Origin of the sequence: Pseudomonas frederiksbergensis (assembly GCF_003732705.1) — a bacterium.
Taxonomy (GTDB): Bacteria; Pseudomonadota; Gammaproteobacteria; order Pseudomonadales; family Pseudomonadaceae; genus Aquipseudomonas; species Aquipseudomonas frederiksbergensis_F.
The window spans coordinates 408,997-466,498 of sequence record NZ_MOBR01000006.1; the positions used below are offsets into that span (position 1 = coordinate 408,997).

51 protein-coding genes (2 of these 51 running past the window's edge) are annotated in these 57,502 nt (G+C 60.7%); 29 read left to right on the plus strand and 22 right to left on the minus strand.

Annotation, left to right across the window (positions count from 1 at the left end; genetic code table 11):
- On the minus strand, positions 1-747 hold the beginning of the coding sequence (locus BK667_RS06815) for a hypothetical protein (RefSeq protein WP_123507397.1). It extends 1,449 nt beyond the left edge of the window; only the first 747 of its 2,196 coding nucleotides appear in the window; it begins with the start codon at positions 745-747; its stop codon lies beyond the left edge, outside the window.
- Positions 748-943: 196 nt separating this feature from the next.
- Between BK667_RS06815 and BK667_RS06820 the strand changes: the two genes are divergently transcribed.
- Positions 944-1,840, plus strand: a complete 897-nt coding sequence (locus BK667_RS06820) for an NAD(P)-dependent oxidoreductase (protein ID WP_185058175.1) — start codon at positions 944-946, stop codon at positions 1,838-1,840.
- Here the strand turns inward: BK667_RS06820 and BK667_RS06825 are convergent.
- Both BK667_RS06825 and BK667_RS06830 read right to left on the minus strand, forming a co-directional pair.
- On the minus strand, positions 1,731-4,013 hold the full coding sequence (locus tag BK667_RS06825; protein WP_123597137.1) for a putative bifunctional diguanylate cyclase/phosphodiesterase: 2,283 nt from the start codon (positions 4,011-4,013) through the stop codon (positions 1,731-1,733). The genes BK667_RS06820 and BK667_RS06825 overlap by 110 nt on opposite strands.
- A gap of 134 nt (positions 4,014-4,147) precedes the next feature.
- Positions 4,148-4,513, minus strand: a complete 366-nt coding sequence (locus BK667_RS06830) for a YkgJ family cysteine cluster protein (RefSeq protein ID WP_123597138.1) — start codon at positions 4,511-4,513, stop codon at positions 4,148-4,150.
- A 372-nt stretch (positions 4,514-4,885) separates the two neighbouring features.
- Here BK667_RS06830 and BK667_RS06835 point away from each other — a divergent pair, with 372 nt between their 5' ends.
- Entirely contained in the window at positions 4,886-6,235 is a 1,350-nt protein-coding gene (locus BK667_RS06835; RefSeq protein WP_123597139.1) for a spinster family MFS transporter, read from the plus strand.
- Between the two features lie 200 nt (positions 6,236-6,435).
- Here the strand turns inward: BK667_RS06835 and rapA are convergent, their stop codons facing one another.
- Positions 6,436-9,282, minus strand: coding sequence for an RNA polymerase-associated protein RapA (rapA, locus tag BK667_RS06840; protein WP_123597140.1), 2,847 nt, complete (start codon positions 9,280-9,282; stop codon positions 6,436-6,438).
- 240 nt (positions 9,283-9,522) lie between these two features.
- Between rapA and BK667_RS06845 the strand changes: the two genes are divergently transcribed.
- Positions 9,523-9,864: an aspartate-semialdehyde dehydrogenase gene (locus BK667_RS06845; protein ID WP_123406015.1), complete on the plus strand. Its 342-nt coding sequence runs from the start codon at positions 9,523-9,525 to the stop codon at positions 9,862-9,864.
- A gap of 42 nt (positions 9,865-9,906) precedes the next feature.
- Here BK667_RS06845 and BK667_RS06850 read toward each other — a convergent pair whose 3' ends face one another.
- The 3 genes from BK667_RS06850 to BK667_RS06860 form a co-directional block, all read right to left on the minus strand.
- Positions 9,907-11,097 carry an aminotransferase class V-fold PLP-dependent enzyme gene (locus BK667_RS06850; RefSeq protein ID WP_123597141.1) on the minus strand — a complete coding sequence of 397 codons (1,191 nt, stop codon included), beginning with the start codon at positions 11,095-11,097 and terminating at the stop codon, positions 9,907-9,909.
- Positions 11,094-11,564 (minus strand): RidA family protein, encoded by a 471-nt coding sequence (locus tag BK667_RS06855; protein WP_123597142.1) that lies wholly within the window; start codon positions 11,562-11,564, stop codon positions 11,094-11,096. The genes BK667_RS06850 and BK667_RS06855 overlap by 4 nt, the downstream gene beginning before the upstream one ends.
- Positions 11,565-11,652: 88 nt before the next feature.
- Positions 11,653-12,525 carry a LysR substrate-binding domain-containing protein gene (locus BK667_RS06860; RefSeq protein ID WP_123597143.1) on the minus strand — a complete coding sequence of 291 codons (873 nt, stop codon included), beginning with the start codon at positions 12,523-12,525 and terminating at the stop codon, positions 11,653-11,655.
- 172 nt (positions 12,526-12,697) lie between these two features.
- Between BK667_RS06860 and BK667_RS33200 the strand changes: the two genes are divergently transcribed.
- Together BK667_RS33200 and ccoM are read left to right on the plus strand one after the other, a co-directional pair.
- A complete protein-coding gene (locus tag BK667_RS33200; protein ID WP_008016476.1) occupies positions 12,698-12,859 on the plus strand; it encodes a hypothetical protein in 162 nt (53 codons plus the stop codon).
- A gap of 145 nt (positions 12,860-13,004) precedes the next feature.
- Positions 13,005-13,118, plus strand: a complete 114-nt coding sequence (ccoM, locus tag BK667_RS33810; RefSeq protein WP_054046898.1) for a cytochrome c oxidase subunit CcoM — start codon at positions 13,005-13,007, stop codon at positions 13,116-13,118.
- Between the two features lie 255 nt (positions 13,119-13,373).
- On the opposite strand, the gene BK667_RS06865 is transcribed toward ccoM, so the two are convergent.
- Complete coding sequence (locus tag BK667_RS06865; RefSeq protein ID WP_123507415.1) at positions 13,374-14,849, minus strand: inorganic phosphate transporter; 1,476 nt, start codon at positions 14,847-14,849, stop codon at positions 13,374-13,376.
- 376 nt (positions 14,850-15,225) lie between these two features.
- A complete protein-coding gene (locus tag BK667_RS06870; RefSeq protein ID WP_007903846.1) occupies positions 15,226-15,426 on the minus strand; it encodes a hypothetical protein in 201 nt (66 codons plus the stop codon).
- A 655-nt stretch (positions 15,427-16,081) separates the two neighbouring features.
- Here BK667_RS06870 and pcaR point away from each other — a divergent pair.
- From pcaR to pcaC, 11 genes are all read left to right on the plus strand, one after another.
- Positions 16,082-16,924, plus strand: a complete 843-nt coding sequence (gene pcaR / locus BK667_RS06875; protein WP_054046895.1) for a pca regulon transcriptional regulator PcaR — start codon at positions 16,082-16,084, stop codon at positions 16,922-16,924.
- Positions 16,925-17,091: 167 nt separating this feature from the next.
- Positions 17,092-18,438 (plus strand): 4-hydroxybenzoate transporter PcaK, encoded by a 1,347-nt coding sequence (gene pcaK / locus BK667_RS06880; RefSeq protein ID WP_123507417.1) that lies wholly within the window; start codon positions 17,092-17,094, stop codon positions 18,436-18,438.
- Between the two features lie 303 nt (positions 18,439-18,741).
- Complete coding sequence (locus BK667_RS06890) at positions 18,742-19,599, plus strand: CoA transferase subunit A (RefSeq protein ID WP_123507421.1); 858 nt, start codon at positions 18,742-18,744, stop codon at positions 19,597-19,599.
- Entirely contained in the window at positions 19,599-20,378 is a 780-nt protein-coding gene (locus tag BK667_RS06895) for a CoA-transferase subunit beta (RefSeq protein ID WP_123597145.1), read from the plus strand. Before BK667_RS06890 ends, BK667_RS06895 begins: the two co-directional genes overlap by 1 nt.
- Complete coding sequence (gene pcaF, locus BK667_RS06900) at positions 20,375-21,580, plus strand: 3-oxoadipyl-CoA thiolase (RefSeq protein ID WP_185058176.1); 1,206 nt, start codon at positions 20,375-20,377, stop codon at positions 21,578-21,580. The genes BK667_RS06895 and pcaF overlap by 4 nt, the downstream gene beginning before the upstream one ends.
- Positions 21,581-21,614: 34 nt before the next feature.
- Positions 21,615-22,319: a protocatechuate 3,4-dioxygenase subunit beta gene (gene pcaH / locus BK667_RS06905; protein ID WP_123597146.1), complete on the plus strand. Its 705-nt coding sequence runs from the start codon at positions 21,615-21,617 to the stop codon at positions 22,317-22,319.
- Position 22,320: 1 nt separating this feature from the next.
- Positions 22,321-22,887 (plus strand): protocatechuate 3,4-dioxygenase subunit alpha, encoded by a 567-nt coding sequence (gene pcaG / locus BK667_RS06910; protein WP_123597147.1) that lies wholly within the window; start codon positions 22,321-22,323, stop codon positions 22,885-22,887.
- Positions 22,888-23,079: 192 nt separating this feature from the next.
- Complete coding sequence (locus BK667_RS06915) at positions 23,080-24,384, plus strand: MFS family transporter (RefSeq protein WP_123507432.1); 1,305 nt, start codon at positions 23,080-23,082, stop codon at positions 24,382-24,384.
- A gap of 45 nt (positions 24,385-24,429) precedes the next feature.
- Entirely contained in the window at positions 24,430-25,794 is a 1,365-nt protein-coding gene (locus BK667_RS06920; RefSeq protein ID WP_123597148.1) for a 3-carboxy-cis,cis-muconate cycloisomerase, read from the plus strand.
- An 11-nt stretch (positions 25,795-25,805) separates the two neighbouring features.
- Positions 25,806-26,597, plus strand: coding sequence for a 3-oxoadipate enol-lactonase (gene pcaD, locus BK667_RS06925; protein ID WP_123597149.1), 792 nt, complete (start codon positions 25,806-25,808; stop codon positions 26,595-26,597).
- A 10-nt stretch (positions 26,598-26,607) separates the two neighbouring features.
- On the plus strand, positions 26,608-27,000 hold the full coding sequence (pcaC, locus tag BK667_RS06930; RefSeq protein ID WP_123597231.1) for a 4-carboxymuconolactone decarboxylase: 393 nt from the start codon (positions 26,608-26,610) through the stop codon (positions 26,998-27,000).
- 155 nt (positions 27,001-27,155) lie between these two features.
- Here the strand turns inward: pcaC and BK667_RS06935 are convergent, their stop codons facing one another.
- The 5 genes from BK667_RS06935 to emhA all read right to left on the minus strand — a co-directional run bounded on the left by BK667_RS06935 (position 27,156) and on the right by emhA (position 35,724).
- A complete protein-coding gene (locus BK667_RS06935; protein ID WP_123597150.1) occupies positions 27,156-27,965 on the minus strand; it encodes a methyltransferase domain-containing protein in 810 nt (269 codons plus the stop codon).
- Between the two features lie 302 nt (positions 27,966-28,267).
- The gene (locus tag BK667_RS06945; protein ID WP_123597151.1) at positions 28,268-29,527 is read right to left on the minus strand and encodes an OprD family porin; all 1,260 of its coding nucleotides are present in this window, start codon (positions 29,525-29,527) and stop codon (positions 28,268-28,270) included.
- A 432-nt stretch (positions 29,528-29,959) separates the two neighbouring features.
- Positions 29,960-31,420 (minus strand): efflux RND transporter outer membrane subunit EmhC, encoded by a 1,461-nt coding sequence (gene emhC, locus BK667_RS06955; RefSeq protein WP_123597153.1) that lies wholly within the window; start codon positions 31,418-31,420, stop codon positions 29,960-29,962.
- Positions 31,417-34,566 carry an efflux RND transporter permease subunit EmhB gene (gene emhB / locus BK667_RS06960; protein WP_123507446.1) on the minus strand — a complete coding sequence of 1,050 codons (3,150 nt, stop codon included), beginning with the start codon at positions 34,564-34,566 and terminating at the stop codon, positions 31,417-31,419. The genes emhC and emhB overlap by 4 nt, the downstream gene beginning before the upstream one ends.
- Before the next feature lie 3 nt (positions 34,567-34,569).
- Positions 34,570-35,724 carry an efflux RND transporter periplasmic adaptor subunit EmhA gene (gene emhA / locus BK667_RS06965; RefSeq protein WP_123597154.1) on the minus strand — a complete coding sequence of 385 codons (1,155 nt, stop codon included), beginning with the start codon at positions 35,722-35,724 and terminating at the stop codon, positions 34,570-34,572.
- Positions 35,725-35,989: 265 nt separating this feature from the next.
- Between emhA and emhR the strand changes: the two genes are divergently transcribed.
- Positions 35,990-36,622: an efflux system transcriptional repressor EmhR gene (emhR, locus tag BK667_RS06970; protein ID WP_123597155.1), complete on the plus strand. Its 633-nt coding sequence runs from the start codon at positions 35,990-35,992 to the stop codon at positions 36,620-36,622.
- Positions 36,623-36,865: 243 nt separating this feature from the next.
- On the opposite strand, the gene BK667_RS06975 is transcribed toward emhR, so the two are convergent.
- From BK667_RS06975 to BK667_RS06985, 3 genes are read right to left on the minus strand one after another with little or no spacing between them, the layout of a single operon-like run.
- Positions 36,866-37,915: an alkene reductase gene (locus BK667_RS06975; protein WP_123507452.1), complete on the minus strand. Its 1,050-nt coding sequence runs from the start codon at positions 37,913-37,915 to the stop codon at positions 36,866-36,868.
- Between the two features lie 21 nt (positions 37,916-37,936).
- Complete coding sequence (locus BK667_RS06980; protein WP_123597156.1) at positions 37,937-39,106, minus strand: MFS transporter; 1,170 nt, start codon at positions 39,104-39,106, stop codon at positions 37,937-37,939.
- 2 nt (positions 39,107-39,108) lie between these two features.
- A complete protein-coding gene (locus BK667_RS06985) occupies positions 39,109-39,429 on the minus strand; it encodes an ArsR/SmtB family transcription factor (protein ID WP_123507456.1) in 321 nt (106 codons plus the stop codon).
- 171 nt (positions 39,430-39,600) lie between these two features.
- On the opposite strand from BK667_RS06985, the gene BK667_RS06990 reads away from it, so the two are divergent.
- Positions 39,601-40,170: an acyl carrier protein phosphodiesterase gene (locus tag BK667_RS06990; RefSeq protein ID WP_123597232.1), complete on the plus strand. Its 570-nt coding sequence runs from the start codon at positions 39,601-39,603 to the stop codon at positions 40,168-40,170.
- 109 nt (positions 40,171-40,279) lie between these two features.
- Here BK667_RS06990 and BK667_RS06995 read toward each other — a convergent pair whose 3' ends face one another.
- Together BK667_RS06995 and olsB are read right to left on the minus strand one after the other, a co-directional pair.
- Positions 40,280-41,074, minus strand: coding sequence for a lysophospholipid acyltransferase family protein (locus tag BK667_RS06995; RefSeq protein ID WP_123507458.1), 795 nt, complete (start codon positions 41,072-41,074; stop codon positions 40,280-40,282).
- Positions 41,074-41,829 carry an L-ornithine N(alpha)-acyltransferase gene (gene olsB, locus BK667_RS07000; RefSeq protein WP_123597157.1) on the minus strand — a complete coding sequence of 252 codons (756 nt, stop codon included), beginning with the start codon at positions 41,827-41,829 and terminating at the stop codon, positions 41,074-41,076. The genes BK667_RS06995 and olsB overlap by 1 nt, the downstream gene beginning before the upstream one ends.
- 154 nt (positions 41,830-41,983) lie before the next feature.
- On the opposite strand from olsB, the gene BK667_RS07005 reads away from it, so the two are divergent.
- The 5 genes from BK667_RS07005 (at position 41,984) to BK667_RS07030 (ending at position 46,342) form a co-directional block, all read left to right on the plus strand.
- Positions 41,984-42,871, plus strand: coding sequence for an acyl-CoA dehydrogenase middle domain-containing protein (locus BK667_RS07005; protein WP_123597158.1), 888 nt, complete (start codon positions 41,984-41,986; stop codon positions 42,869-42,871).
- A gap of 155 nt (positions 42,872-43,026) precedes the next feature.
- Positions 43,027-44,121: a serine hydrolase domain-containing protein gene (locus tag BK667_RS07015; RefSeq protein ID WP_123597160.1), complete on the plus strand. Its 1,095-nt coding sequence runs from the start codon at positions 43,027-43,029 to the stop codon at positions 44,119-44,121.
- Positions 44,118-44,441 (plus strand): amidase, encoded by a 324-nt coding sequence (locus BK667_RS07020; RefSeq protein ID WP_123597161.1) that lies wholly within the window; start codon positions 44,118-44,120, stop codon positions 44,439-44,441. Before BK667_RS07015 ends, BK667_RS07020 begins: the two co-directional genes overlap by 4 nt.
- Before the next feature lie 151 nt (positions 44,442-44,592).
- Positions 44,593-45,183 carry a YceI family protein gene (locus BK667_RS07025; protein WP_123597162.1) on the plus strand — a complete coding sequence of 197 codons (591 nt, stop codon included), beginning with the start codon at positions 44,593-44,595 and terminating at the stop codon, positions 45,181-45,183.
- A 1-nt stretch (position 45,184) separates the two neighbouring features.
- Positions 45,185-46,342, plus strand: coding sequence for a phospholipase D-like domain-containing protein (locus BK667_RS07030; RefSeq protein WP_123597163.1), 1,158 nt, complete (start codon positions 45,185-45,187; stop codon positions 46,340-46,342).
- Positions 46,343-46,846: 504 nt separating this feature from the next.
- Here the strand turns inward: BK667_RS07030 and bglX are convergent.
- Positions 46,847-49,138, minus strand: coding sequence for a beta-glucosidase BglX (bglX, locus tag BK667_RS07035; RefSeq protein ID WP_123507474.1), 2,292 nt, complete (start codon positions 49,136-49,138; stop codon positions 46,847-46,849).
- A gap of 249 nt (positions 49,139-49,387) precedes the next feature.
- Between bglX and BK667_RS07040 the strand changes: the two genes are divergently transcribed.
- The 4 genes from BK667_RS07040 to BK667_RS07055 all read left to right on the plus strand — a co-directional run bounded on the left by BK667_RS07040 (position 49,388) and on the right by BK667_RS07055 (position 53,063).
- Entirely contained in the window at positions 49,388-49,996 is a 609-nt protein-coding gene (locus BK667_RS07040; protein ID WP_123507476.1) for a LemA family protein, read from the plus strand.
- 106 nt (positions 49,997-50,102) lie between these two features.
- Complete coding sequence (locus tag BK667_RS07045; protein WP_054615911.1) at positions 50,103-50,858, plus strand: TPM domain-containing protein; 756 nt, start codon at positions 50,103-50,105, stop codon at positions 50,856-50,858.
- 43 nt (positions 50,859-50,901) lie between these two features.
- Complete coding sequence (locus BK667_RS07050; protein ID WP_123597164.1) at positions 50,902-51,519, plus strand: TPM domain-containing protein; 618 nt, start codon at positions 50,902-50,904, stop codon at positions 51,517-51,519.
- A gap of 329 nt (positions 51,520-51,848) precedes the next feature.
- Positions 51,849-53,063, plus strand: coding sequence for a class I SAM-dependent methyltransferase (locus BK667_RS07055; RefSeq protein WP_123597165.1), 1,215 nt, complete (start codon positions 51,849-51,851; stop codon positions 53,061-53,063).
- A 132-nt stretch (positions 53,064-53,195) separates the two neighbouring features.
- On the opposite strand, the gene BK667_RS07060 is transcribed toward BK667_RS07055, so the two are convergent.
- On the minus strand, positions 53,196-54,086 hold the full coding sequence (locus BK667_RS07060) for a DMT family transporter (RefSeq protein WP_123507482.1): 891 nt from the start codon (positions 54,084-54,086) through the stop codon (positions 53,196-53,198).
- Positions 54,087-54,387: 301 nt separating this feature from the next.
- On the opposite strand from BK667_RS07060, the gene BK667_RS07065 reads away from it, so the two are divergent.
- Both BK667_RS07065 and BK667_RS07070 read left to right on the plus strand, forming a co-directional pair.
- Entirely contained in the window at positions 54,388-54,969 is a 582-nt protein-coding gene (locus tag BK667_RS07065) for a DJ-1/PfpI family protein (RefSeq protein ID WP_123597166.1), read from the plus strand.
- Between the two features lie 14 nt (positions 54,970-54,983).
- On the plus strand, positions 54,984-55,289 hold the full coding sequence (locus BK667_RS07070) for a ribbon-helix-helix domain-containing protein (RefSeq protein ID WP_123507486.1): 306 nt from the start codon (positions 54,984-54,986) through the stop codon (positions 55,287-55,289).
- A gap of 143 nt (positions 55,290-55,432) precedes the next feature.
- Here BK667_RS07070 and BK667_RS07075 read toward each other — a convergent pair whose 3' ends face one another.
- Positions 55,433-57,502, minus strand: the 3' portion of a protein-coding gene (locus BK667_RS07075; RefSeq protein ID WP_123597233.1) for a TonB-dependent receptor. The gene runs 489 nt beyond the window's last position; 2,070 of the gene's 2,559 nt are visible here — the last part of the coding sequence; the start codon falls outside the window, past its right edge — the gene reads right to left on this strand; the stop codon is at positions 55,433-55,435.

Sequence of the window (57,502 nt, forward strand, 5' to 3'; positions counted from 1 at the left end):
CGACTGGTTGGCCTTGATCCCGCAGCTGTCGATCAGGTACGAGTGAATCATCTTCCAGTCGGGGCTGGAGAACCGCTGGGTGTCCTTGTTCAGGATGATCTTGGCCAGGTACTGGCCGAGGATCGGCGCGTTACCGGCGCCACCGGCGTGGACTTCCGACAAGTCCATGATTTTCATTTTGCTGTAGTCGCGCAGGAAGCCGCTTTTTTCACCCTTGCGCGAGAAACGGATGCGACCGGCGATGTCCTTATCCAAGTCGCCGAGCATCACCAGCGGCTCGACCAGGAACACTGGTTTGGTCGCCTTGTTCGGCCCCAGGCGCAGGTTGTTACGAATCCACTGCGCCGGGCTGTAGCCTTTTTCGGCGTAGCGTTTGTCCGGTGACAGGCGATCTTCGTTATTGAATTCGTTGAGGTAGAACTTGCGCGCGTTGTACACCAGTTCGGCCACGTCCAGCGCAATGTTCGAACCGCAACGGCCCAGGCCGATCAGGCACACCGACGGGAATTCCTGCTCGCTGTGTTGTTCGCCGTCGCCTTCCAGGTGCGGTGGGCGCGGGAACACCATGTCGCGCAGACCATCGAGGTTATCGAGGATGCGGTCGGTATTGGTTTCGGTGAAGTACAGGTACTGCTGGGTCGCCAGCGGGCGCGACGGGATCAATGGCTTCGACGATGAAGGGCTGTTGGCCGCTGGGCTCAACGTCAAATCGGATACCGCAGTGGCCGGATTATTTTTAGAAGTCATTGTGCGCCATGTGCCTGGACTGGTTGGCTCGACAACAAGGTGTCATCGAACTTCACGGAATGTGTTTACGCGTCTTTTTGCGCGTGCAAATTGCCCAAGCGACAGGGCGTTGGCCGGTGCGCCGCTCAGGGGAGTCCATTCCTGATTTATGATGGATCGGCCAGTATTCGGCGATCTTTAATCAAAAGGAGGCAAAATGATGGCCGCTTTACCTTCCCTCGGATTCGCCGGAATTGGCCTGATGGGCCTGCCGATGTGCCAGCGCTTGCTGGCTGCGGGCTATCCGCTGACGGTATGGAACCGCAATCCGGCCAGGTGCGCGCCATTGGTCAAAGCGGGAGCGCGGCAGGTGGCGACGCCCGCCGAACTGTGCCGGCACGCAGAGGTGGTGATGCTGTGTCTGGCGGACACGGCAGTGGTGCGCGAGGTGGTGTTTGGCCCGGCAGGCGTTGCCGAGGGTGGGAAAAGTGGTCAGCTGCTGGTGGACTTTTCCAGCCTGGAGCCCACCGCCACGCGGGAAATGGCCACAGCACTGGCCAGCCAATCCGGCATGGCTTGGCTGGATGCGCCGGTGTCGGGTGGGGTGGTCGGTGCCGAGGCGGGTAGCCTCGCGATCATGGTCGGTGGCGAAGCGGCGGATCTTGAGCGTGTGCGGCCGGTGTTGCTGAGTCTGGGGCAACGGGTGACTCATATGGGCGCCGTCGGTGCCGGCCAGGTGACCAAGGCCTGCAATCAGATGATCGTCGCCTGCAATGCCTTGGTGATCGCCGAAGTGGTGGCGTTGGCGGAACGTTCAGGCGTCGATGCCAGCCTGATCGCCGAAGCGCTGGCCGGCGGGTTCGCCGATTCCAAACCGTTGCAGATCCTTGCCCCGCAAATGGCTGAAAGCCGCTTCGAACCGGTGAAATGGCACGTGCGCACGCTGCTCAAGGACCTGGACACGGCGGTGAAGTTTTCTCGCGAGCAGGGCTCGGCCACGCCGATCAGCGGATTGGCCGCACAATTGATGCGCCTGCATGGGGGCCGGGGCTATTTGGAAAAGGACCCGTCAACGTTAGTCCGGTTATACCGCGAGCCAGGCTCAATGGACTGACGGTGTGTGCGTGTTTGCGCTGGTTGATTTCGCTCAGCACCGGACGTAGTTCCTCCAGCGGCACCGGGCGGCTGAGCAGGTAGCCCTGAACGAAATCGCAGCCGTGGCGTTCGAGAAATTCGTATTGCTCCAGCGTCTCGACGCCCTCGGTGACCACCTGCAAATGCAGGGTGTGGGCCATGACGATGATCGCTTGGACGATCTCCATGTCCGGGGTGGCTTTGGGGATGTCCTGGATGAACGAACGATCGATCTTCAGCGTATTCAGCGGCAGGCGCTTGAGGTAAGCCAGGGATGAATAACCGGTGCCGAAGTCGTCGATCGACAGCGATACCCCGAGGGCACGGATCTGCCGCAGCAGCACCAGGGTATTGGCGATGTTGCCCATCAGCGCGTTTTCCGTAACTTCCAGCTCGAGGCGCTCGGGTGCGACGCCGGTGATGCGCAGGACTTTTTCGATTTCGTCGGCCAGTTCTTCCCGGGCGAGGTTCAGGGGCGAGCAGTTGACCGCGATTTTCAGTGCTTCGCAGCCGTGTCGGGACAACTCGCCCAAGTCTTCGCAGGCTTTGCACAGGACCCAGTTGTCTAGTTCGGCGATCAGCCCGTTGGCCTCGGCGATGGCGATGAAACGGTCGGGCGTGAGCAAGCCATGGATCGGGTGTTGCCAGCGAATCAGCGCTTCGAGCTTGGTGACCTGGCCGGTTTTCAGCTCATAGATCGGTTGGTAATACAGCTTCAGCCCGACGTCTTCGCGCAGGGCATGGCGCAATTCTTCTTCCAGTTGCAGTTCCAGCGTGGCCCGGGTCCGCAGGTTAGGGTTGAAGAAATGCAGGCTATTGCGGCCGCTGCCCTTGGACTGATACAGCGCCAGGTCGGCGTTTTTCAGCAGTTCTTCGCAGGTCTTGCCGTCCTCGGGGAACAGGCTGATGCCGATGCTAGTGGTCATCACCATGCGCCGGCCTGACAGCTCGATGGGCTCTTTCATTTTGAACATGATGCGCTGGGCCATGTGCCGGGCTTCTTCGCGGTCGTGCAGGCCGATGAGGATGCAGAACTCGTCGCCACCGAAGCGCGCCACCACATCGTCGTGGCTGCGCACCGAACCTTTGATATGGCCTGCCAGCACTTTGAGCAATTCGTCGCCGGCGTCGTGGCCCAGGCTGTCGTTGATGCGTTTGAAATGGTCGATGTCGAGGAACATCACCGCCAGCATGCCGCCCTCGTTGGTTTTTTCGATCAGTTTCTCGGCGAAGATCTGATTAAAGCCGCGGCGATTGATCAGGTTGGTCAGAGGGTCATAGTGCGCCACCTGTTGCAGCGACATGCGCGCCTGGTCCAGTTGGCTGAGCAGCGTGTTGACCCGACGCAGGTCGTGTTCCTTGTTTTGCAGTTTCTTGTCGGCCAGTGCCGCGCTGATGCAACTGCCGATGATCAACAGGGTCATGACCGCCACCGTCAGCCCCAACTGCAGGTGATTGTTATCACCGGGCAGGAAGGGCAGGCTGCCGACCGGCACCACCAGGGTGAGCGCCGCCATGCCGGTGAAATGCATGCTGACGATGCCGGCCCCAAGCACCAGGCTGGCAGTGAATTTGCGCAGTTGATGAAACAGTCCGGTGCCATCGCGCAGGTGCCTGGAAATCAGCAGGGCAGCGAGGCTGGCGCCAATGGCGATAACAATGGAGAGGGCGAACAGGGTGGGGTCGTAATAGGCCGTTGCAATCGAATGCATGGCGGTCATGCCCACGTAGTGCATGGTCGCGATGCCCAGTCCGATCCAGACGGCGGCCCGCAGGTATTGCCAGACATTGAGATCCGGGTGGCTAAGCGTGTGCATCGCCAGATAAGAGGCCGTCAGGGCAAATACCAGCGAAAGCAGGGTGACGGGCAATTGGTAGTGAATTTCGACCGGTGCCTGGAACGCCAGCATGCTGATGAAATGCATGGCCCAAATACCGCCCGCCAGGCATCCGGCGCCGACCCAGCGCCACAGTCGCTGGGTTCCGGACTTTTCCACATGACCGACCCGTTCGGTCATGTCCAGCGTGGCAAAACCGGCCGCACTCGCCACCACATAGGCCAGCAGCACCAAAAAAGGGTTGTGGGTGCAGTTGAGTATGACCTGCCCGCCTTCCGGCAGCTCGGTAAGGAACTGCAAACCAAGCCACTCCATAGCATGCCCCGTCTCTGCGCCATGAACCCTGGCGAATGCTTTGGAGTATAGAGGTCATGTACAGAGCGCAAGTCGTGATGGCACGGTGACGCCAATGATTTCGGTATGAGCTTGATAGCGATTGGCGCTAAGCGTCAGGCGCTCTGTTCATAGGGTATTTCAAACTCCGGTTGCAGGGCGGGCAGCCCGAATGCCGCCCGCGCGGCATCGCAATCTACGTTCGCCTCACCATTGGCCCACGAGGCATCGAACTCCCGGCAAGTGCTGGAGCGCTGATCATAAATCGAGCACTGCACGGTGCTGCCGACTTCGCCCACCAGGGCGGTGCAGCGGGTCGGCTTGCAGTCGGTGCCAAGCATGGCGACCCGGCTGGGGCTGATCGGCGCGACCAGATCGTCGGGCACCGTTCCCCCTGCCGAGGTGCATTCACCCCAGAAAAAAGACACGCGAAAATGAGAACAGCAGGCACCGCAATTCAGACACGGACTGGCTTCGGACATGGGCGATAGTCAAAGAGGGATGGGGGCAACGGTGGGGTAGATCAGGCCGCTATTCTAGGCTTCGGCCTGGACTTGGGAAGGGGGGCGCACAGGTATTTTTCAATGCCTGGTCGAGCCTTCCCAAACACCACCATTCCCCTGTGGGAGCGGGCTTGCTCGCGAAAGCGGCGGGTCAGTCAATGATGATGTCGCTGACACGACGCCTTCGCGAGCAAGCCCGCTCCCACAGTGGGCATGCGGTGTATGGGAAATTGCGGTTGGCATGGCTTGATATCAGGCTGGCGAATGATGACAGACACGCCGCGCGCGCCTGACTAGATTGCAGATTCCGGGGGCAGCGACGCCTTCATAACAATAAAAGAGACGGACCCCATGCAGAACTCGACCCAAGCGGCGAATGCCTGGCGCATTCTGTTCCTGCTGTTCCTGGCCAACCTGTTCAACTTCTTCGACCGCACCATCCCCGCCATCATCATCGAGCCCATTCGCATGGAATGGCACCTCAGCGACTTTCAATTGGGGATCATCGGTACGGCATTCACCATCGTTTATGCGATTGCCGGCCTGCCGCTGGGGCGCATGGCCGATACCGGTTCCCGCGCCAAATTGATGGGTTGGGGCCTGGCGGTGTGGAGCGGGCTGACCGCCGTCAACGGGCTGGTGGGCAGTTTCTGGAGTTTCCTGATTGTGCGGATGGGCATCGGTATCGGTGAAGCCAGTTACGCACCCGCCGCCAATTCGCTGATCGGCGACCTGTTCCCGGCCCACCGCCGCGCGCGTGCGATGGGCATTTTCATGCTGGGTTTGCCACTAGGCTTGTTGCTGGCGTTTTTCACCATCGGCGCAATGGTCAAGGCCTTCGACAGTTGGCGCGCACCGTTTTTCATCGCGGCAGTGCCGGGGTTGATCCTGGCGATCTTCATGTTTTTCATCAAGGAACCGAAACGCGGCGCGGCGGAAACCGTACAGGTTTCCCAGGAGCGCGTGGACCGGCCGATCCGTCGGGTGCTGGCGGTGCCGACCTTCCTCTGGCTGGTGCTGGCAGGGTTGTGCTTCAACTTCGCGACCTATGCCTGCAACTCCTTCCTGGTGCCAATGCTGCAGCGCTACTTCCTGATGCCGTTGCATGAAGCGGCGGTGGCCACGGGGGTGATCGTCGGGGTGACCGGGCTGTTCGGCCTGACGTTGGGCGGCTGGGTCGCCGACAAGATCCACCAGCGGGTGGCCAATGGACGACTGTTGTTTGCTGCGTTCAGTTTGATTATCTCGACCGTGTGTACAGCCTGGGCGCTGCACGCCGGGCGTATTGAGATTGGCGTGTTTGTCGCGGTGTTCAGCCTGGGTTGGCTGTTCGCCTACAACTTCTACACCTGCGTTTACACGGCGATCCAGGACGTGGTCGAACCGCGCCTGCGGGCCACGGCGATGGCGCTGTTTTTTGCCGGGTTGTATTTATTGGGCGGTGGCTTGGGGCCGGTGGTGGTCGGTGGTTTGTCCGATCACTTCGCCAACACGGCGATGCTGGCGGCGGGCGCCGAACAGATGACCGAGGCGTTCAAGGCTGTCGGGCTGCATGACGCGATGTACCTGATCCCGGTGGCGCTGTTTTTCACCATGGTGTTTCTGTTTATGGCGTCGCGGTGTTTTGTGCGCGATGCCAAGCGGATGAAGGAAGGGTTGGTTGCGGTGATTGAGCCCGAAATTCCTGCGGTGACTGCATAATCGCCTTCGCGGGCAAGCCTCGCTCCTACTGATCGTTCCCACGCTCTGCGTGGGAATGCAGCCAGGGACGCTCCGCGTCCCAAGAGCGGACGCAGAGCGTCCGGGGAGGCATTCCCACGCGGAGCGTGGGAACGATCGGCAGACAAAAAAAGGCCCGCATCACTGCGGGCCTTCTTTTTTCTAACGGTGGAGCAGGGGGGTTAACCCGCCACCAGCACCCGAATCGCTTCCAGTCGCAGCGCAGCCTTGTCCAGCATCGCCAAACCTTGCTCGCGTTGATTGCGCAGGGCAACCAGCTCGCTGTCGCGCACGGTCGGGTTGACCGCTTGCAACGCGGTCAGGCGTGCCAGTTCTTCGTCGGTGTCGGCAGCCAGGCGACGTTGCGCCTCAGCCACGCGCTCGGCGTGACGCGGGGCGATTTTCTCTTCGCCGGCGTTGATCCGTGGCGTCAGTTGATCGCGCTGGGCCTGGATAAACTTGTTGGCGCTGGCGCGGGGCACGCTTTCCAGTTGATCGTTCAGGGTTTCGAACGACACCCGGCCGGACAAGTCATTGCCATTGGCATCCAGCAAGCAGCGCAGGGCGGCCGGCGGCAGGTAACGGCCCAGTTGCAGCGAACGCGGGGCTACCACTTCGCTGACGTAGAGCAGTTCCAGCAACACGGTGCCGGGTTTCAGCGCCTTGTTCTTGATCAGCGCCACGGCGGTGTTGCCCATCGAACCGGACAACACCAGGTCCATGCCGCCCTGCACCATCGGGTGTTCCCAGGTGATGAACTGCATGTCTTCGCGAGACAGCGCCTGGTTGCGGTCGTAGGTGATGGTCACGCCTTCGTCGTCGCCCAGCGGGAAGCTGGCGTCGAGCATTTTTTCGCTCGGCTTGAGGATCAGGGCGTTTTCCGAATGGTCTTCGCTGTCGATGCCGAACGCGTCGAACAGGGTTTCCATGTAGATCGGCAGGGCGAACTGATCGTCTTGCTCAAGGATGTCCTCGACCAACTGATCGCCTTCGCCCGAACCGCCGGAGTTGAGCTCCAGCAAACGGTCGCGACCGGTGTGCAGCTCGGCTTCCAGACGTTCACGCTCACTGCGCGCCTCGTCGATCAGCGCTTGCCACTCGCCGTCATCGGCGTTTTCCAGCAGCGGCAGCAGGCGCGAGCCGAACTGATGTTGCAAGGCGTTACCGGTCGGGCAGGTGTTGAGGAAGGCGTTCAGCGCTTCGTGGTACCACTGGAACAGACGCTCTTGCGGGCTGGTTTCCAGGTACGGCACGTGCAGCTCGATGATGTGCTTCTGGCCGATCCGGTCCAGACGACCGATACGCTGCTCCAGCAGGTCCGGGTGCGACGGCAGATCGAACAGCACCAAGTGGTGCGAGAACTGGAAGTTGCGACCTTCACTGCCGATTTCCGAGCAGATCAGCACTTGCGCGCCAAATTCTTCGTCGGCGAAGTAAGCGGCAGCGCGGTCACGTTCGAGGATGTTCATGCCCTCGTGGAACACCGTGGCCGGGATGCCGGAACGCACGCGCAGGGCGTCTTCCAGGTCCATGGCGGTTTCGGCGTGGGCGCAGATCACCAGCACTTTGGTGCGCTTGAGCATCTTCAGGGTGTCGATCAGCCACTCGACGCGCGGGTCGAATTTCCACCAGCGTTCTTCTTCGTTGGCGTCCGGCTGGGCCTGGAAGCTGACTTCCGGGTACAGCTCGGCGTGATCGCCCAGGGGCAGTTCGAGGTATTCGTCGGGGCACTGCAGCGGGTACGGGTGCAGTTTGCGCTCCGGGAAACCCTGCACGGCGGCGCGGGTGTTGCGGAACAGCACGCGGCCAGTGCCGTGGCGGTCGAGCAGCTCGCGCACGAGGCGGGCGCTGGCTTCGACGTCGCCATCGTTGACGGCGGTAAGCAGGGCTTCGCCTTCGTTACCGAGGAAACCGTGGATGGTCTTGTGTGCTTCAGGCGACAGGCGCCCCTTGTCCAGCAACTCCTGAACGGCCTCGGCCACCGGGCGATAGTTTTCACTCTCGGCGCGGAAGGCGTGCAGGTCATGGAAACGGTTCGGGTCGAGCAGGCGCAGACGCGCGAAGTGGCTGTCCTGGCCCAGTTGTTCCGGGGTCGCGGTCAGCAGCAGCACGCCGGGAATGACCTCGGCCAGTTGCTCGACCAGCGAGTATTCGGCGCTGGCCTTTTCTTCGTGCCAGACCAGGTGGTGGGCTTCGTCGACCACCATCAAGTCCCAGCCGGCGGCGAACAGCGCGTCCTGGGCCTTCTCATCGTCCACCAGCCATTCCAGCGCCACGAGGGCGAGCTGGGTGTCTTCGAACGGGTTGGCGGCATCGCTTTCGATGAAGCGTTCTTCGTCGAACAGCGCGACTTGCAGGTTGAAGCGACGGCGCATCTCCACCAGCCACTGATGCTGCAGGTTCTCTGGAACCAGGATCAGCACGCGGTTGGCGCGGCCCGACAGCAGTTGGCGATGGATCACCAAACCGGCTTCGATGGTTTTACCCAGGCCCACTTCGTCCGCCAGCAATACCCGCGGCGCGATACGGTCAGCGACTTCACGGGCGATGTGCAATTGGTGCGCGATCGGCTGCGCACGCACGCCGCCCAGGCCCCACAGGGAAGATTGCAACTGACGGCTGGTGTGTTCCAGGGTGTGATAACGCAGGGAGAACCAGGCCAGCGGGTCGATCTGCCCGGCGAACAAACGGTCGCTGGCCAGACGGAACTGAATGAAGTTCGACAGTTGGGTTTCCGGCAGGGTGACCACTTCGTTCTGCGCGTTGAGGCCGTGGTAGACCAGCAGGCCATCGACATCGTCGACTTCCTGTACGGTCAGTTTCCAGCCTTCGAAGTGAGTGATCGAGTCACCGGGGGAAAACCGCACACGTGTGAGGGGCGCATTCCGTAGCGCGTACTGACGAGTGTCGCCAGTGGCCGGATAGAGCACGGTCAACAAGCGGCCGTCCTGTGCCAGAACGGTGCCCAAACCCAGCTCGGCTTCGCTGTCACTAATCCAGCGTTGCCCCGGTTGATACTGCTGCGCCATGCTGCCTGACTCCCACCTTGAAAAAGCGGGCTATCTTAACGGAATGAGCCTTCAGGGCCAAAGGATAACTCGCGCCGACGCCGGTGAAGGCCGCGATTTTTCGATGTTCGGGAACGCTTGGGTTCTGTGTTGTCGGATAAAACATCGTCGCGCGTGCGTGCTCTGGTTCACAACTTTGCGACCGATGGCTCAAGTCGCCGCAGCAGCAGCCGACAGCCTGATGACAGGAGACTAAAAATTATGCTGCAACCGATGCTCCCCTTGAGTGCCGTGCCGATCACCTCACAGCAGGACCCGATCCGCCAGCGCCCGGACATTCCGCCGGTGGTGCCTGTGCAGGAAAGCTCCAGTGAAAGCACGATCGACCTGCAAAAGCGCGACCCGGAAGAGGCTGCCCTGCAACTGCGCGAGGAACAACGCCGCCGCCAGGAACAGGATCGCCGGCGCCATGAAGCCGATCAGGACCCGGAAGCACACCTGGCGATTCCCGGTGACGAGCTCAATGCCGACAACACCGTGCCGGTCGCGCCGCTCATTGAAGACGAGCCGCGCCAGGGACTTTGGGTCGATATCCAGATCTGACAGGCTTCCTGTTGTGCGCGCTACCGAAGGGCTGCGATCTTTTCAGACGCCCCCGTTGTCAGCCAATTTGCGCAAACTGCTCAATAACAGCTCGATCTCCTCCTCAGTGTTCAAGTAACTCACGGCAATCCGCGCAATGCTCTCCAGCCCTCTGGCCTGCATATCCAGCGGCGTATAAGCCACGCTGTTGGCGCCGATATTGATCCCGCGTCGTGCCAGCCGCTGCTTCAACCAGGCGCTGTCCCAGCCCTTGAGCGTAAACGCGATCAGCCCTGATTGCTGGTCCGCGGGGCCAAGGTTGTGCAGCGTCAGGCCGGGGATCCTGGTCAGGCGTTCGCGCAAACCCTGGCTGAGGGAATCGATCCGCTGGCGAATGTTTGCCAGACCCACCCCATTGCATTCCTCAAGGGCATTCGCCAACCCGGCCAGCAACGCCACGGACACTTCGCTGGTTTCAAAGCGCCGGGCATCGCTGCGCAGGGCAAAGCTTTCGCCGTCCCACGGTGCCGACAGCACATCCAGTTGAGTAGGCTGAAGCCGCTGCATAAATTCCGGCCGTATATATAGCAGCGCAGTCCCTCGCGGTCCGCGCAGGAATTTGCGTCCGGCGCCCTTTAGCACATCGCAGTTCAGTGCCTCCACATCACAGGGTAATTGCCCCAGAGCCTGGCCGGCGTCGATGAAATAAGGGATGCCATGCTGGCGGGCCAGCGCGCCAATCGCCTCGGCGGGGTTGATCAGACCGCCATTGGCGGGAAGCCAGGTCAGGGCAATCAGTTTCACCTTAGGATCGATCATTTGCTCAAGCGCCGTCACGGATACCGCGCCTGACTCGTCGCAAGGAATCACCTCCAGTTGCGCCCCGGCGCCGACGGCCCGGGCGATGCAGGCCAGATTGCCGCCCCATTCGTGGCGGCCGATCAGAATCCGATCACCGCTTTGCCACGGCCCCAGTGCATTGAACGCCATGCCCCAGGCCGCCGAGCCGCTGCTGGCGAAGGCCATGGCCTCGGGCACGGCATTGAGCAGGGTGGCCGCTGCGGTTCGGGCGCGGGTCTGGATGGTTTGATCGGCGGCCTCCATCGGGCCGCCGAGGGCTTCACGTTGTAATTGCGCAAGGACGGCGTCGAGGGTCGCCTGGCTGGGCAACGAGGCACCGGCGTGGTTGAAGTGAATCACGCTGGCACAGCCCGGTGTGGCGGCCCGCAAACGCACCACTTCGGCGCGATTCATGGTTTGAGCTCGAAGATCGCGTCGACCTCAACCGCCACGCCGGCGGGCAGGCTGGACACACCGACCGCCGTGCGTACGTGTTTACCTTTGTCGCCGAGGGCGTTGACCAGCAGGTTGGACGCGCCGTTGGCCACCGCGCTTTGGTTCTTGAAATCACCCGCGCTGGCGATGAACACACCGAGGCGGATAATGCGTACCAGTTTGCTCAGGTCGTCGCCCAATACGTTGCTGAGCTGTGACAACAGGCCGAGGGTGGCAAGTTCGGCGGCGTTGGCCCCTTCTTCGTCGCTGATCGATTCACCGAGACGTCCGATGAACGCTGGTTTGCCGTCGAGCAACGGGATCTGCCCGGAAATGAACAACTGGTTCTGGCTGACCACATGATTGACGTAGTTGGCGGCCGGCTGGCTCGGGGTTGGCAGGGCCAGGCCGAGTTGCTGGACACGTTGGACGAGTGAGTCGGTCATGGTGAATCCTCCTGAATGAAGGGTTCAGCATGTTGGCCTCGCGAGGGCGCGACAAACGGATAGATTTAATTCGACGTATTCAAATAATTCATACGTCGGCGATTTCATCCAGCCAGTGGGCGAAGCATTCGGCGGCGTGGCTCGGCGGGCGATCAGGGGTAACCAGCCAATAGCCAATTTCGTTGGTGAACGGCGGGGTGTCGAAGGCTTCTACCAGCGCGCCTTCCTTTATTCGGCGCTCGATCAAGTGCTGGCGTCCCATGGCGATGCCCTGGCCGGCCACGGCGGCTTCGACGACGATGTTGTAGTCGTGGAGCATCACGCTGGGGTAGGGGGCGAGGTCGATGCCGTTTTGGGCGCTCCAGTCGATCCACTCAAAGGGTTGAACAGACTTGGCCATCAACAGCGGGCCTTTGTGGATACCTTGGGCCTTGAACGCCGGGCTGCACACGGGTGTAAGTGTTTCCCCCATGAACCGTCGGGCCCGCACCTTGGGCCAGCCGCCCTTGCCATAACGGATGGCGAGGTCGACTTCGCCGCCATTGACGTCGGCCAGCTGCACCGAAGGCATCAGCTCCACATGAATGTGTGGGTGCCGTGCGTTGAAACCGGCCAGTCGCGGTGCCAGCCATAAGGTGGCGAATGAGGCGAGCAGGCCGATGCGCAGGGTGGTTTCCTGTTGCTCGTGGCCGCGCAGTTCGCGGGTGGCCGAGGCAATGGATTCCAGCGCGGGTTGAATCTTGCTGTAGTAGATTTCGCCGGCCGGCGTCAGATCGATGGCCCGGGTACGACGGATAAACAGCCGCTGGTTGAGGAATTGCTCAAGTTTCTGCACCTGATGGCTGATCGCACTTTGAGTTACCGACAGCTCGTCGGCAGCCTTGATAAAACTCAAATGCCGAGCCACGGCCTCGAAGGCGCGCAGGGCCATCAAGGGTGGCAGGTCCTGATGCAATTCCACGGTGGGGTCCTTTGGGGCTGTCACGATGGGCCGATTGTGCGGGGAAAAATCCGCAGGGGCACATATTTTGTTAAGGCCGCGTTGCGCCAGTGACTGGTCAGCGCGGGCGCCAGACCGCATTATTGGTGCAATCCCGACCGAACTTCCTTTTCCAAGCGATGCACTGAACGCCATGAGCCAAGACGACAAACTGATCGACCTTAACGCCGAACGCGCCAAGCGGGTTCATGACCTCAACGACAAGCGCCTGAACGAAGTGCGCCAAGCCTTCGAACAGGCCATGCCGTTGGGTAAAGCGAAGAAAAAGCCAAAAAACAAACCAAAAAAGCGTTGAGCCCCCCCTGCATCGGTTGATGCAGGTCAGTTATTTCCCCTCCTTTACGCCCAGTCTCGGGCGACATTGATCCCGGTCAATTTTCTCTCCTGCCTGATTGGTTAACTTAGCCCCATCGCAACAGGGCAAGTGCAGGAGGCCAGTCATGTTTTTCGACAACGTGGTGATCGCCGGAGTGCTGACAGTCGGCCTCATGGTTCTGTTTTTTGCAGGGTTTGGATATTTCATCTGGAAGGATTCGCATAAGCGCAAACCGTAGGTCTTTCCAGAGCAATGAGCACGCAAGGCATTTTGGGCAACTTCGGTTGCCCTTTTTTTTGCCCACGAAAAACTGGCAGTACATGATCGTTCCCACGCTCTGCGTGGGAATGCCGCCATGGACGCTCCGCGTCCACCTGTGACGCGGAGCGTCACGGGATTCATTCCCACGCAGAGCGTGGGAACGATCCCTATCCGAAGACATGAAAAAGGCGCGGCTCTCACGAGGCGCGCCTTTTTCGTTTGCAGCGATGTATCAGCTACCGAGTGCCTTCGACGCCAGCCAGAACAGGCCGGCCGACAGGGCCACGGTGGCTGGCAGGGTCAGGACCCAGGCCAGCAGGATGGTTTTGACCGTGCCACCTTGCAGGCCGCTTTTGTTGGCGACCATGGTGCCGGCCACGCCCGAAGACAAGACGTGGGTGGTGGACACCGGCAGGCTGAAGATGTTGGCCAGGCCGATCATGCACGCCGTGGTGATCTGGGCCGACATGCCTTGTGCGTAAGTCATGCCTTGCTTGCCGATCTTCTCGCCGATGGTCAGCACTACGCGCTTCCAACCGACCATTGTGCCCAGGCCCAGGGCCAGGGCGACCGCCAGAATCACCCAGAACGGCGCGTATTCGGTGGTGGTGGTCAAGTCTTTGCGCAGTTTGTCCAGGTCAGCCTTTTCACGGGCGGCCAGGGTTGGCAATTTGCTGACTTTCTTCGCCGTGTCATCCAGGCAGAGCAGGTAGCGACGCACTTCGATGCGGCTTTCGGCCGGCAGCGAGTGGTAGTCGGCTACACCCTTGAGGGTGTCGAGCAAGGCGCTGATGGTCGGTTCGGTCTGTTGCGGGTTGCAACGGAATTTCTCCGGCAGATCGCCTTCCACGCTTTTGCCCAGGGCCAGGAATTCACCCAGGGTGTCGGCGTTGCGCTTGTAGAACTGGCTCAAGTGCAAGGTTGCATCGCGGGTACGTTCGATCTGGTACGTGGTGCTGCTCAGGTCGAGAACGAACTGCGCCGGCACGATACCGATCAACACCAGCATGATCAGGCCGATGCCTTTCTGGCCATCGTTGGAACCGTGCACGAAGCTCACGGCCATGGCCGAGATCACCAGGACCAGGCGATTCCAGAACGGCGGGTGCTTCTTGTCGTCGAGCTTGCGGCGCTGGTCCGGCGTCTTGTGCATCTTCGACAGTGGGCGCCACCATTTAAGGCCGATCAACACCAGCGCGGCAACGATGAAACCGGCCATTGGCGAGAACACCAGGGACGCACCGATATCGATCGCTTTCTGCCAGTTCACGCCATCGGCCAACGGAATATCGTTGATCAGGGCGTTGGCCAGGCCGACACCGAGGATCGAGCCGATCAGCGTGTGGGAACTGGAGGCGGGGATACCGAAGTACCAGGTTCCCAGGTTCCAGGTGATGGCGGCGGCGAGCAACGAGAACACCATGGCCAGTCCGTGTCCGGTGTTCACATTGATCAGCAGCTCGACCGGCAGCAAATGGACGATGGCATACGCCACCCCCACACCGCCCAGCAGAACGCCAAGAAAGTTGAACACACCGGAAAAGAACACCGCCAGGTGAGGCGGCATGGCTTTGGTGTAGATAACAGTGGCCACCGCGTTTGCAGTGTCATGAAAGCCGTTGATGAACTCGAAGGCGAGGACAAAGGCCAGGGCGAGCAAGAGGCTCACAAGCACCCAAGCATCCAGTCCGCTGAATAAATCGATCATGAAGGTTTTCTGACCCGGTCGTAAGGGGGCGCGATTATGCCAGAAAAGACTAGAAATCGATGCACTAGCTGCTCATTGGTAACATTCTTCAACGAATTAGTTTGTAGCAAAGCCCTAAGCCCCAGGTTTTTACTGGGTTTTGCAACTCATTGATTTTCTTTGATAAGCGAGCAGCCACAAGGGTTTTCCCCGTGGGCGCAAGAGGCGAAAACGCTTGTGTGAAATTTCTGAGAAGAGGGTCGGACATGCGCCATTTACCTCATCCAGTGGGTGAGGTGGCCGCTGCCCGCTTGTAGCGGGCGCGTAAGGCATGGTCGATACACCGCGCTTTTAGCGGATGCAGACGCAGACCCTTGAAGGATTCACGCCGGGGCGGTCAAGGCTCTTCGGCTTTGAGTTCCTTTTCCATCTTCTGCAATTCCTGGCTGAATGCCTGATCCTGAACGGTGGCGCGTTTACGCCAGGGCTTGCGTTCCGGTTCGGGCTGAGCGGCGTAGGTGGTGACTTCCCCGCCGTAAACTTCCTTGTAACGTTGTTCCTGGCGCTCAAGTTCCGCGCGCAGTTCGTCTTTCGTCACAGTGCTACCTGATTGAGTTGAGATAAATTCTGGTGAATCGCGCTGCATCGAGTTTATTGACCACGTTCGTCGAAAGGACAATACCTGAAAGGGCATCGGCTTTTTAACGACCCAATGATCAACACTTCCATGTTGCAGGCGGCCACGGCACCAGATAAATACAGCTGACGTAGCTTCAGTATCCTGTTTCAGCCAGCGCGTTGGCGGTGCATATCAAATGAGCGTCAGGCGCTTGCTGCGGGCGGCGGCGATGGGACATCGCGCTCCGGGTGGCGTAATCGGCAAGTAAGAAACCGGCGGGCCACTGAGGTGCATTATAGCGGTCGATTCGAAGAACACTATCTCCGCAGAGTTAAAAGTGGTTCCTGGTGTGTGATGATTTTGTTAAGCGTAACTTTTAGCGCTAATTAGGTACGACTTTTCAGCGACCTGTTTCTGACGCCAACAAGTCGGACAAGTTCGGTTCATTACTTCAGTCCCTTTAAGTCTACAACGGCTCAAGAGTAAGAATATCTAACAGCATGCCTGTGACAGGAAGGCGATTGCGATTATCGGTCGACGGTTCGATAATCGCCCAATCTTGCTGTCTACGGCTTGTGTCTCGACCGGGAGCCGCTTGTAATAGCCATTGATCCGTGTAGGAAAAGGACCTGATATGAACGATCAACTGCGCAACTCCTTCGCTTCAGTGGCGCCGCCGATCGTGGCCTCGCCGGCCAAGCGAATCCAGGCCATGACCGGCGACCCGGATTTCATGACCTCCCTGGCCCGTGGCCTGGCGGTGGTGCAAGCGTTCCAGGAGCGCAAGCGTCACCTGACCATTGCCCAGATCAGCCATCGCACGGAAATTCCCCGCGCCGCCGTGCGACGTTGCCTGCACACCCTGATCAAACTTGGCTACGCCACCACGGACGGCCGCACCTATTCGCTGCTGCCCAAAGTCCTGACCCTGGGCCATGCCTACGTGTCTTCGACGCCGCTGGCGGTTTCTGCCCAGCCGTATCTGGACCGCATGAGCGAGCAACTGCACGAGGCGTGCAACATGGCGACCCTGGAAGGCGATGACATTCTGTACATCGCCCGTTCGGCGACCACCCAGCGCCTGATTTCGGTGGATTTGTCGGTCGGTGGGCGTCTGCCAGCCTATTGCACGTCCATGGGCCGGATTCTGCTCGCGGCCCTGGACGACACGACGCTGGGCGAATACCTCGATCACGCGGAGTTTCAAGCCAAGACCAGCCGCACCCTGCACACCCCCGAGGCCTTGCTCGAATGCCTGCAAGAGGTGCGACAGCAAGGCTGGTGCATCGTCGATCAGGAACTGGAACAAGGCCTGCGCTCGATTGCGGTTCCGGTGTATGACGCGTCCGGCCAGGTGGTGGCGGCGCTGAATGTCAGTACCCATGCCGGGCGGGTCAGCCGCAACGAGCTGGAGCAACGGTTCTTGCCGGGTTTGTTGAGTGCCAGCCGCGATCTGAGCGCGCAGCTCTTCGCCTAAGCTGTTCGATAAACGCACAGAGTCGCGTTTATCGAATTGACGCTGTTTCCCTCGGATCATTAATGTCGCGGCAGCGTCATCCGGCGCTGTTGACCCTCGGTCACGCCGCAAGACACCCCCCATAATAATGAGAAGAGGCCACGCGTTCGTTGCGTGGAATAAAAATAATGAACCAGCCTCAGTCTGCTGTTGGTAACTGCCTCGACGTGCAGTCCTTCATCAACGCCCAACCCATCTCGCGCTACCAATGGCGAGTGGTGATCCTGTGTTTCCTGATTGTCTTCCTCGATGGCCTCGACACCGCGGCCATGGGCTTCATCGCGCCGGCCCTGTCCCAGGACTGGGGTATCGATCGCGCCAGCCTCGGCCCGGTGATGAGTGCCGCGCTGATCGGCATGGTCTTCGGCGCACTCGGTTCCGGGCCATTGGCTGACCGCTTCGGGCGAAAAATCGTACTGGTGGGCGCGGTGTTTCTGTTCGGCATCTTCAGCCTGGCCTCGGCCTACAGCAGTAACGTCGATCAATTGCTGGTGCTGCGTTTCCTCACCGGGTTGGGATTGGGCGCCGGCATGCCCAACGCCACCACGCTGCTGTCGGAATACACCCCCGAGCGCAAGAAATCCCTGCTGGTGACCAGCATGTTCTGCGGCTTCAACCTCGGCATGGCCGGTGGCGGCTTCATTTCCGCCAAGCTGATCCCGGCGTTTGGCTGGCACAGCCTGTTACTGATCGGTGGGATTCTGCCGCTGATCCTTGCGGTGGTTTTGCTGTTCTGGCTGCCGGAATCGGCGCGTTACCTTGTCGTGCGTAACCGCGGCACCGACAAAGTACGCAAAACCCTGGCGCCGATTGACCCGGTGGTAGTGGCCCAGGCGTCAAGCTTCAGCGTCCCTGAACAAAAAACCGTGAAGGCGCGCAATGTGTTCGCGGTGATCTTCTCCGGCACCTACAGCACCGGCACTTTGCTGCTGTGGCTGACCTACTTCATGGGGCTGGTGATTGTTTACCTGCTGACCAGTTGGCTGCCGACGCTGATGCGTGACAGTGGCGCGAGCATGGAGCAGGCCGCATTTATCGGTGCGCTGTTCCAGTTCGGCGGGGTGCTGAGTGCTGTCGGCGTAGGCTGGGCAATGGACCGGTTCAATCCGCACAAGGTTATCGGCACTTTCTACTTGCTGGCCGGGGTGTTTGCCTACGCGGTCGGGCAGAGCCTGGGGCACATCACGCTGCTGGCGACCTTGGTGTTGGTGGCCGGGATGTGTGTCAACGGCGCGCAATCGGCGATGCCTTCGCTGGCGGCGCGGTTTTATCCGACCCAGGGCCGGGCGACCGGCGTGTCGTGGATGCTGGGGATTGGCCGCTTCGGCGCGATTCTTGGGGCGTGGATGGGCGCGACTCTGTTGGGGTTGGGCTGGAATTTCGAGCAGGTGCTGACAGCGCTGGTGATCCCGGCGGCATTGGCGACCACGGCGGTGGTGATCAAGGGCATGGTCAGTCATGCGGATGCGACCTGAGGTCAGGTGATCGTTCCCACACTCCACGACGATCGTTCCCACGCTCCGCGTGGGAATGCCTCAATGGACGCTCGGCGTCCGCTTTTGAGACGCGGAGCGTCCCGGGCGGCATTCCCACGCGGAGCGTGGGAACGATCTGCGGAGGGATCGATAGCCAGACAACAATCTGTTCGATAAACGAACACTCAGTCGATTATCGGATTGTTTGGCGATTTTGCGCGGCTTACTCTTCAGTGACTTCGGCGCTGAACCTCGCGCCTTTTTCTACCACTGTCGGTACACATCAAAACGGGAGCCTGCCCCATGGCTGAAATCCTTTCGCTGCATGACGCGGTGAAGCAATTCGTCAACGACGGCGATACCGTCGCGCTCGAAGGCTTCACTCACCTGATTCCGACGGCGGCGGGTCACGAAATCATTCGCCAGGGCAAGAAAGATCTGACGCTGGTGCGGATGACGCCTGACCTGATCTATGACCAGTTGATCGGTGCCGGTTGTGCTCGCAAGCTGATTTTTTCCTGGGGTGGCAACCCCGGCGTGGGTTCGCTGCACCGTCTGCGCGACGCCGTCGAGAAACAGTGGCCGCATCCACTGGAAATCGAAGAGCACAGCCACGCTGACCTGGCGAATGCCTACGTCGCTGGGGCCTCGGGCCTGCCGTTCGCAGTGTTGCGGGCCTACGCCGGTTCCGACCTGCCAAAGGTCAACCCGCTGATCAAAACCGTGACCTGCCCATTCACCGGTGAAGTGCTGGCCGCCGTGCCTTCGGTGCGTCCGGACATCACCGTGATTCACGCGCAGAAAGCCGACCGCAAGGGCAACGTGCTGCTGTGGGGCATTCTCGGCGTACAGAAAGAAGCGGCGCTGGCGGCCAAGCGCTGCATCGTCACAGTCGAGGAAATCGTCGACGACCTCAATGCTCCGATGAATTCCTGTGTGCTGCCGACCTGGGCCTTGAGCGCGGTTTGCCACGTCCCTGGCGGCGCACATCCGTCCTACGCTCACGGTTACAACGAGCGTGACAACCGCTTCTACCAGGCCTGGGACCCGATTGCCCGGGACCGTGAAACCTTCACCGCGTGGATCAACGAGTACATCCACGGCTGCGCTGACTTCAGCGAGTTCCAGGCCAAGCTGGCCGCTGCTTCGGAGGCCAAGTAATGACTTACACCACCAATGAAATGATGACCGTCGCCGCCGCCCGCCGTTTGAAGAACGGTTCGGTGTGCTTCGTCGGCATCGGCTTGCCGTCGAAAGCGGCCAACCTGGCGCGGCTGACTTCCTCGCCGGATGTCGTCCTTATCTACGAATCGGGTCCGATCGGTGCCAAGCCAAGCGTACTGCCGTTGTCCATCGGTGACGGTGAGCTGGCGGAAACCGCTGACACGGTCGTGCCGACCGGTGAGATTTTTCGCTATTGGTTGCAGGGCGGACGCATCGACGTCGGTTTTCTCGGTGCGGCGCAGGTTGACCGCTTCGGCAATATCAACACCACGGTCGTTGGCGATTATCACCAGCCGAAAGTCCGCCTGCCGGGTGCCGGTGGCGCGCCGGAAATTGCCGGCTCGGCCAAGAGCGTGTTGATCATTCTTAAACAGTCGGCGCGTTCGTTTGTCGACAAACTCGACTTTATTACGTCGGTCGGCCATGGCGAGGGCGGCGATTCGCGCAAGCGTCTGGGCCTGCCGGGCGCCGGTCCGGTCGGCATCATCACCGACCTGTGCATCATGGAACCGGAAGCCGAAACCCATGAATTCGTGGTCACCGCGTTGCATCCGGGCGTGACCCGTGAGCAAGTGATCGCCGCCACCGGTTGGGCGATTCGTTTCGCCGAGAATGTTGAAAACACGGCAGAGCCAACCGACGTCGAACTGACGGCATTAAGGGATCTGGAAGCCCGCACCGCCGCCGCCCACGGCCAAGCCCCCGGAGAAGCGTGATGCGTGACGTTTATATCTGCGACGCGATTCGTACCCCCATCGGCCGTTTTGGCGGTGGCTTGTCGGCGGTTCGCGCCGATGACCTCGCCGCTGTGCCGATCAAGGCGCTGATGGACCGCAACCCATCGGTGGACTGGAACTCAGTGGACGAGGTGTTCCTGGGTTGCGCCAACCAGGCCGGCGAAGACAACCGCAACGTCGCGCGCATGGCGCTGCTGTTGGCGGGCCTGCCGCAAAGCATTCCCGGCGTGACCCTTAATCGCCTCTGCGCCTCGGGCATGGACGCCATCGGCACGGCGTTCCGTGCCATCGCCAGCGGCGAAATGGAGCTGGCGATTGCCGGCGGCGTCGAGTCGATGTCCCGCGCACCGTTCGTGATGGGCAAGGCCGACGGGGCGTTCTCGCGCAACATGAAACTGGAAGACACCACCATCGGCTGGCGTTTTATCAACCCGTTGATGAAGGCTCAGTACGGCGTCGATGCGATGCCGCAGACCGGCGACAACGTGGCGGACGACTACGAAGTGTCCCGCGAAGATCAGGATGCGTTTGCACTGCGCAGCCAACAGCGGGCCGCCGCCGCGCAAGCTGCAGGATTTTTCGCTGAAGAAATCGTTGAAGTACGGATTGCCCACAAGAAAGGGGAAACCATCGTCACCCAGGATGAACATCCTCGTGCCGACACCACCCTGGACATCCTGGCCAAGCTCAAACCGGTCAACGGCCCAGACAAAACCGTCACTGCCGGTAATGCCTCGGGTGTGAACGACGGCGCGGCGGCGCTGATTCTGGCGTCCGCCGAAGCCGTGAAGAAGCACGGCTTGACCGCTCGGGCCAAAGTGCTCGGCATGGCCAGCGCCGGTGTCGCGCCGCGTGTAATGGGCATCGGCCCGGTGCCGGCTGTGCGCAAACTCACCGAGCGCCTCGGTCTGGCGGTCAGTGATTTCGACGTGATCGAACTCAATGAAGCCTTCGCCAGCCAGGGTTTGGCAGTGTTGCGGGAACTGGGCATTGCGGACGATGCGGCTCAGGTCAACCCAAACGGCGGCGCCATTGCCTTGGGCCATCCGTTGGGCATGAGCGGTGCACGCCTGGTGCTGACCGCGCTGCATCAGCTGGAAAAAACCGGCGGCAAGAAAGGTCTGGCGACCATGTGCGTCGGCGTTGGCCAGGGTCTGGCCCTGGCGATCGAACGCGTCTGACAGCCGCCGACTAATAAGAACAGAGGAAAGCGAAATGACTGACAAGCCTGGTTACCGTCGTCCGAAGGAAGGCACTCAGCCGGAATACCTGCACCCGTCCTATCAATCCACCAACCGGCGCGCGCCGTCCAAGCCGTTGGTGTTTTTGCCCCATTCGCTGTCGGAAATCACCGGTCCGACCATCGGCACCGAGCGCATCAATGAGCAGGATAACGACCTGACCGCCCAACATACCGGGGAACCCTTGGGCGAACGCATCATCATTCACGGCCGCGTGCTGGATGAAGACGGCTTGCCGGTGCCGGGGATTCTGGTGGAGATCTGGCAGGCCAACGCCGCCGGTCGCTACAACCATGCCCGTGATCTGCACGACGCACCGCTGGACCCGAACTTCACCGGCACTGGTCGCACCGTAACCGACGCCGACGGCTGGTATCAGTTCCAGACCATCAAGCCCGGCGCCTATCCGTGGGGCAACCACCACAACGCCTGGCGTCCGGCGCATATCCATTTCTCACTGTTCGGGCCGAGCATCCTCACGCGCCTGGTGACCCAGATGTATTTCCCGGGTGATCCGTTGCTGGCCTACGACCCGATCTACAACTGCGTGCCCGATACCAACGCCAAAGAGCGTTTGATCGCCAGTTTCGACCTGGAAAAAACCATTCCTTCCTATGCCCTCGGTTATCGCTGGGACATCGTCTTGCGCGGCCGCGAAGCCACGCCGATGGAGAAATAAGATGACGCTGAACGCGACCACGTCCCACACCGTCGGACCCTATTACCACATCGGCCTGACTTGGCTGAACCGCGAAGACCTGACTGTCGAACAGACCCTCGGCCAACGGGTGGCGATCACCGGGCAAGTCGTCGATGGCCATGGCGATTTCGTCAACGATGCGATGCTGGAAGTCTGGCAGGCCAATGCTGCCGGCAAGTACGACCATCCCGAAGACGAACAAGACAAACCTCTGGACCCGAATTTCGAAGGCTTTGGCCGGGTGCCGGTGGATGGGGAAGGGCGGTTTCGTTTCACCACGATCAAGCCGGGCATGGTTGAAGGCTTGAACGGTTCGACCCAGGCGCCGCATCTGGTGGTGCTGGTGTTCGCGCGGGGGCTGGTGAAGCACCTGCTGACGCGGATTTACTTTGATGGCGAGCCGGCGAATGTGGCGGATCCGTTGTTGGAGTGTGTGCCGGCGGAGCGTCGCAGTACGTTGCTGGCCAAGCCTGATGCGTCGGGTGTTTACCAGTGGAACGTGATTTTGCAGGGGACGGATGCGGAGACGGTGTTCTTCGATTACTGACTCCAACCTGATCGTTCCCTCGCTCTGCGTGGGAATGCCGCCATGGACGCTCTGCGTCCACTGTGACGCAGAGCGTCACGGGATGCATTCCCACGGGGACCGTGGGAACGATCCGTGTGAAGACTGCATCTGCGGAACGGGACTGTTGCGAAGTGTGTCTAGACTCTCACTGTCCCCATTGAGTGAAAAACAATGACAACGACTACTGCTTCTACAGAGCACTACACCGGGGAAGAGCGCAGCAAGCGCATCTTCGCCATTGTCGGCGCCTCGTCCGGCAACCTGGTCGAGTGGTTCGACTTTTATGTGTATGCCTTCTGCGCCATCTATTTCGCCCCGGCGTTTTTCCCGTCCGACAACCCCACGGTGCAGCTGGTAAACACGGCCGGTGTGTTCGCCGCCGGGTTTTTGATGCGGCCCATTGGAGGCTGGATTTTCGGCCGTGTCGCCGACAAGCACGGGCGCAAGAATTCGATGATGATTTCGGTGCTGATGATGTGCTTCGGCTCGTTGCTCATCGCCTGCCTGCCGACCTATGCCAGCATCGGCGTCTGGGCGCCGATCATGTTGCTGTTCGCGCGTCTGCTTCAGGGGCTGTCGGTGGGTGGCGAATACGGCACCACCGCGACCTACATGAGCGAAGTCGCCCTCAAGGGCCAGCGCGGTTTCTTCGCCTCGTTTCAATACGTGACGCTGATCGGCGGGCAGTTGCTGGCGGTGTCGCTGGTGGTGATCCTGCAACAGTTCCTCACCGAAGACGATTTGCGCGCCTACGGCTGGCGGATCCCGTTTGTGGTCGGGGCCGTGGCGGCGGTGATCTCGCTGTTCCTGCGTCGCTCGCTCAAGGAAACCAGCAGCAAGGAAATGCGCGAAAACAAGGACGCCGGCAGTATCATGGCGCTGTTCCGCGACCACAAGGCTGCGTTCATCACCGTGCTCGGCTACACCGCTGGCGGCTCGCTGATTTTCTACACCTTCACCACGTACATGCAGAAGTACCTGGTGAACACCGCCGGCATGCACGCCAAGACCGCCAGCTACATCATGACCGGGGCGCTGTTCCTTTATATGTGCATGCAACCGTTGTTCGGCATGCTCGCGGACAAGATTGGTCGACGTAACTCGATGCTGTGGTTCGGTGCGTTGGGGACACTGTTCACCGTGCCGATTTTGCTCAGCCTGAAAAGCGTCAGCAGTCCGTTCCTGGCCTTTGCACTGATCACCGTGGCGCTGGCGATTGTCAGTTTCTACACCTCGATCAGTGGCTTGGTAAAAGCCGAGATGTTCCCGCCAGAGGTGCGCGCATTAGGCGTTGGCCTGGCGTACGCGGTGGCGAATGCGATTTTCGGTGGTTCGGCGGAATACGTGGCCCTGAGCCTCAAGGCCGTGGGCATGGAAAACTCGTTCTACTGGTACGTCACGGTGATGATGGCGGTGGCGTTCCTGTTCAGTCTGCGCCTGCCCAAACAAGCGAAGTATTTGCACCACGACCTTTGATCCATACGCGTGGGCCTGTTCGGCCCACGCTTCCAAGGACTTTTTATGAACCAGCGACCGAACAATCAATTGTTCGATGCCTATTTCACTGCCCGCGATATGCGCGAAGTGTTCTGCGATCAGGGCCGGGTCCAGGCCATGCTCGACTTCGAAGCAGCGCTGGCCCGGGCCGAAGCGCGGGTCGGGTTGATTCCGCAGACTGCCGTCGCTGCCATCGAAGCGGCCTGTCAGGCCGGGCATTACGATTTCGCCGCGCTTGGCGAAGCGATTGCCACGGCGGGCAATTCGGCGATTCCACTGGTCAAGGCCTTGGGCAAACAGATTGCCGCGAACGATGCCGAAGCCGAGCGCTACGTGCATCTGGGGGCGACCAGTCAGGACGTGATGGATTCCGGTCTGGTGCTGCAACTGCGCCGGGCCATGGAACTGATCGAAAACGATTTGGCGCGATTGGGGGAAACCCTGGCGACCCAGGCCTGGCGCTACGTCGCCACACCGCTGGCCGGCCGCACCTGGTTGCAACACGCCACGCCGGTGACCCTGGGCATGAAAATCGCCGGTTGGCTGGGCGCGGTGACCCGCAGTCGCCAGCGTTTGCGCGAACTCAAGCCGCGATTATTGGTGCTGCAATTCGGCGGCGCCTCCGGGACCCTCGCGGCCCTCGGCGATCAGGCGTTGCCGATTGCCACAGCCCTGGCCGAGGAGCTGCAACTGGCGCTGCCGGAACAACCCTGGCACACCCAGCGTGATCGTCTGGTGGAGTTTGGTGCGGTGCTGGGTCTGATCGCTGGCAGTCTCGGCAAATTCGGTCGCGACATCAGCCTGCTGATGCAGACCGAAGCCGCCGAAGTGTTCGAACCGGCGGCGCCGGGCAAGGGCGGTTCCTCGACCATGCCGCACAAGCGCAATCCGGTGGGCGCTGCGGTGTTGATCGGCGCGGCGACGCGAGTGCCGGGGTTGCTTTCGACCCTGTTTAGCGCGATGCCGCAAGAACACGAGCGCAGTCTGGGGCTGTGGCATGCCGAGTGGGAAACCCTGCCGGAGATTTGTTGCCTGGTATCCGGCAGCTTGCAACAAGCGTTGCTGCTGGCCGATGGCCTGGAAGTGGACGCAGTTCGCATGGCCCGTAACCTTGATCTGACTCAGGGCCTGGTGCTGGCGGAAGCCGTGAGCATTGTCCTCGCGCAACGGGTCGGTCGCGATAGCGCGCATCATCTGCTGGAACACTGCTGCAAGCGTGCAGTGGCGGAGCAACGGCATCTGCGCGAAGTCCTCGGCGATGAGCCGCAAGTGACGGCGCAACTGTCGGAGGCTGAACTGGATCGTCTGCTGGACCCTGCCCACTACCTCGGCCAGGCCCATACCTGGGTCGAGCGCGCGGTGGCTGAACATTTTGCGTTGACTGCCTGAAGGAGATTGCTGTGGCATTCGTACAACTCGCCGAGGGCGAACTGCATTACCTGCTCGAAGGCCCGGACGATGCGCCGGTGCTGGTGTTGTCCAACTCATTGGGCACCGACCTGCACATGTGGGACGCGCAGATTCCTGCGTTCACCGAGCATTTCCGGGTGCTGCGTTTCGACACCCGAGGGCACGGCCAGTCGCTGGTCACGCCGGGGCCTTACACCATCGAACAGTTGGGTCACGACGTGCTGGCGCTGCTGGATGCGTTGCACATCGAGCGCGCGCATTTCTGTGGCCTGTCCATGGGCGGCTTGATCGGCCAGTGGCTGGGGATCAACGCTGGCGAGCGGTTGAATAAGCTGATCGTGTGCAACACCGCCGCGAAAATCGGCGATCCATCGGTGTGGAACCCGCGAATCGAAACCGTGCTGCGGGACGGTTCGGCGGCGATGGTTGCCTTGCGCGATGCGTCGATTGCGCGCTGGTTTACCCCGGACTTTGCAGAAGCCAATCCGGCGGCGGCGAAGAAAATCACCGACATGCTCGCCGCCACTTCGCCTGAAGGTTATGCGGCCAATTGCGCCGCCGTACGGGATGCCGATTTCCGTGATCAGTTGTCCTCGATCAAGGTGCCGTTGCTGGTGATCGCCGGCACTGAAGACGCGGTCACGCCACCGTCCGGCGGGCACTTTATTCAGCAACACGTGCCGGGCGCCGAGTACGCCGAGTTCTACGCCGCGCACCTGTCCAACGTCCAGGCCGGCGCCGCGTTCAGCGAGCGGGTGCTGGGGTTTTTGGCGAATCATTGAGGGAATGTTTGTGGACGAGAAACAACGTTACGACGAGGGTCTGGAGGTCCGCCGCGCAGTACTCGGCGATGCCCATGTTGATCGCAGCCTGAACGCCCTGACCGAGTTCAACTCGGAGTTCCAGGAAATGATCACCCGCCACGCCTGGGGTGACATCTGGACCCGCCCGGGCCTGCCACGCCACGCCCGCAGCCTGATCACCATCGCCATGCTGATCGGCATGAACCGCAACGAAGAACTCAAGCTGCACTTACGCGCCGCCGCCAACAACGGCGTGACCCGTGGCGAGATCAAGGAAGTGATCATGCAGAGCGCGATCTACTGCGGGATCCCGGCGGCGAATGCCACGTTCCACCTGGCGGAATCGGTGTGGGATGAGTTGGGGGTTGAGTCGCGGGGGTGAGCGTTGGCGGCAATCACAGGGATGTGTGCCAATGCATGCATTCAATGTGGGAGCGGGCTTGCTCGCGAATGCGGTTTATCATTCAACACCTTTATTGACTGACCCACCGCTTTCGCGAGCAAGCCCGCTCCCACAGGGTTTGGTTGGTATTGGATTCAGACTGTGGCGACGATGAAAATCCGCTTGAACGGAAACAACGTGCGTCCGTCGTTCTCCGGCGGGTAATGCTTATGCACGCGCATCAGGTAGTGGTAGATGAATCGTGCTTGCTCGTCATCCTTCAGTTCCTGCAAGACCGGTCGCAGTGCCGAGACCTTGACCCAGTCATAGATCGGCGAGTGGCCGTCCACCACCTGCAGCTGTTCGGTTTCCCAGATATCCAGGGTGTGGGTGATCGGTGCGAGCAGCCGGTAATAATCTTCCAGTGACAGTAACGGTCTCGCCGCCATGCGCTGGCGTAGGTCCGGCGTGCCCAGTGGCGCTCCGTCGGGCCCGGCATCGTCCAGGGTGTCGAGCATCAATTGATACCACATTGCATCCCGCCAGTCGGGCATGTGCGCGGCGAGGCAGCCTCCGGGGTTGAGTTGTCGCAGCAGGCGCGGCAGCAACTGTTCGTGATCGTCGATAAAGTGCAGCACGGCGGCGGCGAACAGCAGGTCTGCCGGTTGCTCCGGTTGCCAGTCCAGCAAATCGCAGTGTTTCCACAGTGCCTTGATGGGCAGGGCGCGGGCCTCGGCGAGCATGTGCTCCGAGCTGTCCACGCCCATCAATCGAGCGCGGGGCCAACGCTTAGCCAGCAGTTGCGTGGCAATGCCGGTGCCGCAGCCCAGGTCATAAATGCGTTTGGGGTGTTTGAGCTCGATGCGATCGAGCAGTTCGTTGACCGGTCGTTGCCTGAGGCGGGAAAACTGCTGGTACGCCTTGGCGTCCCAAGCGGTATCGCCAGGTTTGAGGCGGGTGATCATGAGGTGGTCCTCCGGTGATCAGCGGTGTCTTCCGATGACAGCCTGGCTCGAGTCTTGAGGACCAACATCAACAGATAACGGAAGCGGGAAGAGTTGAAAAACGCCTGAGTTATGTCAGGTTTTTTCACTGTAATAGAAGGGCGGCGAAGTGCCAGCCGGTCTGACGGGTGGCGCGGTGATCGGAGCGATGGATAACCCTTGTGGGAGCGAGCTTGCTCGCGATAGCAGTGTGTCAGTCAACATAGATATCGACTGATACGACGCCATCGCGAGCAAGCTCGCTCCCACATTTAGGCTGTGCGTTACAACAAACTGATCGGATAGCTGACGATCAAGCGGTTCTCATCGAACTCGTTGTTGCTGAAGTCTCGGCGCATGGTCGAGTTGCGCCATTTGAAGTTCAGGTCCTTGAGCGTGCCGCTTTGCACGGTGTAGCCCAGTTCGCTCTCGCGGCCCCATTCCTTGCCGTTGGTAATGGCGCCGGTGTGCACGTTGTCGCCGCTGATGTAGCGGTTCATCAGGGTCAGGCCGGGGATGCCGAGGGCGACGAAGTTGTAGTCGTGGCGCAGTTGCCAGGAGCGTTCCTGGGCGTTGTCGTAGCTGTTGTTGTAACTGTCGTTGGCCAGGGTGCCGCCGCTGGTGCCGTTGACGCGCATCCAGGCGCTGTCGCCAGTGAGCTTTTGCAGGCCGACGTAGAAGGTATTACCGCCGTATTTGGCCGAGAACATGCCCGACCAGGTCTTGTTGTCCAGCTCGCCGGCCCGGGCGCTGCCATCATCCTTGCCGTAGAAGAAGCCGAGGTTGGCGCCAAGGGTCCAGTCGCCGATAGGCTGCGTGTGGATCAGGTTCACAAATTGCTGGCTGTAGATGTCCTTGAGTTCGGCGTTCCACAGGCCGATCTGTGTGTGTTTGTCGTTGAACACATATTCGCCGCCCTGAAAGTTGAAACGGTCCGAGGTGAACGCCGCTTTGCCGACCATCGACATGTCGCTCATGCTGCTGTCGTCCCGTGGGCTGTTGGCGCGGAACTGGCCGCCGTAGAGCGTCAGGCCGTCGATTTCCTTCGAGGTGATCTGCCCTCCACGGAAGGTCTGCGGCAGGGAGCGGCCGTCATCCGAACGCAGGATCGGCAGCACCGGCATCCACTCGCCGACCTTCACTTCGGTCTGGGACAACTTGGCCTTGAACGCCACGTTGGTGCGGCCAAAGTTATCCGCCGGGCGCCCGTCGTGATCCAACGGCAGCAGCTGCGTACCGCCGGTGCCTTTGCCGCCGTCGAGTTTCACCGAGTACAACCCCAACACGTCCATGCCGAACCCGACCGTCCCCTGGGTGAAACCGGACTTGGCGTCGAGAATGAAGCTTTGCGTCCATTCCTCAGCCTTGCCCTGGGCTTTGGTCGGGTTGGTGAAGTTGCGGTTGATGTAGAAGTTGCGCAAGTTGAGGTTGACCTTGGCCCCTTCGACAAAACCCGATTCCTCGGCGGCGGCGGGCAGGGCGTTGCCGGCCAGCGCGGCGGCGATGAGGCTGGGAAACAGGTACTGCACGGTGGAAGGCTTCATGGCTCGGGTCTCTCTAATTGTTAGGGGTGAAACGGGACGCTGCCGCAACCTGGGAAGGTGCAGACACAAGGTTGAAACACAGGGAGGAACGGGCGAGATCAGCCGGACAGGGCGGGGCGTGGGGGCATGGTGTCGAACCTGTTGTTATTGGTTTTGTGGGGCGAATGGTGCGGGGGATGGGCGGGGGGATTCAATCGGCGGGAGCGGGTTTTGGGCGATTATCGAACGTAAGATTGGCCAAGGTTTGTGGTGAATGTACAGGCCTCTTCGCGAGCAGGCTCGCTCCCACAGTTGACCGCGTTCATCCTGCAGAAACTCGATCAATTGTGGGAGCGAGCCTGCTCGCGAAGGCGCCAGTCCAGTCAAAGCACCTTTCCCGCAGCCAACAAAAAGCCCACCAATGCGGTGGGCTTCTTGTATTTCAAAGCGCTATCAGAACAACTTCAACTTCGGCGCTTCTTCTTTCAACGGCTCGTTCTTCGCCGTTTGTTCGTTCCAGCCACCACCCAGCGCTTTGTACAGGTTGACGGCGCTGTTCAACTGCGCCAGACGGTCGGTGATCAGCGTCTGTTGGGCGCTGAATAACTGACGTTGGGCGTCGAGGAAGGTCAGGTTGCTGTCGACACCAATGCGGTAGCGACGCTCGGCCAGACGGTAGTAGTCCTGGTTGGCGGCGACGAAATCACGTTGGGCTTGCAACTGCTCGGTGTAGGTCTGGCGGGCGGCCAGGCCGTCGGCGACTTCCTGGAAGGCCGTTTGAATGGACTTCTCGTAGTTCGCCACGCCGATGTCTTTCTGGATTTTCGAGTAATCCAGGCTGGCGCGCAGGCTGCCGGCGTTGAAGATCGGCAGGTTGATCTGCGGCGAGAACAGCCAGGTCCCCGATCCGCCCTTGAACAGACCGGACAGGTCCGGGCTCAGGGTCCCGGCATTGGCGGTCAGGCTGATGCTCGGGAAGAACGCCGCTCGTGCCGCGCCGATGTTGGCGTTGGCGGCCTTCAGGTTGTATTCGGCCTGAAGGATGTCCGGACGACGTTGCAGCAAGTCCGACGGCAGGCCGGGCGGTACGTCGCTCAGCAGATCGTCAGACAGTGGCTTGGCCGCTTGCAGGTTGGCCGGAACGCCGGTGCCGAGCAGCAGCACCAGGCTGTTTTCATCCTGGGCGACCTGACGGGTGTACCTGGCCAGTTGCGCCCGGGCGTTTTCCACCGAGGTCCGCGACTGCGCCAGGTCCAGGGCCGAAGCGACACCGACTTCGTTGCTGCGCGAGGTGAGCTTGTAGCTCTCCTCGAACGCACCGAGGGTGTCCTGGGTCAGTTTCAGCAGTTCCTTGTCGGCCTGCCAGGTCAGGTAGGCATTGGCCACACTGGCCACCAGGCTGATCTGGGTGCTGCGCCGTGCTTCTTCGGTGGCGAAGTACTTCTGCAGGGCTTCTTCGCTCAGGCTGCGAACCCGACCGAACAGGTCGAGTTCATAAGCGCTGATGCCGACAGTGGCCGAGTAGGAACTGGTGATCCCCGCTTCGCCGGTCTGCGAGGCCCGGGCCGGGACCCGCTGACGGCTGCCGGTGCCATTGGCCGAGATGGCCGGGTACAGATCGGCACGCTGGATGCGGTACTGAGCTGCGAAGGCGTCGATGTTCAGGGCCGCGACACGCAGGTCGCGGTTGTTTTCCAGGGCAACCTGGATCATCTGTTGCAACGCCGGGTCATGGAAAAACTGCTTCCAGCCTTGTTCGGCGGCGGCCTGGGTCGGCGCTTGGGCCGGCGAATACGCCGGGCCTTGCGGGAACTGGCCTGCCACGGGTGCCGCAGGCTGCTGATAGTCAGGAATCAGCGAGCAGCCACCGAGCACGAAAGCGGCAACAGCTAGGGAGAGTAGCGACTTGCTCATTGGCCAGCCTCTTTAGGAGTTTCATTGGCGTCTTCCTCGTCAGCTTTATTGCGCTGGCCGATGGACGACACGGTGACGAAGAACAGTGGGACCCAGAAGATCGCCAGGATCGTGGCGGTGATCATACCGCCAATTACCCCGGTGCCAATCGCATGCTGGCTACCCGAACCGGCGCCGGTGGAGATCGCCAGTGGCACCACACCGAGCACGAAGGCCAGGGACGTCATGATGATCGGTCGCAGACGCATGCGGCAGGCCTCGATGGCCGCCTCGCGCAGGGACTTGCCTTGCTCGTGCAGTGCCTTGGCGAACTCGACGATCAGAATGGCGTTTTTCGATGCCAGACCGATGGTCGTCAACAGGCCCACCTGGAAGTACACGTCGTTGGACAGACCCCGCAGGCTGGTGGCCATCAGCGCACCGATGATCCCCAGCGGCACCACCAACATGACCGCGATCGGAATCGACCAGCTTTCATACAAGGCCGCCAGACACAGGAACACCATCAGCAGCGACAGGGCGTACAGCGCTGGCGCCTGGGAACCGGACAAGCGTTCCTCATACGACAGACCGGTCCAGGAAATACCCACGCCCGCCGGCAGTTTCTTGGCAATGGCTTCGACTTCGGCCATCGCTTCACCGGTGGAGTAGCCCGGCGCCGGAGCCCCGAGGATTTCCATCGCTTCCACGCCGTTGTAACGGGCCAGTTTCGGCGAACCGTACACCCACTCACCCTTGGCGAAGGCGGAGAACGGCACCATGGTGCCCGCGCTGTTGCGCACATACCATTTCTTCAGGTCTTCCGGGCTCATCCGCGAGCCAGGCTGGCCTTGTACGTAAACCTTCTTCACCCGACCACGGTCGATAAAGTCGTTCACGTAGCTACTACCGAAGGAGATCGACAGCGTGCTGTTGATGTCGGAGAGGGTCAGGCCCAGGGCACTGGCTTTCTCGTCGTCGATTTCCAGCTGGTACTGCGGTTCGTCGTTCAGGCCGTTCGGACGCACCTGATACAGCACCTTGCTCTGTGCCGCCATGCCGAGGAACTGGTTACGCGCAGCCATCAACTTATCGTGACCGATACCGGCGCGGTCCTGCAGGAACACGTCGAAACCGGTGGCGTTACCCAATTCCAGTACCGCCGGCGGTGCGAAGGCAAACACCATCGCATCGCGGAAGGTAAAGAAGTGCTGCTGGGCGCGGCCTGCCAGGGCAAACACGCTGTTGCTGGCGTCACGTGCGGCCCAAGGCTTGAGCATGATGAACGCCAGACCGGAACTCTGACCACGACCGGCGAAGTTGAAGCCGTTCACGGTAAACACCGAGGCTACCGCGCCGGACTCTTTCTCCAGCAGGTAGGAACGCATCTCGTCGATCACCACTTGCGTGCGTTCGGCACTGGAACCGGCCGGGGTTTGCACCTGGGCGAACAGTACGCCCTGGTCTTCTTCCGGCAGGAACGCGGTCGGAATGCGGGTGAACAGCCAGATCATGCCAACGATGATCAGCAGGTACGCCAGCAGGTACGGGATCTTGTGCTTGAGCATGTTGCCGACACCGCGCTCGTAGCTTCTGAGACCACGGTCGAAGTTGCGGTTGAACCAGCCGAAGAAGCCGCGTTTCGGTGTGCCGTGCTCGCCTTTCGGAATCGCCTTGAGCATGGTGGCGCACAGCGCCGGGGTGAAGATCAGGGCAACCAATACCGACAGGGCCATGGCCGAGACGATGGTGATCGAGAACTGTTTGTAGATCACACCGGTGGAGCCGCTGAAGAACGCCATCGGCAGCAGTACCGCCGACAGCACCAGCGCAATACCGACCAGTGCGCCCTGGATCTGCCCCATGGATTTCTTGGTGGCCTCCTTGGGCGACAGGCCTTCCTCGCTCATCACCCGCTCGACGTTTTCCACCACGACGATGGCATCGTCCACCAGCAAGCCGATGGCCAACACCATACCGAACATGGTCAGGGTGTTGATGCTGAAGCCGAACGCCGCGAGGATCCCGAATGTACCCAGCAATACTACGGGCACGGTCATCGTGGTGATGATGGTAGCGCGGAAGTTTTGCAGGAACAGGAACATCACCAGGAACACCAGCACGATCGCTTCGACCAGGGTTTCAACCACACCCTTGATCGACTCGGTCACCACTGGCGTGGTGTCGTACGGGAATACCACTTCCATCCCTTGCGGGAAGAACGGTTTCAGGTCGTCGATGGTTTTACGCAGGGCCTTGGCGGTATCGAGGGCGTTGGCGCCGTTGGCCAGTTTCACCGCCAGACCGGAAGCCGGCTTGCCGTTGAACTGCGCCGCGATGCTGGAGTTTTCACCCCCCAGGCCGACATCGGCGACATCACCGATACGTACTTGCGAACCATCCTTGTTGACCTTCAGCAGGATCGCCTTGAACTGCTCGGCAGTTTGCAGGCGGGTCTTGCCGATGATCGTGGCGTTCAATTGCTGGCCAGGCAACGCAGGCAAACCGCCCAGTTGACCGGAGGAGATCTGAACGTTCTGTGCCGAGATCGCGGCACTGACATCGGCCGGGGTCAGGTTGTAGTTGTTCAACTTGGCCGGGTCGATCCAGATCCGCATCGCGTACTGGGCACCGAAGACCTGGAAGTCACCGACACCGGCGGTGCGGGAGATCGGGTCCTGCATGTTCGACACGATGTAGTTGGACAAGTCGTCCTTGGACATGCTGCCGTCTTGGGACACCACGCCGATCACCAGCAGGAAGTTTTTCACTGCCTTGGTCACGCGGATCCCCTGTTGCTGCACTTCTTGCGGCAGCAGTGGGGTGGCCAGGTTCAGTTTGTTCTGGACCTGAACCTGCGCGGTGTCGGAGTTGGTGCCCTGCTCGAAGGTGGCGGTAATGGTCATGCTGCCGTCGGAGTTACTTTCCGACGACACATAACGCAGGTTATCGATACCGTTGAGCTGTTGCTCGATGACCTGCACCACGGTGTCCTGCACGGTTTGTGCGGACGCGCCTGGGTAGGTCACCTGAATCGCAATGGCCGGAGGCGCAATGCTCGGGTACTGGTTGATCGGCAGTTTGAGGATCGATAGAGCCCCGACCAGCATGATCACCAGGGCAATTACCCAGGCGAAAATCGGACGGTCGATAAAAAATTTCGACATGGTTTACTCCCCTTTGCCGCTGTAAGCCTTGTCAGCTGTCTGAGCGGGGGCCGGGTTCTTGCTAACGTTGGTTGCTTCCGTGGCCTTGACTTCAACGCCAGGCTTGACGAATTGCAGCCCTTCGGTGATCAGGCGATCGCCCGCCTTGAGACCATCTTCGATCAGCCATTGGCTACCGACGGTGCGGCTGGCCTTGAGCTGACGCAGCTCGACTTTGTTGTCCGGACCGACGACCAGTGCGGTCGGGGTGCCTTTGAGGTCGCGGGTCACGCCTTGTTGCGGCGCCAGGATCGCTGCGCTGTTCACGCCGGATTGCAGCTGGGCGTGAACGAACATGCCCGGCAGCAGGGTGTGATCAGGGTTAGGAAACACGGCGCGCAAAGTGACGGAACCGGTGGTCTGGTCAACCGAGACTTCGGAGAACTCCAGTTTGCCGTCCTGCTTGTACTGGCTGCCGTCTTCCAGGGTCAGCTTGACCGCGGCCGAGTTGTCGCCAGCCTTTTGCAGGCGACCGCTTTCCAGCTCGCGGCGCAGCTCAAGCAGCTCGACCGAAGACTGGGTCACGTCGACGTAGATCGGGTCCAACTGCTGAATGACCGCCATCGCGTCGGTCTGGCCGCTGGTGACCAGTGCACCTTCGGTCACCGACGAACGGCCGATACGACCGGTGATCGGTGCGTAGACCTTGGTGTAGCGCACGTTGATCTGGGCCGATTGCAGGGTTGCTTCCGACTGCAAGCGATTGGCCGTGGCGGTGTCGTATTCCTGACGGCTGACGGCTTGCTCGTTGACCAATTGCTTATAGCGATCGGAGATCGACTTGGTCTGTTGCAGGTTGGCTTCGGCGCTTTTCAGGGTGGCCTCATAGACCGACGGATCGATCTGATAGAGCTGCTGGCCAGCCTTGACGTCGCCACCTTCCTTGAACAGACGCTTGAGAATGATGCCGTTGACCTGTGGGCGAACTTCGGCGATGCGGTACGCACTGGTACGGCCTGGAAGTTCGGATGTCAGGGTAAAGGCTTGAGGTTGCAGGGTAACGACGCCGACCTGAGGGGCGGGAGCGGCAGGAGGTGCCTCTTCCTTTTTACATCCGCTGAGCAGCGATGCGAGGGCGACGGCAGTGACCAGAGCGGTAACAGCTGGCTTGAATTGCATGAAAATCCTCGGGTCAGGCGCGCAAAATGCGCACAAGAAATGTGGAAGGGTAAAAAATGTGCGCTGAGTGGATAAGTAGCTTGCTAAGGAATATACTTACGTTCATGGTTGTTTGTAAATACCTTGGCTGCGTACCCACACCGTTACAAACGCCGTTCAAAGGTTTGAATTGTAGGCCGGGGACGATTCCCAAGAGCGTTCGCCCCACTTTTATTCAGCGCTTGTTCAGACATCGCTGAAGCATCCTGATTGAGGTTGTACTGCCATGGTCCGTCGTACCAAAGAGGAAGCTCAAGAAACCCGTAGCCAGATACTCGAAGCGGCAGAAAAAGCCTTTTATGAACGGGGCGTAGCGCGCACGACGCTGTCGGACATCGCCACCCTGGCTGGCGTCACTCGCGGGGCTATCTACTGGCATTTCAGCAACAAGGCGGACCTGGTGCAGGCGATGCTCGATACCCTGCATGAACCACTGGATGAAATGGCCAAGGCCAGCGAGAGCGAGCACGAACTCGATCCGCTGGGCTGCATGCGCAAGTTGCTGACTCATTTGTTTCATCAAGTTGCCCTGGACCCGAAAACCCGACGCATCAACGAGATTCTGTTTCATAAGTGCGAATTCACCGATGAAATGTGTGACCTGCGCCAGCAGCGCCGGGCGGTGAGTCTGGACTGTAATGTGCGAATTGCCCTGGCCCTGACCAATGCCGTGAATCGCGGCCAGTTGCCGGCCGATCTCGACACGGCTCGCGCGGCGATCAGCCTGCATGCTTACATCGACGGCATCCTGTACCAGTGGCTGCTGGCCCCGGACAGCTTTGAGCTGCACATCGAAGCCGAGCGCTGGGTCGATACGGGGCTAGATATGCTGCGCCTGAGCCCCAGCCTGCGCAAATGAAACAAAATGCGGAATTGGGCCCGGTTGTGTCAACTCGGCACGCGGGCTCAAGCAGACTTCTTGTCTTGAAGTGCTTTTATATACGGACTAGTAGCAGGTTGATAGGTAGCGAGCTACGTATTTTGTAGGGATTTTGTGTCCGTACTGTGAATACCTGTGACAAACAGTAAAAAAAAGCCCCGGCTCTTTCGAGTCGGGGCTTTTTCATGACGGCTGACGCAGGGTTTGCGCCAACGGACATCCTTACAGCGTCGGGTAGTCGATATAACCGACCGGACCCTTGGCGTAGAACAGTTCTGGACGCGCTTCATTCAGCGGTGCATCGGCTTTCAAGCGCGCCGGCAAATCCGGGTTGGCAATGAACGGCACACCAAACGCGACCGCATCAGCTTTGCCGGTGGCCAGCCACTGGTTGGCGCTGTCCTTGGTGAAGCGTTCGTTGGCGATGTACGGGCCGCCAAAGGCTGCTTTCAACTGTGGACCCAGGCTGTCGCCGGCTTCTTTCTCGCGGGAGCAAATGAACGCGATGCCACGCTTGCCCAATTCACGAGCCACATAGGTGAAGGTCTCGGACAGGTTGTCGTCGCCCATGTCATGGGAATCGGCCCGTGGTGCCAAGTGCACGCCGACACGGCCGGCGCCCCAGACTTCAATGGCGGCGTCCGTCACTTCCAGCAGCAGACGCGCACGGTTTTCCAGGGAGCCGCCGTAGTTATCGGTGCGCTGGTTGGTGCTGCTTTGCAGGAACTGGTCGAGCAGGTAGCCGTTGGCACCGTGGATTTCCACGCCGTCAAAACCGGCAGCCTTGGCGTTTTCCGCGCCAACGCGGTAAGCGTCGACGACGTCTGCAATTTCAGCGATTTCCAGCGCGCGCGGCGTCGGGTAGTCGGCCAATGGACGAACCAGGCTGACGTGACCCTTAGGCTGGATGGCGCTCGGTGCGACCGGTGCTTCGCCGTTCAGGTACGACGGGTGGGAAACCCGGCCGACGTGCCACAGTTGCAGGACAATCTTGCCGCCGGCAGCGTGGACCGCTTTGGTCACGTTGGCCCAGCCACGCACTTGGTCGTTGGACCAGATGCCCGGGGTGTCCGGGTAGCCGACGCCCATTGGCGTGACCGAGGTGGCCTCGCTGAGGATCAGGCCGGCCGAGGCACGTTGTACGTAGTATTCGGCCATCAGCGCGTTCGGCACACGGCCTTCGTCGGCGCGGCAGCGGGTCAGCGGCGCCATGATGATGCGGTTGGCCAACTCGAGGTCGCCCAGTTTGATCGGATCGAAAATAGTCGTCATGAAATAGCTCTCTTTTGAAGATCAATGAGTAGTGGCAGGGGCCAGTTCGGGATCGCCGCTCTGACGGAAAGTAATCAGGGTCACCAGCAGGGCGAGTACCGCCAGTGCGGCGGCCGCGAGGGGCACGCTGGTCAGGCCGAAACCATGGGCGATGACGCTGCCGCCAACCCAGGCTCCGAGTGCGTTGCCGACGTTGAACGCGCCGATATTCAGGGTCGACACCAGGTTGGGTGCCGCTTTGCCGAAGGTCACCACGTTCACTTGCAGGGCCGGGACGGCGGCGAAGCACGCGGTGGCCCAGAGGAACAGGGTGATTTCGGTCGGGATCACGGCCACGCTGGTCCAGGTCAGCACGGTGGACACCACGGCCATGGTGATGAACACACCGATCAGCGTCGCCGCCATGCCTTTGTCAGCCAGCTTGCCGCCGATGATGTTGCCGACGGTCAGGCCGAGGCCGATGAGCATCAGGGTCCAGGTCACGCCCCGTGGCGAGACACCGGTGACTTCGCCCAGCAGCGGTGCTACATAGGTGAACAAGGTGAAGACCGATGCAGCGAACAACGCAGTCATGCTCAGTGACAGCCAGATCCCGGCACCTTTGAGGGCGCGCAGTTCGGCGCGCATGTCGAGTTTTTCTTCGTCGCGCTTGGCCGGCAGGAAGCGGATCAGACCGATCAGTGCGATCACGCCGATCACGGTCACCGCCCAGAAGGTCGAACGCCAGCCGTATTGTTGGCCGAGCGCCGTGCCCAGCGGTACGCCGAGGACGTTGGCCAGGGTCAGGCCGGTGAACATCAAAGCCACCGCCGAAGCACGTTTGTTGGCCGGCACCAGGCCTGCCGCCACCACTGAACCGATGCCGAAGAACGCACCGTGGCACAGGGCGGTGACCACACGGGCGAACATCAACACGTTGTAGTCACTGGCCAGGGCGCACAGCAGGTTGCCGATGATGAAAATTCCCATCAACGCTACCAGAGCGGCCTTGCGCGGGAGTCGGGCGGTGGCCAGTGCCATGAACGGCGCACCGATGGCCACGCCCAGGGCGTAACCGGTCACCAGCCAACCGGCGCCCGGGATCGACACACCAAGATCGGCTGCCACATCGGGCAGCAGGCCCATGATGACGAACTCGGTGGTGCCGATGGCGAAGGCGCTCAGGGCCAGAATGAGTAGCGAGAGGGGCATTGTTAATTCCTTGTCGGAGCGCTGAGCTCTTTGACGATGGCGTCGAGGGCCGCCTGGATCACGTCCTCGTTGCGTTTGAAGAAGTGCCATTGACCGGCTTTCTGGCTGCTGATCAGACCCGCACGTTGCAACGTCGCCAAATGCGCGGACACCGTCGACTGCGACAGGCCGCAGCGTTGATCGATCTGCCCGGCGCAAATGCCGTATTCGTGGTTGTGGATCTGTTCCGGGAACTGGACCTTGGGGTCTTTCAGCCAGATGAGGATGTCTCGGCGTACTGGGTGTGCCAGGGCTTTTATTATTTCGTCGAGGTCGATGGTCATGGTTTGGGCTCGTGATGAGTAAAACGCTATATCGCGATGGGGCGAACTTTAAATCGGTCTATCACGATATACCAATATGATTTTGGTCTGACGACCGTGTAAATCGGTATATCGGGTTATAACGATACGTAGGGTGTAACGATACGGATGGGCAGTGCTAAGCTGCGCGACATGAATTATCTCGCACATCTGCACCTCGGTGGCCAGCGCCCCGGTCAATGGCTCGGCAGTCTGTATGGCGATTTCGTCAAGGGACGGCTGCAAGGGCAGTTCGACCCGGAGATCGAAGCGGCCATCCAGCTGCATCGCAGCATCGACGTCTTTACCGACCGCCATCCGTTGGTAGACGTCGCGTTGTCACGGTTTTCCATCACCCGTCGGCGTTATGCCGGGATTGTCCTCGATGTGTTTTTCGATCACTGTCTGGCCCGGGATTGGACGCTCTACTCGGATCAGCCGCTGGCGCAGTTCACCTCGGACGTTTACCGGGTGCTGTCCAGCGAGCCGCAGTTGCCGGAGCGCCTGGCGCAAATCGCGCCGCACATGGTGGCCAATGACTGGTTGGGCTCTTATGAGGATTTCGAGGTGCTGGCGCAGGTGCTGCGGGGGATTTCCCGGCGGTTGACCAAGCCTGAGGAACTGGCCGGGGCGATGCAGGAGTTGCGGGTGTTGTATGAGCCGTTGAGTGATGACTTCCGGCTGTTCTATCCACAGCTGCAGGATTTCGCCCAAAACCGCTGACTCACATCCCTGTAGGAGCAAAGCTTGCTCGCGATTGGGTCACCGCGGTTGATCTGGTGACCGCGTTATCGTTCATCGCGAGCAAGCTTTGCTCCTACAGAAAACGGGATCAGGCGGCGATGAGTTCGCCGGCACGTCGTGGTTCTGCCGGTTTCGCCACTTCACCAAACAACGCCCTCTGCACCGCCTGCTGCGCCTCGAACGCCAGCGCTGCACGCTCGCGACCTTCGCACGCAATCGGCTTGAGTACGTGAATCTCCACCTCGCCCCGATCATTGGCAAACAAACGCATCAGGTGCGAGAGCAAATCATCATCGCCAATAAACGGCGCCAGCGAATCGATTTCCCCATCGCGCAGATACCGGATCGCCACCGGTTGCATCGGCACTTGCGCATCAATCGCCGCTGACAACAGGCGACCGTGGAACGTACGCAACGAACGGCCATCGGTGGTGGTGCCTTCCGGGAACATCAACAACGGGTGTTGTTGCTCCAGATGGCGAGTCATCTGTTTGCGGATCAACTGGCTGTCGCCCGAGCCGCGACGGATAAACAAACTGCCAGCCTTGGCCGCCAACCAACCGGCCACCGGCCAGGTGCGCACTTCGGCCTTGGACAGGAACGACAGCGGCGTGATCATGCCCAGCAGCGGGATGTCGGTCCAGGACACGTGGTTGCTGACCCACAGCATCGGCGTCTTTGGCAGCTCGCCATGAACCGTTACGCGAAAGGGCAGGGCGTTGCTCAACCGCGCCATGAAAAACCGCGACCAGCGCTGGCGACGGACCATCGAATGGGCAATCCCGGCACGTTCGAACAAACCGAACACGCTGGCCATGGTTAAGCCCAACGCCACCACAAACAGCACTCGCGCAATTCGCGCGTACACCCGAAGGCGGCTCATTACATGGCCGCCTTGAAGTGTTTGGCGTAACGCGGGCAGAGTTCGTCGCGTTTGAGCAGGATGAACACGTCGGCGACCTGGAAGTCCTCGTCCCAGCACGGCTCGCCACAGATCTTCGCGCCCAGGCGCATATAGGCCTTGAGCAGTGGCGGCATTTCCGCAATCACGTTGGACGGCAGATCTAACACAGGCAGCGGTTTTTTCGGCTCGGCCCGCAGGTGTTCGGTGCACAAGTAGCGTTCGCGCAGGCGCTGCATGATGGCGTGGGCCTGAATCCCGCCGTCCTGCATCGGAATGCTCGCGCAACCCATCAAATAGCTGTAGCCGCCCTGATTGAGGACTTCGGCCAGTTCACCCCAAAGCACGGCGATGGTGCCGCCGCTGCGGTAGGCCGGGTCGACGCAGGTGCGACCGATTTCCAGGATCGGGCCTTTAAGAGAAACCAGGCCGTGCAAGCTGAATTCTTCTTCGCTGTAGAACTTGCCCAGGCTGCTCGCGGCGGTGTGGTCGAGCAAACGGGTGGTGGCTACCAAACGGCCGCTGTTCAAGTCACGTACGCCGATGTGGGCGCAGTGAACATCATAGTCATCCATGTCCAGGCCGCGTTCCGCGCCTTTCAGCTTGGCGTTGAATTCGCCGCTGAACACGTTGAAGCGCAGGGCCTGGGCTTCCTGCAAAGCCTCGCTGCCGATCAGGCGTTCGGCTTGCAGGCGGCGTTCATTGCCGGTGTCGCTGATGCGGGCGATCTGAGTCATTGTGAATCTCCGTACGGGCCGGGCACCCGTCGTGGGTTGCAGCCGATCGACTTTCTTTATGCAGCCGTGTTGTGCAAAGTCAGGCTATGTAGCCCCGGTGTCATCGCCATGAAGCTTTGGTGATGCTTATATGACAGCCCACAAGGAGCCTCTAATGCCCTGGCAAACCCTGCTCAATCGCCGCGAACGCCTGCCCGCCAACGCGGACCTGGCCGAAGGTTTTGCGACCTTGTTGCATCAGTTGGGCACGGTCACGCCGTTCGAACTGGCGGTGGCCGGCGCACGTTTGATGGCGACGCCGGGGCTGGCGTTTCTGGTGGGTTATCAAGCGGCGTTACGCGTGCTGTGGCCGAGCGCGCCGCAGAGCCTCGGCGCCTTGTGCGCGACCGAACAACGCAGCCTGCGTCCGGCGGACATGCAGACCCGCCTCAAGGGCCTGCGCTTGAATGGGCGCAAGGATTTCGTCACCGCCGGCGATGCCGCCGACTGGCTGCTGATCGCCGCCCGCAGCGAAGAGCTTGGGGAAAATCCGCGACTGAGCCTCGCGGTGGTGTATCCCGGTGAGCCGGGTGTGCGCCTGGAAAAACTCCCTGCCATCGCGTTGATGCCGGACATCAGCCATGGCCGGGTATTTCTCGACAATGCCTTCTGCGAATTGCTGGCCGGGGATGGCTGGGATGCTTATGTCAAACCGTTCCGTACTCTGGAAGACGTCTATGTGTTGAGCGCCATGACCGCTTGGTTGTATGGCGTCGCTCAGGACAGCGACTGGCCGCAAGGCCTGCAATTGCGGTTGCTGGCGCTGCTGGCCGGGTGTGCAGAAGCCAGTCGCCAGGCGCCGGGCAACCTGGCCGGGCATGTGTTGTTGGGTGGGTTGTTTGCGCAGTTTGAGGGGCTCAAGGCAGAGGTGAATCAGGCCTTGGCTGAAGGGCCGCCGTTGTGGGCGGCGATGTGGCAGCGGGATCAAGCGGTGATGGACCTCGCGGCGGGGGCGCGGGGGAAGCGGTTGGCCAAGGCGTTGGCGGGATCTTTGTCCGGCTGACGGGCCTCTTCGCGGGCAAGCCTCGCTCCTACAGGGATCGCGCGGAACCTGTAGGAGCGAGGCTTGCCCGCGAAGGCGTCATCATGGCCGACGCCAATCCAAAACTGTAACCATCCTCAACTAACCTCAGCATGTCCATCCCCCGAGCCCCCACCATGTTCAAAGGCTTGTCCCTGCTTTTTATCCTCCTGCTCAGCCAAACGGCCCACGCCGAATACTGGCCCGCTGAACAATGGTCGCCCGGCCCGAAAGTCACCGGCGCGGCCCTCGAAGCTCTGGAAACCTACGCCTTCCCACCCCGCGATGACACCACCCGAACAGGCATCCGCACTGACGCCTTGCTGGTGATCCGCGACGGTCAACTGATCTACGAACGCTACGCCGGCCCAACCACCGCTGACACGCCGCACCTGACCTGGTCCATCAGCAAAAGCCTGATGGCGGCGGTGCTCGGCGTGGCCTATGGCGAAGGCCTGTTCACCTTGCAGGACCCAGCGGTGAAGTTTTACCCGGCGCTGGAAAACCACCCGGCGATCACCCTGGCCGACCTGCTGCACTGGGCGTCCGGCCTGGACTGGCAGGAAGACTACGAATACGCGCCGCTGAAATCCTCGGTGGTGGCCATGCTCTACACCCGTGGCCACTCGAACATGGCAGCGTTCACCGCCGGGCACGATGAATACGCTGCGCCGGGCCAGGCGTTTCGCTATTCCAGCGGCGACAGCAACCTGCTCTCGGCAGCGCTGAAAAACATCGTCGGCCCGAGCCGTTATCCCGACTATCCGTGGACTGCATTGTTCGAGCCGCTGGGGATTCGTCATGCCGTCTGGGAAACCGACGCCACCGGGGCGTTTGTCGCCTCATCCTATGCCTACCTCACCGCCCGGGACCTGGCGCGGATTGGGCTGTTGATGGCGCGAGACGGTCGTTGGGGTGATCGGCAATTGCTGCCCAAGGACTGGGTCGCCTTCAACCGCGAGCCCTTCGCCGGTTATCGCGCCCATCAGGACGAGGCCGTGCCGGGTGGCCAGTGGTGGCTCAATCGCGCAGTGGACGGCGCGGCACAACCTTGGCCCGATGCGCCTGCCGACACCTTTGCGGCGCTGGGCCATTGGGGGCAGGCGCTGTACGTGATCCCCAGCGAAAACCTGGTGATCGTGCGGTATGGCGATGATCGCGACGGCAGCTACCGGCACAACGAATTGCTCAAGTTCGCGCTCAAGGCGTTTGCCGGGAAGGTGCAGCCATGAGCCTTTTTGTTCGCCGTCGTCCGTTCTCCAGCGTCTTTTTATTACTGCTGGTTTTGCTGCTCGGCTGGATCTGGCAGGAGCGGGTGGCGCTCTGGGCGTTCCCGGACATCATCAGTGCCTACACCGCCAAGGAATATTGCTCGTGCCGGTATGTGATGAACAATGACGTCGGGTACTGCCGGGGCTACGTGAAGCAGTGGTTGCCCTTCAGCGGGTTTACCGATGATGACGCTGCCAAACATGTGACGGTCAGTGGCATGGGCCGCAGCAACAGCGCGCAGTGGATCGGCGAACGCCAGGGCTGTCGCCTGCAACCCTGAGACGATCGTATTTTTTGTAGGAGCAAGGCTTGCCCGCGATGGCATCCCTGAGATCGCTATCGCGGGCAAGCCTTGCTCCTACCGGTTTCGGTTTGCAACAGGGCCACGCCCGGTTAAGGTTCGCTCAGGTTTATCTGCCCCACGGGTCTTTATGTTCAACCGCTCCCTCTGCAAAACCCTCGCCTTCCTGCTTCTGACCGGTGCCACGCTGTCGGCCCACGCCGATTGGTATCTCGATGGCGAGTCGTCGCGGCTGTCGTTCATCAGCACCAAAAACGCCAATATTTCCGAAGTGCAGCGCTTTCTGGTGCTGCACGGCAAGGTCGATCCCAAGGGGCTGGCGCAGGTGGAAGTCGAGATGGATTCGGTGAACAGCGGCATCCCGCTGCGTGACGAGCGGATGCGCAAGGACCTGTTCGAGATCCAGACCTTCCCTGATGCCGTGATCACCGCGCAGATCGACCTGCGCCCGATCAACGACCTGGCCCCCGGCGCCCAACTGGAATTGCGTTTGCCGCTGACCGTCAACCTTCACGGCAAACAACACGAATACAGCGCCGAACTGCTGGCGACCCGTCTCGATGACCGGCGCTTTCAGGTGGTGACCCTGGAGCCGCTGGTGATCAACGCTGAAGATTTTGACCTGGCCCCGGGGCTGGAAGGTTTGCGCAAGGTCGCCGGTTTGTCGGCCATCAGTCTGTCGGTGCCGGTGAGTGCGGTGCTGATTTTCACGGCGCGCTGACATGGCCGGCGCCGTATTTCCGTGGCGTGAAGGCAATCGCTTTGAATTGCTGATCGATGGCCCGCAGTTCTTCCCGCGCATGTTGGTGGCGATTGCCCGGGCTGAAGAACAGGTCGAACTGGAGCTGTATCTGGTGGAGGCGGGGGCCTGCGCCGAGGCGATGGTCCAGGCGTTGGTGCAAGCCGCCGAACGCGGTGTGCGGGTGCGCTGCCTGTTCGATGACTATGGCAGCCTGGCGTTCACGCTGAACCTGCGCCAACGCTTGATGGCGGCGGGTGTGGAGCTGCGTTTCTACAATCGCTTGAGCTGGCGGCGTTGGGTCGGCAATTTCTATCGCGATCACCGCAAGCTGTTGTTAGTGGACCAGAGCCTGGCGGTGGTCGGCGGCACAGGCGTCACGGATGAGTTCTGGACGCCGGGCGAAGACACCAGCGAATGGCACGAAGTGATGGTCGAAATCAGCGGCCCTCTGGTGCTTGACTGGCAATTGCTGTTCGACCGCCAATGGATTGCCAACCGCCACCGCCGCGCCTGGAAACCCGCCTCGCACTTCGGCTTGCCACGTTTGCCCCGCGTGCCGTCCATGGGTGAGGGCATGGGCCGGGTGGCCTATGCCGACGCCCGCCAGCACCGGGACATCCTGCAATCGTTATTCCGTGCCTTGAACAGCGGGCAGCAACGCATCTGGCTGGCCACGCCGTATTTCCTGCCGACCTGGAAAGTCCGCCGCTCCTTGCGCAAGGCCGCCGCACGTGGCATCGACGTGCGTCTGCTGCTGACCGGTCCGCGCACCGATCACCCGTCGGTGCGTTACGCCGGCCATCGCTACTACCCGCGACTGCTCAAGGCCGGGGTGAAAATCTTCGAATACCAGCCGTGTTTCCTGCACCTGAAAATGGTCCTGGTGGACGATTGGGTGAGCATCGGCTCGTGCAACTTCGACCACTGGAATTTGCGCTTCAATCTGGAAGCCAACCTGGAAGCGCTGGACCGCGGATTGACGGAGGCGGTGGTGGCGAGTTTCGAAAAGGACTTTGCCCTGAGCCAGGAAGTCAGCCTGGAGGAGTGGCAACGCCGGCCATTGTGGCGGCGGGTCAAGCAGCGGGTGTGGGGATGGGTGGATCGGTTAGTGGTGAACCTGCTGGATCGCCGGGGCTAATCGATAACACCGACGACCCCTGTAGGAGCGAGGCTTGCCCGCGAAGACGGTGTGTCAGTCGACATCAATTTTGAATGACACACCGCATTCGCGGGCAAGCCTCGCTCCTACAGGGGATTTGCGTCGGGCACAAAATCTGATGGCAACCCGAAACAACTGTGGGAGCGAGCTTGCTCGCGATGGCGGCATAACAGTCAACAGAGATGTTGAATGTGATGGCCTCTTCGCGGGCAAGCCTCGCTCCTACAGGGGATTTGTGTTGGGCACAAAATCTGATGGCAACCCGAAACAACTGTGGGAGCGAGCCTGCTCGCGAAGGCGGATTAACATTCGACGACGATGTTGAATGTGATGGCCTCTTCGCGGGCAAGCCTCGCTCCTACAAAGGGGGATTGATCGTTCCCACGCTCTGGCGTGGGAATGCAGCCCGTGACGCTCCGCGTCACTGGACGCGGAGCGTCCCCAGAGGCATTCCCACGCAGAGCGTGGGAACGATCAACGGCGTTACAGCAATTCGAAGCTCTGCTGCGTCACGTCCTGGGAGTCCAGGCCGATCTGTACGTTGAACTTGCCTGGCTCTGCGGCGTATTTGAGTTGGGCGTTGTAGAACTTCAGGTCGTCCTCGGTAATGGTGAAGTGCACGACTTTCTGTTCGCCGGCCTTGAGCATGACTTTCTGGAAGTTCTTCAGTTCCTTGACCGGGCGGATCATCGAGCCGGTGACGTCCTGGATGTACAACTGCACCACGGTTTCGCCATCACGCTGGCCGGTGTTTTTCACCATGACGCTGGCGTCGAGCTTGCCGGTTTTGTTCAGGGTGGTCGACGACAGCGCCATGTCGTCCACGCTGAACGTGGTGTAGCTCAGGCCGAAACCGAACGGGAACAGCGGTCCGGTGGTGTCGTCGAAATACTGCGAGGTGTAGTTGCCCGGTTTACCCGGCGTGAACGGCCGCCCAATGCTCAGGTGGTTGTAGTAGGTCGGAATCTGCCCCACCGAACGCGGGAAGGTGATCGGCAATTTGCCCGATGGGTTGTAGTCGCCGAACAGCACGTCAGCGATGGCGTTGCCGCCTTCGGTGCCGCTGAACCAGGTTTCCAGAATCGCGTCAGCCTGATCTTTCTCTTCGAGAATCGACAGCGGACGGCCGTTCATCAACACCAGCACCAGCGGTTTGCCAGTCGCTTTCAACGCCTTGATCAACTCGCGCTGATTGGCCGGGATGTTCAGGTCAGTACGGCTCGACGATTCGTGGGACATGCCACGGGATTCGCCGACCGCTGCCACCACCACATCTGCATCCTTGGCGGCTTTCACCGCTTCGTCGATCAGCACCTGGGCCGAACGCGGATCGTCCACCACTTCCGGCGCATCGAAGTTCAGGAAGTTGAGGTAATCGAGGACTTTCTTGTCGCTGGTGATGTTGGCGCCACGGGCGTAGATCAGCGTGGCTTTGTCGGCCACGGCGGCGTTCATGCCGTCGAACAGGGTCACCGATTGTGCCGGTTTGCCGGCAGCGGCCCAGCTACCCATCATGTCGATTGGCGCTTTAGCCAACGGACCGACCAGAGCGATTTTCGCGGTTTTCTTCAGCGGCAGGGTTTCATTCTGGTTTTTCAGCAACACCAGGCTGCGGCGCGCAACGTCGCGGGCCTCCGGGCGGTGCAAACGGTTTTCGGCATAGGTGTCGGCCGGGTCATCTTCAGCCTTGCCGATACGCAGGTACGGGTCCTTGAACAGGCCCATGTCGTACTTGGCGGCCAGCACTTCACGCACGGCGTTGTCGATGTCTTTCTGTTCGATGTCGCCCGACTTCAACAATCCCGGCAGCTCTTTGCCGTAGAGGGTGTCGTTCATGCTCATGTCGATGCCGGCCTTGATCGCCAGCTTCGCCGCTTCACGACCGTCCGCCGCGACACCGTGCTTGATCAGCTCGAAAATCGCCCCGTGGTCGCTGACCGCCAGGCCTTTGAAGCCCCATTCCTTGCGCAACAGGTCGTTCATCAGCCAGGTGTTGGCGGTGGCCGGCACGCCGTTGATCGAGTTCAGCGCAACCATCACCCCGCCAGCGCCGGCATCAATCGCGGCGCGGTACGGCGGCAGGTAGTCCTGGTACATCTTGACCGGGCTCATGTCGACGACGTTGTAGTCGCGACCGCCCTCGACCGCGCCATACAAGGCGAAGTGCTTGACGCTGGCCATGATGCTGTCGGCCGCGTTGGCGCCCTGACCCTGGAAGGCCTTGACCATCACGCCGGCAATGCGCGAGACCAGATAGGTGTCTTCACCGAAACCTTCGGAAGTCCTGCCCCAGCGTGGGTCGCGAGAGATATCGACCATCGGCGCGAACGTGATGTCGAGGCTGTCGGCAGCGGCTTCCTTGGCGGCGATGCGCCCGGAGCGCCCGATAGCGTCCATGTCCCAGCTCGAAGCCAGGGCAATCGGGATCGGGAAAATCGTGCGGTGGCCGTGAATCACGTCATAGGCGAAGAACATCGGGATCTTCAACCGGCTGCGCATGGCCGCGTCCTGCATCGGACGGTTTTCCGGGCGGGTGATCGAGTTGAACGTGCCACCAATGTTGCCGGCTGCAATTTCCTTGCGGATCAGCTCCCGAGGCATTTCCGGGCCGATGCTGATCAGGCGCAATTGGCCGATTTTTTCATCGAGGGTCATTTGCTTCATCAGGTTGCTGATGAAGGCGTCCTTGTTCTCCAGGGGTGCGGGGGTCGTGGCGGCCAGTACGGTATGACTGGCCAGACTGACGAACAGGCCCAGCAAACACAGCTTCTTCATGAATAGTTTTCTCAAAGGCCTAAACGGCAGTGAATATGCGCCGGTCAGCCAAAATTTAGGGAGCGACTATTGTTGTTCGGGCGTTGTTCAGGAAAATGCAGCACACTTCTGAACTCTTTTTCGCGCAGGGCATCTTTTAGCCCATTGGCCCGATGCAATCCAGTGGTGGCGGCAGATTATGCCTCATCCACCTGGTTTGAAGGCCGCGGGTTGTTTTTCAACGGAATGTGCACGGGAGCATCACCTGACATGAATGTACGACTCAACTATCGATCGAGCCTGCAAGTCGCGGCACTGATGCTGCTGACCACCCTGCTGGCCGGCTGCGGCATCAACAACATTCCGACCCTCGACGAACAGGCCAAGGCTGCCTGGGGCCAGGTGCAGAACCAGTACCAACGCCGGGCGGATCTGATCCCCAACCTGGTAGAAACGGTCAAGGGCTACGCCAAGCACGAAGAAGACACCCTGACCGCCGTGGTCGAAGCCCGGGCCAAGGCGACGTCGATCCAGGTCGATGCCAACACCCTCGACAACCCGGAAAAACTCAAACAGTTCCAAGCGGCCCAAGATCAACTGACCGGTGCCCTGAGTCGTTTGATGGTGGTGTCCGAACGCTACCCGGACCTCAAGGCCAACCAGAATTTCCTGGCCCTGCAGTCGCAACTTGAAGGCACCGAGAACCGCATCGCCGTGGCCCGCCGCGACTTCATCCTCGCGGTGCAGAAATACAACACCGAAATCCGCACCTTCCCCGGTCGCCTGTGGCACAGCGTGATGTACAGCGATTTGCCGATCCGCGAAACCTTTGAAGCGACCAGCCCGGATGCCGAAAAAGCACCGCAAGTGAAATTCTGACGAATAGCTCCAAGTTGTAAGCGGCAAGCTGCAAGCGAGGGCAACGCGTACCGCTTCTACTTGGCGCTTGCCGCTTAAAACTTGCCGCTGTCCCGGAGGGATCCCAATGCGCGTGTTGAAGATGGGCCTGGTGCTGTTGCTCTGGGTGGTTGCAGTCACGGCCCAGGCCGAGTTGAAGTTCCCGCCGCTGACCGGGCGGGTGGTGGACAACGCGCAGATGATCGAGCCGGCGGTGCGCGAGCAATTGACGCAGCAACTCCAGGCCCACGAAACGGCGACCGGCGAGCAATTGGTGGTGGTGACGCTGCCGGACTTGCAGGGCACCGACATCGCCGATTTCGGTTATCAACTCGGTCGCGCCTGGGGCATCGGCCAGAAGGACAAGAACAACGGAGCGCTGCTGATCGTCGCTCGGGATGAGCGCAAGCTGCGGATCGAAGTCGGTTATGGCCTGGAAGATCGCCTGACCGATGCCCAGAGTTCGGTGATCATCAACCAGGTGATCACACCGGCGTTCAAGACCGGCAATTTCAGCAAAGGCATCAGCGACGGTGTCGCGGCGATGTTGGTGGTGTTGGGCGGCAGTCCGCTGGATGAACCATCGACGGTTTATGAGCCGCGAGGTGATGAGGACAGCGATTTCGTTTCGCGCCATCCCGGTGTGTTCATCTTTCTGGTCATGCTGTTCATCCTGACTATTTTCATCTGCCAGATGCTCGGTATCCTGCCGACCGGCCGAGGCGGCTCCGGTGGTTCGAGCGGCGGTTTCGGCGGGGGAGGGTTTGGCGGCGGCGGTGGAGGCGGGGGCTTCAGCGGTGGCGGGGGCAGTTTCGGGGGCGGCGGTTCGTCGGGCGGCTGGTGATAACACTACTAATAAAAACAAATGGGAATAGGCACTGATAGACATGGCATTACTGACTGAACACGAACAACGCAAAGTCGCCGAGGCGATTGCCCGGGTCGAGCGTGAAACCGACGCCGAACTGGTCACCGTGCTCGCGGCCCGCGCCGACGACTACGCGTACATCCCGCTGCTGTGGGCGAGTTTGCTGGCACTGGTGGTGCCGGGTGTCGTGCACTACCTGACCGGCGTGCTGACCATGCATAGCCTGTTGCTGGTGCAATGGGCCAGTTTTATCGTGCTGTGCCTGGTGTTCCGCATTCCCAAAGTCACCACCCACCTGATCCCGCGCTCGGTCCGGCACTGGCGCGCGTCGAACCTGGCCCGCCGACAGTTTCTGGAGCAAAACCTGCACCACACCGTGGGCAGTACCGGGATGCTGATTTTTGTCTGCGAAGCCGAGCGTTATGTGGAAATCCTGGTGGATGAAGGGATTTCCAAACGGCTGGATAACAAAAGCTGGGACGCGATTGTCGCGGCGTTTACCCAACAGGTGAAACAGGGCCAGACGTTGCAGGGGTTTGTCACCTGCATCGAGGCCTGCGGCGAGTTGCTCAAGGTGCATGTGCCGGTGACGCAGGTGAGGAATGAATTGCCGAATCGGTTGGTGGTGTTGGGGTAGGGTTTGGATTTTTCGTTCGACTTTAGAGCCACCCCTCACCCCAACCCTCTCCCCAAAGGGGAGAGGGGGCCGACCGAGTTGTTCTTTCGAGCTACATCGACCTGAAAAATTGGCGTTGAACTCACATACATCGACTTGAAAAATCGGCGTCGAACTCAGGTTTTGAAATGCCCCCGGTCGGCTCCCTTTCCCCCTCTCCCCTCTGGGGAGAGGGCTGGGGTGAGGGGTGGTTTTCAAACCGTTCGGTAAATAACAGCGTGTCCCAAACTCACATCCCCCCTAAAATACCCGCCATTCCCCGATTCGCACCGCCCGAGGCCGTTTTGCCCATGTCTGTCACCGCCACTCCCGCCAGCCTCGCGCCGGATCACCACGCCCAGTTCATCGACCTGTTGCAAACCAGCCTCGACGCCAACGCCTTCATCAAACTGGTGCTGGCCAAGTACGTCGGCAGCGAGGCAGATTTGCAGCGGCTGATCATCAAGCAACTCACGGTCAAGGATCAGCCTTGCCTGTCCTTCGTCTACCGCTACAAGACCCGCGACATCACCAAGAACTTCCCGCTGGCCGAAGGCGTGGCGACGATTGCCGCGTTGCTGCCGGACGCGTTTAAAAATGCGCATTTACTGTCCCTGACCGACGAAGCCCAGCTCGAATACAGCAAAAAGGGCAAATCTTCGCTGTTCAAGAGCAAACCCCAGCAATTGCGCGAAGTGCCGTCCGCCGAGCATAACCGCGAGAAAAACCGCTTCCTCGACCTGAGCCGGCCGTTCCTCGCTGATCTGGGTGTGACCAACAGTAAGCACGAGCTGATCCCGGCGATGTCGCGCAAGTGGAAGCAGATCAACAAATTCATCGAAGTCTTCAGCCATGCCCTGACCACCTCGCCGCTGGCGTTGGACAAACCGGTGCGGGTGGCGGATTTCGGGTCGGGCAAGGGTTACCTGACGTTTGCGATTCACGATTACCTGCGCAACACCCTGAACGCCGAAGGCGAAGTCACCGGCGTCGAGTTGCGCGAAGAGATGGTCAACCTGTGCAACGCGGCGGCGGCGAAGCTCGATCATCCGGGGCTGGTGTTCAAATGTGGCGACGTGCGCAGCGTGGCGCCGAGCGAACTGGACGTGATGATCGCCCTGCATGCCTGCGACATCGCCACTGACTACGCGATCCACACCGGCATTCGTTCCGGCGCCTCGATCATCATGTGCTCGCCGTGCTGCCACAAACAGATCCGCCTGCAAATCCAGAGCCCGGCGCTGCTCAAGCCGATGCTGCAATACGGTTTGCACCTGGGCCAGCAGGCGGAAATGGTCACCGACAGCCTGCGCGCGCTGTTCCTTGAGGCTTGTGGCTACGAGACCAAAGTGTTCGAGTTCATCTCACTGGACCACACCAACAAGAACAAGATGATCCTGGCGGTGAAACGCGCCGAGCCGGTGGACCCGGCGCAGTTGTTGGTGAAGATCCAGGAATTGAAAGATTTCTATCAGATCACCGAGCATTGCCTGGAAACCTTACTGCGTTCCGACGGCCTCTTCTGATGCCTCAACCCTGTAGGAGCAAAGCTTGCTCGCGATAGCGATCTTGAGGACGCCATCGCGAGCAAGCTTTGCTCCTACAGGCGATGGCGATTTTGAAGACGCCTTCGCCGGCAAGCCTGGCTCCTACAAGAGCTATGCTGTGGCCACTTGGGCGGGTTTGATGGCGGTCTTGCGCCCCAACATCACCGTCACAATCACCCCCGCCGCAAACAGCCAGGTAATCGGCTCAATGTGTTCGCCAAAGAACAGCGCCGAAAACGCAATCGTGAAGAAGATCTGTAACAACTGAATCTGGCTGACCCGCGCGATTCCGCCCATCGCCAATCCGGCGTACCAGGCAAAGAAACCGATGAACTGCGAAAACAGCGAGACGTAACCAAACGCCCACCAGGTCTTGGCCGAGATCTCGCCCTGATGTTGCAGCGCCAGGTACGTCACCGGCCCAATCAGCAGCGGCGTCGACAGCACCAGCGCCCAGCAGATCACCTGCCAGCCGCCCATTTCCTTGGCCAATCGGCCGCCTTCGGCATAGCCCAAACCGCCCACGGCAATCGCCCCGAGCATCAGCAAATCACCGGCCTGAATACTGCCGGCACCGCTGATCAGCGCATAACCGAGCACCAACGCACTGCCCAACGCGGCGCAGGCCCAGAAGGCTTTCGACGGGCGTTCATGGGACAACCATGCGGCGTACAGCGCCACGCACAGCGGTTGCAAGCCATTGACCAGTGCACCGTGGGAGGCCGGCAACGTCTGCATGGCCCAGGCCGAGAGCACCGGGAAGCCGAGAATCACCCCGGCGATCACCAGCGTCAGGCCTTTGACCTGTTTCCAGGTCGGCCACTTCTCCCGACGCCACAACAGCAACAACGCCGCCGGCACCGCGGCGAACAATGCACGGCCCAGGCCGTTGAGCAACGGGTGGATTTCCTGCACGACGATGCGGGTGAAGGGCAGGGTGAGGCTGAAAATGACGACGCCAAGCAGGCCGAGGGCCATGCCGGTGTTTTCGCGCGAGGACATGAGGGCAACCAGAGTCGAGGGTGGCGGGAAGAGTGTTCATATAGCCATAAACATTGGGTTTGCCCCTGTTACAGCTAGGATCAGAATTATCCGTACAGTTTGAGGACGCCTTCGCGGGCAAGCCTCGCTCCTACAGGTTTTCGGTTGATCATTGATTTGCGTTCGACGCAAAACCCTGTAGGAGCGAGGCTTGCCCGCGAAGAACGATAACGCGGTAGTAGCTGGTTATTACCCGCCCCCGCCGATTAGGACTACCTTGAATACTCCTGCACGCCCACGTATTCCCAGAGGAGTCCTCCCCATGGCTGCCAAGAAAATCCTGATGCTGGTCGGCGATTACGTCGAAGACTACGAAGTGATGGTGCCGTTCCAGTCGCTGCTGATGGTGGGCCACACTGTGCACGCCGTGTGCCCGGACAAAACCGCCGGCCAGACCGTGCGCACCGCGATCCATGACTTCGAAGGCGACCAGACCTACAGCGAAAAGCCCGGTCATCTGTTTGCCCTGAACTTCGATTTCGCCAAGGTGAACGCCGCCGATTACGACGCGCTGCTGGTGCCGGGCGGTCGTGCGCCGGAGTACCTGCGCCTGAATGAAAAAGTCCTGGAGTTGGTGCGAGATTTCGACAAGGCCGGCAAACCGATCGCCGCCGTGTGTCATGGCGCACAATTGCTCGCCGCCGCCGGCATTCTCGAAGGACGCGAATGCAGCGCCTACCCGGCCTGCGCCCCGGAAGTGCGTTTGGCGGGCGGTACGTTCATCGATATTCCGGTGACGGAAGGCCACGTTCAAGGCAATCTGGCCACTGCTCCAGCCTGGCCGGCTCACCCGAACTGGCTCGCCGGTTTCCTCGGTTTGCTGGGCACCAAAATCACGCTGTAACGAGGGACTTTTGCATGTGCGAGCTCTACGTCAAAGCCGATCCGATCCTCTACGAATCGCGCTCCCGCTCGCTGCGCATCTGCGGGGTGGTCACCACCCTGCGCCTGGAGAACCAGTTCTGGGACATCCTCAGCGAAATCGCCGAAGTTGACGGCATGACCACCAACCAGTTGATCGCCAAGCTGTATGAAGAGGTGATGGATTACCGCGGGGAAGTGGTGAATTTTGCTTCGTTCTTGCGGGTGAGTTGTATGCGGTATCTGAGTCAGCGGCGGGTGATGGCGCCGGAGTTGTCGGTGGTTCGCACAGCGGCTAAATAGCTCATTGACCTTGCGGGCCTCTTCGCGGGCAAGCCTCGCTCCTACAGGGTTTTGTGGTGTCCGCGAAATATTCAAACACCACAAAACCTGTAGGAGCGAGGCTTGCCCGCGAAGGCGCCAGCCCAGACACCACAAATCCTGGATCAGAAGAACCGCGTCACACTCACCTTGGCATTCCTGCCCTGGCTATACGCCCGATCCCCGCTCAACGCCGGCCGGTAATCTTCATTAAACAGGTTATCGACAGTGAGGTTGACCTCGGTGCCTTTGAGATAAGCCTGCTGCGGTTTCCAGTTCGCAAACAACCCCTGCACGTTGTAACGATCGTTGGCGTACTGATCGTAAAACACATCCCCCACCGTGTTTTTGCTCGAACCATAGCGGTCGCTCGGCAAGCGATCAGTCTTACGCACAAACTCCCCCTGCCAACCGACTTGCGCATCCCAACTCGGAATCTTCACCCCCAGCACCGCAATCCACTTCGGCGGCGGCACGTCGCGCACCCAGACATCCGGGCCCCACGGGTTGGTGTAGGCACCTTCGTGTTTGCCGCTCATCCATGAATAGGACAGCGAGCCGAACAGGTAAGTGGAGTCGTAGAAACTTTCCACTTCAAAGCCCTTGATGGTCAGCCCGCCGATGTTGCGGTAGTTGCCCATCGGCCCCGAGCCCTTGCAGTCCGAGGCGATGCTGCCGCCCTTGATTGCCTGGTTTTCGCAACCGACACCGGTGGCCTTGAAGATCTCGTCGTCGATCTTGTTGCGAAACAGCGTGGTGCGGATCTGTACGTTGTCGTGGTCCTGGAACACGTTGGCAAAGTTGCTGATGTTACCGGCGCGCCACCCGGTGATGCGTTCCGGGTCGAGGTCGACGCTGGTGGCGGTGCGGCTGCCGACGCCCTGGACTTCGTACTGCTCGTCGATCACCGGCGCACGCCAGGTTTTGCTGTAGTCGACGAAGAAGCCGACATCCGGCGTGACCCGCCAGAACGCCGACAGACGCGGTGACCAACCGGTGTAGGTGCGGTCGCTGTAATCGTGGCCGATGGCCGGATCCGGGCTGGCGTAAAACGGCGCGTCGTTGGCCTCGCCACGGTTGCGCACGTGGTCGTAACGCACGGACGGCGTGAGGGTGAAGTCGCCCAGGGTGATGGCGTCTTGCACGTAGGCGCTGTGGGTGTCGACTTTGCCCTGGGGCATGAAGCTTGGCTGGAAATAGCCGTAGTTGTACTTAGGCACGTCGTAGGTCTTGCCCGGCATCCACATCTCGGTGTCGCGGCTGTGTTTGCGGATTTGTATACCGCTGGTCACCGCGTGGGCCAATGGGCCGGTGTCGAACAGGCTGATGTTGCTTGCCTCAAGGATCCGGTCCTTGTAGGCGGTGTCCATCTTGCGCCCGCCGGTGGAGGTCTGGAAAAACGCCGTGGCATCGCGCTCGTCGGTCTGATCGGTGTTGGATTCCGAGTAGCTGAGCTTGAAGTCGATCAAGCGATTGTCCAGCGGTTGGTATTGATACTTGGTCGACCAGGTGGTGTCGATGGTTTCGCGATTGGCCAAAAAGCGCTTCAAGGCATTTTCGTAGCCGTATTGCTTGATGTTGTCCTTGCTCGGCGGCGTCGGGTAACTGGCAGACGAGAAGGGCGTCCAGCGTTCGCTTTGGGAGCGCGAGTACGACAAGCCGACGCTGTGCTCATCGTTGAGGTGCAGATTGAACTTGAGCAACTGGCCGTCCAGATCCTGGGCGCTGTTGGGCAGGCGCTGAGGATTGATCGGGTAGCTGTGGTCCGGATCGGGCGGGGTGCCGGCGAGTTTCATGTCGTCGCCATCGCGCTTGGTCAGGTACACCAGCGCATCGGCGCGACCGTCGTCGGTACGGCCGAACACCGCGCCGCTGTAGGTTTGTTGATGGTCGTTGCTGGCGTAACCATATTTGAGCATGGCGCCGCTGTTGCGGCCCTCTTGCAACAAGTCCGGGGCGTCCTTGGTTTCCATGTGCACGGTGCCGCCGAAACCGCCGTTGCCGGTGAGCATCGAGTGCGGGCCTTTTTCCACTTCAATGCGTTTGATCAGCTCCGGCTCGATGAAAATCGTGCCTTGCTGGTAGCGCTCGAAACCGCTTTTGGTCGCGCCGTCCACGGTCAGCGGCACGTCCTCGGCGTCGCCCAGGCCCCAGATGTTGATGGTCTGGCCGCCGGGTTTCATCGAGCCGCCCAT

Bases quoted from the DNA above. Each gene is read 5' to 3' on its own strand.
- BK667_RS06985 (WP_123507456.1), bottom strand. From the start codon at position 39,429: ATGACCATCGACCTCGACGAAATAATAAAAGCCCTGGCACACCCAGTA.
- olsB (WP_123597157.1), bottom strand. From the start codon at position 41,829: ATGACTCAGATCGCCCGCATCAGCGACACCGGCAATGAACGCCGCCTG.
- BK667_RS07015 (WP_123597160.1), top strand. From the start codon at position 43,027: ATGTTCAAAGGCTTGTCCCTGCTTTTTATCCTCCTGCTCAGCCAAACG.
- BK667_RS07050 (WP_123597164.1), top strand. From the start codon at position 50,902: ATGGCATTACTGACTGAACACGAACAACGCAAAGTCGCCGAGGCGATT.
- BK667_RS06995 (WP_123507458.1), bottom strand. From the start codon at position 41,074: ATGAGCCGCCTTCGGGTGTACGCGCGAATTGCGCGAGTGCTGTTTGTG.
- BK667_RS06825 (WP_123597137.1), bottom strand. From the start codon at position 4,013: ATGGAGTGGCTTGGTTTGCAGTTCCTTACCGAGCTGCCGGAAGGCGGG.
- emhA (WP_123597154.1), bottom strand. From the start codon at position 35,724: ATGCAATTCAAGCCAGCTGTTACCGCTCTGGTCACTGCCGTCGCCCTC.
- BK667_RS07045 (WP_054615911.1), top strand. From the start codon at position 50,103: ATGCGCGTGTTGAAGATGGGCCTGGTGCTGTTGCTCTGGGTGGTTGCA.
- pcaH (WP_123597146.1), top strand. From the start codon at position 21,615: ATGACTGACAAGCCTGGTTACCGTCGTCCGAAGGAAGGCACTCAGCCG.
- BK667_RS06920 (WP_123597148.1), top strand. From the start codon at position 24,430: ATGAACCAGCGACCGAACAATCAATTGTTCGATGCCTATTTCACTGCC.
- BK667_RS07040 (WP_123507476.1), top strand. From the start codon at position 49,388: ATGAATGTACGACTCAACTATCGATCGAGCCTGCAAGTCGCGGCACTG.
- pcaG (WP_123597147.1), top strand. From the start codon at position 22,321: ATGACGCTGAACGCGACCACGTCCCACACCGTCGGACCCTATTACCAC.
- BK667_RS06990 (WP_123597232.1), top strand. From the start codon at position 39,601: ATGAATTATCTCGCACATCTGCACCTCGGTGGCCAGCGCCCCGGTCAA.
- BK667_RS06915 (WP_123507432.1), top strand. From the start codon at position 23,080: ATGACAACGACTACTGCTTCTACAGAGCACTACACCGGGGAAGAGCGC.
- rapA (WP_123597140.1), bottom strand. From the start codon at position 9,282: ATGGCGCAGCAGTATCAACCGGGGCAACGCTGGATTAGTGACAGCGAA.
- bglX (WP_123507474.1), bottom strand. From the start codon at position 49,138: ATGAAGAAGCTGTGTTTGCTGGGCCTGTTCGTCAGTCTGGCCAGTCAT.
- BK667_RS06830 (WP_123597138.1), bottom strand. From the start codon at position 4,513: ATGTCCGAAGCCAGTCCGTGTCTGAATTGCGGTGCCTGCTGTTCTCAT.
- BK667_RS07025 (WP_123597162.1), top strand. From the start codon at position 44,593: ATGTTCAACCGCTCCCTCTGCAAAACCCTCGCCTTCCTGCTTCTGACC.
- BK667_RS06980 (WP_123597156.1), bottom strand. From the start codon at position 39,106: ATGCCCCTCTCGCTACTCATTCTGGCCCTGAGCGCCTTCGCCATCGGC.
- BK667_RS06895 (WP_123597145.1), top strand. From the start codon at position 19,599: ATGACTTACACCACCAATGAAATGATGACCGTCGCCGCCGCCCGCCGT.
- BK667_RS06935 (WP_123597150.1), bottom strand. From the start codon at position 27,965: ATGATCACCCGCCTCAAACCTGGCGATACCGCTTGGGACGCCAAGGCG.
- BK667_RS06820 (WP_185058175.1), top strand. From the start codon at position 944: ATGATGGCCGCTTTACCTTCCCTCGGATTCGCCGGAATTGGCCTGATG.
- BK667_RS07065 (WP_123597166.1), top strand. From the start codon at position 54,388: ATGGCTGCCAAGAAAATCCTGATGCTGGTCGGCGATTACGTCGAAGAC.
- BK667_RS06975 (WP_123507452.1), bottom strand. From the start codon at position 37,915: ATGACGACTATTTTCGATCCGATCAAACTGGGCGACCTCGAGTTGGCC.
- pcaK (WP_123507417.1), top strand. From the start codon at position 17,092: ATGAACCAGCCTCAGTCTGCTGTTGGTAACTGCCTCGACGTGCAGTCC.
- BK667_RS06890 (WP_123507421.1), top strand. From the start codon at position 18,742: ATGGCTGAAATCCTTTCGCTGCATGACGCGGTGAAGCAATTCGTCAAC.
- BK667_RS06850 (WP_123597141.1), bottom strand. From the start codon at position 11,097: ATGAATCGCGCCGAAGTGGTGCGTTTGCGGGCCGCCACACCGGGCTGT.
- BK667_RS07005 (WP_123597158.1), top strand. From the start codon at position 41,984: ATGCCCTGGCAAACCCTGCTCAATCGCCGCGAACGCCTGCCCGCCAAC.
- emhB (WP_123507446.1), bottom strand. From the start codon at position 34,566: ATGTCGAAATTTTTTATCGACCGTCCGATTTTCGCCTGGGTAATTGCC.
- BK667_RS06845 (WP_123406015.1), top strand. From the start codon at position 9,523: ATGCTGCAACCGATGCTCCCCTTGAGTGCCGTGCCGATCACCTCACAG.
- BK667_RS06835 (WP_123597139.1), top strand. From the start codon at position 4,886: ATGCAGAACTCGACCCAAGCGGCGAATGCCTGGCGCATTCTGTTCCTG.
- BK667_RS07020 (WP_123597161.1), top strand. From the start codon at position 44,118: ATGAGCCTTTTTGTTCGCCGTCGTCCGTTCTCCAGCGTCTTTTTATTA.
- BK667_RS06945 (WP_123597151.1), bottom strand. From the start codon at position 29,527: ATGAAGCCTTCCACCGTGCAGTACCTGTTTCCCAGCCTCATCGCCGCC.
- ccoM (WP_054046898.1), top strand. From the start codon at position 13,005: ATGTTTTTCGACAACGTGGTGATCGCCGGAGTGCTGACAGTCGGCCTC.
- BK667_RS07070 (WP_123507486.1), top strand. From the start codon at position 54,984: ATGTGCGAGCTCTACGTCAAAGCCGATCCGATCCTCTACGAATCGCGC.
- pcaR (WP_054046895.1), top strand. From the start codon at position 16,082: ATGAACGATCAACTGCGCAACTCCTTCGCTTCAGTGGCGCCGCCGATC.
- BK667_RS33200 (WP_008016476.1), top strand. From the start codon at position 12,698: ATGAGCCAAGACGACAAACTGATCGACCTTAACGCCGAACGCGCCAAG.
- BK667_RS07060 (WP_123507482.1), bottom strand. From the start codon at position 54,086: ATGTCCTCGCGCGAAAACACCGGCATGGCCCTCGGCCTGCTTGGCGTC.
- BK667_RS06865 (WP_123507415.1), bottom strand. From the start codon at position 14,849: ATGATCGATTTATTCAGCGGACTGGATGCTTGGGTGCTTGTGAGCCTC.
- emhC (WP_123597153.1), bottom strand. From the start codon at position 31,420: ATGAGCAAGTCGCTACTCTCCCTAGCTGTTGCCGCTTTCGTGCTCGGT.
- BK667_RS07030 (WP_123597163.1), top strand. From the start codon at position 45,185: ATGGCCGGCGCCGTATTTCCGTGGCGTGAAGGCAATCGCTTTGAATTG.
- BK667_RS06855 (WP_123597142.1), bottom strand. From the start codon at position 11,564: ATGACCGACTCACTCGTCCAACGTGTCCAGCAACTCGGCCTGGCCCTG.
- emhR (WP_123597155.1), top strand. From the start codon at position 35,990: ATGGTCCGTCGTACCAAAGAGGAAGCTCAAGAAACCCGTAGCCAGATA.
- BK667_RS07055 (WP_123597165.1), top strand. From the start codon at position 51,849: ATGTCTGTCACCGCCACTCCCGCCAGCCTCGCGCCGGATCACCACGCC.